Raw genomic sequence first — 56,995 nt, 5'->3', positions numbered from 1 at the left:
GGAGCCCTGCGAGGACCCAAAGCTCATGAAACGTTTCACCTTCAAACTCGTCGGTCGGTTGCTGGCTGAACTGATCGTCCTGCTGGCCATTTACTTTCTGGGCTGCCAACTGGCCGCCTGGCTGAGCTGGCCTATTCCCGGCGGTGTGGTGGGCCTCGGCCTGCTGTTGCTGACCTTCGCCACCGGCCTGGTGAAACCGGCAGCCCTGCAATTGGGCGCCGGTGTGCTGATGGCGGAGATGCTGCTGTTCTTTATTCCGGCGTTGATGAGCCTTCTGGACTACGGCGGCCTGGTCAAGCACGACGGCTGGCGGATCATGCTGGTGATCGGTTTCAGTACCTTGTCGGTGATGCTGGTGACCGCGTTTACCGTGGAATTTGTCTGCCGCTGGAAGCTGCGCCATGAGGCTTGAGCTGATGCCGATGTTCTGGCTCGCGTTGACCCTGGGCGCCTACGGTTTCAGCCGCTGGATCTACCGGCGCACCGGGCGCTACCTGCTGTCGCCGCTGATCCTGGTTCCTGCACTCTTGCTGGCGGTGGCCGTGCCGATGAAAACCGCCTACGCCGAATACTCCACCGACACCCACTGGCTGATGCTGGTATTGGGCCCGGTGACCGTGGCGTTTGCCATTCCCATCTGGCAGCAGCGCCAATTGCTGATGCGCCATTGGTCGGCCCTGTTGCTGGGGATGGTAGCGGGCAGCGTGGCGTCCATCGCCACCTCCTATGGCCTGGCCAAGGCCCTGGCGCTGGACAGCTCGGTGACGATGTCGCTGGTGCCGCGTTCCATCACCACGCCGTTCGCCATGCCGGTCTCCTCCGACCTGGGTGGCGTACCGGAACTGACGGCCGTGTTTGTGATGTTCACCGGGGTGTTCGGCGCCATGCTCGGCGGCGTACTGCTCAAGTGGCTGCCGTTGCGCACGCCGTTGGCGCGCGGTGCATTGTTTGGCGTGGGCGCCCATGGCGCGGGTGTCAGCCGGGCCCATGAAGTGGGCGGCGAGGAAGGCTCGGTGGCGGGGCTGGTGATGGTGCTCACCGGGCTGCTCAACCTGTTCGCTGCGCCTTTATTGGCGTCGCTTCTCTGACACGCACAGAACAAAATCGAACTATCCTCAGGACTGACCCGCTCGGTCATCAAGCTGGCTGCCAATGCAACTACGGTGGGCTCGAGGTCTGACTAGACTGCCTCTTCTGCCTGGATTGCCCTTTTACTCAAAAAAATAAAAAAATGCGCCAAGGAGGTCATTGCCGTGAGCCTAGCCACTGTTCAATCGACACACAGCGTAAAAGACCAGGTCAGCGCGGCCGAATGGCAGGCCCGCGTCGACCTCGCCGCGTGCTATCGCCTGGTGGCGATGCATGGGTGGGGCGACCTGATTTTCACCCACATCTCGGCCAAGGTGCCGGGCACCGAAGACTTCCTGATCAACCCCTACGGGCTGATGTTCCACGAGATCACCGCGTCGAGCCTGGTGAAGGTCGACCAGGCCGGCAACAAACTGATGGACAGCCCCTACGACGTCAACCCGGCGGGCTACACCATCCACAGCGCGGTACACGAAGTTCGCCACGACGTGGTTTGCGTGCTGCACACCCACACCGCTTCCGGCATCGCCGTTTCCGCACAGAAGCAGGGCGTGTTGCCCATCAGCCAGCAATCCTTGTTTGTGCTGTCCAGCCTGGCTTATCACGCCTACGAAGGCGTGGCGCTGAATCACGAGGAAAAGGCCCGCTTGCAGGCCGACCTTGGCGAAAACAATTTCCTGATGCTGCACAACCACGGCCTGCTGACCTGTGGTGGCAGCATCGCCGACACCTTCCTGATGATGTTCATCTTTCAGCGCACCTGCGATATCCAGGTGATGGCGCAGAACGGTGGCGCTGAATTGATCACGATTGCGCCGCAGATATTGGCCGGTGCCCGGGCGATGATCGCCGGGGTCACCAAAAGTGCCCAGGGCATGGGCGGCGCGCTGGCGTGGCCGGCGTTGCTGCGCAAACTCGATGCACTCGACCCCGGGTATAAAAGCTGATGCCACTCGCCGAGATCCCGCTGCGCATCTGGCGCAAGCGCGCCCAGAGCTTCGAGTTTCGCGGCCGTACCATTCGTTACTGGGTGGCGGGGCAGGGCGAGCCGTTGCTGCTGATCCATGGTTTTCCGACCGCCAGTTGGGATTGGCATTACCTCTGGCAGCCGCTGGCCCAGCGTTACCAGGTGATTGCCTGCGACATGCTGGGGTTCGGCGATTCGGCCAAGCCGCTGGATCACACTTATTGCCTGCTGGAACAGGCGGATTTGCAGCAGGCGTTGCTGGAGCATCTTTGGGTGCAGCAGCCGGTGCATGTGCTGGCCCATGATTACGGTGACAGCGTTGCGCAGGAGTTGCTGGCGCGGCATTACGAAGGTCGGTTTCAGATGGCCAGCGGGGTGTTTCTCAACGGTGGGTTGTTTCCGGAGACGCATCGTCCGGCGTTGGTGCAGAAGCTGTTGCTGAGCCCGTTGGGGTGGATGATCGGGCGGGCGTTTGGGCGTAATGCGTTGGCCAACAGTTTTGGGCAGATTTTCGGGCCGGCGACTCGGCCCAGTGAAAGTGCGCTGGATGATTTCTGGAGCTTGATTGAGAGCCAGGATGGGCCGCGGATTTTGCACAAGTTGATTGGCTATATTCCCCAGCGTCGCCAGCAGCGGGAGCGTTGGGTGGCGGCGATGCAGCGTGGCGAGGTGCCTTTGCGAGTGATTGATGGCGAAGTTGATCCGATTTCCGGGGGGCACATGGTTGAGCGCTATCGTGAGCTGGTGCCGCATGCGGATACGGTGTTGCTGGCCAATATCGGGCACTACCCGCAGATTGAGGCGCCCGTGCAGGTGTTGAAGCATTACTTGGCGTTTCGGGAGGGGCTTGGGGTTGGGGTTTCTCGGGTGGCTTATTCTTGAGGTTTTGATGGGGGGCATATCCGTTGGTGCGGTAACGGCTACTTAGGGTTCCGCTCTTACAGCGGGTCACTTTTGAAAAGCGCAAAAGTAACCAAAACGCTCTGCCCCGCCTGTCGGCGCCTCGCTGTGGCTCGGCGTACCCTCACTTCGGTATTGCTCCGCGGGCCGCCGCGACGGGGCGTCCCTGCCCCGTCGCGGCTAAACCGGCGTCCTGCCGGTTTACCCGCTCCTCAATCCCTGCGTTCGGCCTCGGGCTGAATGGGGCAGTCAGATCAAGATCAAGATCAACAGCACGGCGGCCTGAAAGCCGACCTGAGTGTGGTGAAGCAAAGGCAAAAGCTGCTTTTCTGTAGGAGCTGGCTTGCCGGCGAAGAACCTGAGAGCGCCGCGTTCATTCAGGACGCCAACGTCATCGTTAACGACCATCGCCGGCAAGCCAGCTCCTACAGTAGAACGTGCTCGCTGTAGATTTTGATGTTGCCTTTGCTTCACCACACTCAAGCCGGCCTGTAGGCCGCTGTGCTCTGGCTTTTGATCTTGATTTTGATCTTAGGCGCCCCGTTAAACCACGCTGGCCGAACGCAGGTAGTACGGAGCGGGTAAACCGGCAGGACGCCGGTTTAGCCGCGACGGGGCAGGGACGCCCCGTCGCGGCGGCCCGCTTCGTGCTACCGGAGCTGAGGGCACACCGAGCCTAAGCGAGGTGCCGAGTGGTGGGGCAAGAGCGTTTTGCTTACTTTTGCGCTGTTCAAAAGTGAGCCGCTGTAAGAGCGGAACCATAGCCGGCCATCACCCAAATAACGGATATGTACCCACACCCAGGCCACACCAATCATCCCCCAGCCTTATCGCGCACCATTCACCCCCAACCGTATTTATTGTGACCAAAAGCCCTGTGCCTGACACTCCATTCATCTATCCCTAACCGCCCCTGGAGTTCCCAATGAGTGAGCCTGTGCAGTTCCAAGACAAGGTCGTGATCGTCACCGGTGCCGGCGGTGGATTGGGTCGCGCCCACGCACTCCTGTTCGCCAGACACGGCGCCAAAGTGCTGGTGAATGATCTTGGCGGCTCAACCCAGGGCGAAGGCGCCAACGCTTCGGCGGCCGATCGCGTCGTGGCCGAAATCCGCGAGGCCGGCGGCATCGCCGAGGCCAACCACGACTCCGTCACCGACGGTGACAAAATCGTCCAGAACGCCCTCGACGCCTTCGGCCGCATCGACGTGGTGGTCAACAACGCCGGGATCCTGCGGGACAAGACCTTCCACAAAATGGAAGACAGCGACTGGGACCTGGTCTACCGCGTGCACGTCGAAGGCGCCTACAAAGTCACCCGCGCCGCCTGGCCGCATCTGCGCGAACAAGCCTACGGCCGGGTGATCTTCACCGCCTCCACCTCGGGCATCTACGGCAACTTCGGCCAGTCCAACTACGGCATGGCCAAGCTCGGCCTGTATGGCCTGACCCGCACCCTGGCGCTGGAAGGCCGCAAAAACAACATCCTGGTCAACGCCATCGCTCCTACCGGTGGCACACGCATGACCGAAGGCCTGATCCCGCCGCAAGTCTTCGAGCGCTTAAAGCCGGAATTGATCAGCCCGTTGGTGGTGTACCTGGGCAGCGAAGCGTGCCAGGAAACGTCGGGGCTGTTTGAGGTGGGCGGTGGCTGGATCGGCAAGACCCGCTGGGAGCGCAGCCTGGGCGTTGGCTTCGACCCTGAGGCGGGGTTTTCGCCGGATGACGTCGCCGCCCACTGGCAGCAGATCTGCGACTTCGAAGGCGCCGCTCACCCCAAGGACAACATCGAGGCCTTGAAGGAGATGATGGCCAATCTGCAGAAATACAGCCTCTGATCGTTGCATGAAAAAGTTTTAATCAACCCGGGGCGCCATGGCGCCCCGTTTTATTTCCGGCAAAAAAAAGCCGCTGCAAAGGCAGCGGCTGAAGTAAGACGTTTGATCAAGGAGCAATAAATCAACGTCAGTGAACACCGGTAACAGATTGAAAATAATGATCAATCCGTCAAAACTTGCTGTTCCTCCCAGTGAGGGAAGCGGGCGGTTCACCCTGAAAGCCAAGCAAGAATAGGCTTTTGTTACAGAATGAAAAATAGCGATTCGGGACAAGGACTGTTACCAAACCGGCAACAGTGATGCCGACGCCTCATACATCCCCCTGATAACCCTTCATCCATCTCGTCCATGCCCCCGCCAATACCCCGGCCAGAGCGCCCCTTCATCCTTTCGGGCGACAACACGAATACCTCCTTGGTGCGCTTATCGCTCCTGATTGCGGGCAGTAGGGTGGGGCCTTCTGTCACACCACCGGGGAAGACGCATGACAAGAACAACAATGCGCGCCATCTTCAGGCCACAGGCGCTGGCCGCTGCGGTTGCTTTGGGTTGCTGTGCCCAGGCGCAGGCTGTTTCGTTCAACATTGGCGAGATCGAAGGGCAATTCGATTCCTCGCTGTCGGTGGGTGCCAGCTGGGGCATGCGCGACGCCGATAAAAAGTTGGTGGGCATTCCCAACGGCGGCACGGGCCAGGCGTCCACCGGCGATGACGGCCGCCTGAACTTCAAGAAGGGCGAGACCTTCTCCAAGATCTTCAAGGGCATCCACGACCTGGAGCTCAAGTACGGCGACAGCGGCGTGTTCGTGCGCGGCAAGTACTGGTACGACTTCGAGCTGCAGGACGAAGACCGCGAATTCAAGCAGATCAGCAATAACCACCGCGACGAAGGTGCGCGTTCCTCCGGCTACGAATTGCTGGATGCGTTCGTCTACCACAACTATTCCATCGGTGATTTGCCGGGCAACGTGCGCGTCGGTAAACAGGTGGTCAGTTGGGGCGAAAGTACCTTCATCGGCAACTCCATCAACAGCATCAACCCGATTGACGTCTCAGCCTTTCGCCGGCCCGGTGCCGAGATCAAGGAAGGCCTGATTCCGGTCAACATGCTGTTTGCATCCCAAAGCCTCACCAACCAACTGAGCGTGGAAGGCTTCTACCAGTTGAACTGGGAAAACACCGTGGTGGATAACTGCGGGACCTTCTTCGGTAACGACGTGGTAGCCCACGGCTGTAATGGCAACTACACGGTTGGCAGCCCGGCGATTGCGCCGTTGCAGCCGGTGGCGGCGGCGTTTGGCCAGGGCTTCCAGGTGACGAACGAAGGCGTGGTGGTGCAGCGTGCAAAAGACCGCGAGGCACGCGATGGCGGCCAATTCGGGATGGCCTTGCGCTGGCTGGGCGATGACACGGAGTACGGCCTGTACTTCATGAACTACCACAGTCGCACGCCCACCGTCGGTACCATCACCGCCAATACCAACCTGGCCACCATTGGCCGCATCATCAATACCGCCAACAGTATCGCCCCCGGATCAGGCTCCGGACTGGCGCAAAGCACGATGCTTGGCCGTGGCCAGTATTACCTCGACTACCCGGAAAACATCCGCCTGTTCGGCGCCAGTTTCTCAACCACCTTGCCCACCGGCACCGCCTGGACCGGCGAAATCAGCTACCGCCCGAATGCGCCCGTACAGCTCAACACCACCGACCTGACGCTGGCCCTGGTCAACCCGATTGCCGGTAACGCCGCCTCACCCATCAGCAGTTCCTTCGGTGCCGACAACGCCGGCTACCGCCGCAAGGAAATCACCCAGATCCAGAGCACCATGACCCAGTTCTTCGACCAGGTGCTGGGCGCCGAGCGCCTGACCCTGGTGGGCGAAGCGGCCTTCGTGCACGTCGGCGGCCTGGAGGCGAAATCCAAGCTGCGTTACGGCCGCGATTCGGTCTACGGCCAATACGGTTTCGGCGGCGACACCGACGGTTTCGTCACGGCCAACTCCTGGGGTTATCGCGCCCGGGCCATCCTCGATTACAACAACGTATTCGCCGGGGTCAACCTCAAGCCCAACGTGTCGTGGTCCCAGGACGTCAGCGGCTACGGCCCCAACGGCCTGTTCAACGAAGGCGCCAAGGCCATCAGCGTTGGCGTGGACGCGGACTACCGCAACACCTACACCGCAAGCCTGAGCTACACCGACTTTTTTGGCGGTGACTACAACACCCTCACCGACCGCGACTTCATCGCCTTAAGCTTTGGCGTGAACTTCTGATTGGGTTTAAGGAAGGACAAGAGACTATGCGCAAGATGATTCTGCAATGCGGCGTGTTGGCCCTGAGCCTGCTGGCTGCCAACGTGATGGCGGCTGTTTCGCCGGAAGAAGCGGCCAAGCTCGGCACCACCCTCACCCCGGTGGGCGCCGAGAAGGCCGGCAACGCCGACGGTTCGATCCCGGCATGGACCGGCGGCATCCCGAAAAACGCCGGCGCGGTCGACAGCAAAGGCTTCCTCGCCGACCCGTTTGCCAGTGAAAAACCGCTGTTCGTGATCACCGCCGCCACGGTCGACAAGTACAAGGACAAGCTCTCCGAAGGCCAGGTGGCGATGTTCAAGCGCTACCCGCAAACCTACAAGATCCCGGTCTACCCCACTCACCGCACGGTCAACCTGCCGCCGGAGATCTACGAGTCGATCAAGCGCAGCGCGCTCAACGTGCATGCGATCAACGACGGCAACGGCCTGGAGAACTTCACCGGTAACCGCTACTACGCGTTCCCGATTCCCAAGAACGGCGTGGAAGTGTTGTGGAACCACATCACCCGCTACCACGGCGGCAACCTGCGCCGCATCATCACCCAGGCCACGCCACAGACCAACGGCAGCTACACGCCGATCCGCTTCGAAGAAGAAGTGGCCGTGCCGCAACTGATCCCGGACATGGACCCGGTCAAGGGCGCCAACGTGCTGACCTTCTTCAAACAATCGGTGACTGCTCCGGCGCGCCTGGCAGGCAACGTACTGCTGGTGCATGAGACGCTCGACCAAGTGAAGGAACCGCGCCTGGCCTGGGTCTACAACGCCGGCCAGCGCCGGGTGCGCCGTGCGCCGCAAGTGGCCTACGACGGGCCGGGCACTGCGGCCGACGGCCTGCGCACCTCGGATAACTTCGACATGTTCTCCGGCGCCCCCGACCGCTACGACTGGAAGCTGGTGGGCAAGAAAGAGATGTACATTCCCTATAACAGCTACAAGCTCGACTCGCCGACCCTCAAGTACGACGACATCATCAAGGCCGGCCACATCAACCAGGACCTGACCCGCTACGAGCTGCACCGGGTCTGGGAAGTGATCGGCACCGTCAAGCCGAGCGAGCGGCACATCTACGCCAAGCGCCACATGTACATCGACGAAGACAGCTGGCAAGTGGCGCTGGTGGACCACTACGACGGCCGTGGCCAACTGTGGCGTGTGGCCGAGGGGCATGCGCAGTTCTACTACGACCACCAGGTGCCGGCCTACACCGTTGAAACCCTGTACGACATCATCGCCGGGCGCTACATCGCCCTGGGCATGAAGAACGAAGAGAAGAGCAGCTTCGTGTTCGGCTTTGCGGCCAAGGCGGCCGACTACACGCCGGCAGCATTGCGCTCGGAGGGCGTGCGCTAAAACCTGATTGAAATGCGCTCAACCTGTAGGAGCTGGCTTGCCTGCGATAGCGGTGTATCAGTAACAGATACCTAACCTGACACACCGCTATCGCAGGCAAGCCAGCTCCTACAGTTTCAGGCCGGTAGCCTTTTGGGCTCCCGGCTTTTTTATGTCCGACAATCAGCCTGCTGAATACTCCTCAACAACCGCCAGCCACAGGACTAGGGTAGGGCGCACGCCGCCCAATAATAAAAACAGGGACGCAGTAATGACCGCCATGACCCGTTGTCTGGATCGTCCTGGATTCATGCCACGCTTGTCTCCCCATCATCTGTTGCGCCCACGCCTGGCCGTGCCGTTGCTCAACGCCTCGGCGCGGGTGAAGTTGCTCTGCGCCCCGGCCGGCAGCGGCAAGAGTGCGCTGCTCGCCGAGTGCGCCTTGCAGGCGCCGGCGGATTGCCAGGTGTACTGGTTGCCGCTGAACGGCGCGGCTTTGGATTTGTGCCAGCGCCTGGCCCAAAGCCTTGGCCTCGATTTTGTCGATGAACCTACGCTGCTGCTGGCCCTCAACCGCTGGCAAGCGCCTGCGTGGCTGTTTCTGGATGACTTCTGCCGTGTGCCGGCGCCTGAGCTGGATGGCTTGCTCGATCGTATTCTGGCCGCCAGCAGCCCGGCCTTGACCTGGTGGATCGGCGCCCGGCGGCGCCCGGCGTGTAACTGGCCGCGGCTGTTGCTGGACGATGAACTGTGGGAATGCAGCGCGGCGGAATTGGCGTTTGATCACGACGAAATCCACGTATTGGCCGGGACCGCTGTCGACAAGGTGCTGACGTTCAGCGCCGGCTGGTGCGCCGGTGTACGCATCGCACTGCTTGAAGGCGACGGGCACCCTGACAAAACCTTGCTCGACTACCTGCAACACGAACTGTTCAGCGGCCTGGCCCCGGAACTGGCCGAAGCCTGGCGCGTGCTTGCGCACCTGCCGCGCTTCAACCCGAGCCTGTGCGACCATCTGTTCGGCTTTGGCGACGGTGGCGCCTACCTGCGTGACTTGCAGACGCTGGGCGCCTTTATCGAACCCTGGGACGACGCCACCGACTGGCTGCAAATCTTCCCGCCGCTGGCGCAGCTTATGCGCGACGAACCCTGGCCGGCCAAACGCTCCTGGCACCGGCGCGCCTGCCAATGGTTCACCGCCGCCGAGGACTGGCAAGCGGCGTTTGAACAGGCTCTGCTGGCCGAAGAATACGAAGTGGCCGTGAGCCTGCTGCAGCATTTCAGTTTTGAAGACCTGTTCCGCCAGCAAAACGCCGTGCTGCTGTTGCGCCTGCATGAGCAGCATGGTGATGAGTTGATGCTGGGTTCCGCGCAACTGGTGGGGCTGGTGACGGCGGCGTTGCTGTTTGCCGGGCGCTTCGATCAGGCGGCGTTGTGTATCGACCAATTGGCGCGCTTTACCCCGCAACCGACCGCGCACTTGCAGCGGTATCTGCTGGCTCGCTGGCAAGCGCAATGGGGTTGGCTGCTGCACCTTGGCGGCGAGGCCGCACGGGCCCGCGAGCATTTTCTGGAAGCGCTGCAAGATTTGCCTGAAAGCGCCTGGACCTCGCGGTTGATGTGCCTGTCGGGCCTGACTCAACAGGCCCTGCTGCGTGGCGAACTGGACGTGGCCCAGGCGCTGAACCGCGAGGCGTTGTGCCTGGCGCGGTCCCACGGCTCCTTGCTGCTGGAGGCGTTGCTGGAGTTGGATCACGCGCAGTTGCTGGAGCAACGCGGCGCGCCGTATCGGGCCCAGAGCCTGCTGGAAAACGTGCAACGCATGCTGGTGCAACAGCGACTCAAGGCCGGGCCGTTGATGGGGCGGATTTCGTTGCGACGGGGGCATCTGGCCCTGCGCCAGGGGCACGATGCGGTGGCCGCCGAATGCTTCGAATCCGGCCTGGGCATGTGCCTGCACAGCCAGGACAAGCGCGTGCTCTACGGCTATCTCGGCCTGGCGCTCTTGGCCGCCAACAAAGGCGATTACGCACAGGCGTTTATCCAGTTGCGGGACGCCGAGCGCCTGATGCAGCAACGCCAGGTACCCGACACGGTGTATCGCGCTGTGCTGCTATTGCTCAGCGGGCATTTCTGGCTGCAACAGGGCCGCGCTGAACTGACCCTGGAAGCGGTAACCCGCGTGCTGCGTCACTACCGTGGACCAAAAGCCAAACAGGCACCGCCGGCCACCCTGGAGTTGATCCCGCGCCTTGAGTATTTGCAGGTGTTGGCCGAAGTGAAATTGCGTCGCGCCGAAGAGCCCGTCGCCCGCCTGAGCGCGTTACTGGAGACCGCGCGGCAGCGGGGCATGCTGTGCCTGGAAGCGGAGTTGCAGTTGGTGCTGGGGGAAGTGGCCTGGCAAGTCGGCGATCGACCATTGGCCGTGCGCTCGCTGGAAGCCGGGTTGGAACTGGCGGGGCGTTGCCAGGTGCAACAGGCGATTCGCGAATTGCGCCTCAGGCAGCCGGGGTTGTTGAGCGCGTTGGGGCTGGAGCCGCAGGAATGCCCAGCGGCGGCAGGGGAAAATCCTCTGAGCCAGCGTGAGCTGGAGGTGCTGCAGTTGATTGCTCAGGGCAATTCCAATCTGGAAATTGCCGGCCAGTTGTTTATCTCGCTGCACACGGTGAAGACCCACGCGCGGCGGATTCACAGCAAGCTGGGGGTGGAGCGGCGCACCCAGGCGGTGGCCAAGGCCAAGACCTTGGGCTTGATGGCTTGAACTCCAATCCGGAAAGCTACGCAGGCCAGTGTGGGAGCCGGGCTTGCCCGCGATAGCGGTGTGTCAGTGACAGATAGCTAACCTGATGCACCGCTATCGCAGGCAAGCCAGCTCCCACAGTTGAACGGCCTTGTGTCAGGGAAGCTGATAACCCATGCGCCAACTCACCGCCTGGGTCGCCGCCAACAAACGCTTCGCCGCCGGGCCGTCTTCATCGGCATGGAACAGCGACGTCGGCCCCACCACGGTCAACACCGCCGCCACCTGCCCGACTGCGTTGAACACCGGCGCCGACAGCGCGTCCACGCCGGGCATCAGCAAACCGTGCACAAAGTGCAGGCCGCGTTGGCGGATCTGCTCACAGGTGCTGGCGTACGCCTGGTCATCCGCCAGCGCATGGGCGATGCCCGCCTGAATCTCCCGCTCACGCAACTCCACGGTTTCCCGCGTCGGCAGAAACGCGCTGAACACCAGCCCGGTGGACGAACTGAGCAACGGCAACACCGACCCCAATTGCGTGACCACCGTCACCGCGCGCACCGCCGGTTCGATATGCACCACGGTCGCGCCCTGGTTGCCCCACACGGCCAGGAAGCAGGTTTCATTCAACTCGTCCCGCAGTTCCGCCAGCGGCAGGGCGGCGACTTTCAGCACGTCCATGCTGCCCAGCGCGGCGAGCCCCACGCGCAGGGCTTCGCGGCCCAGGCCATAGTGGTTGGTGGCGGTGTTCTGTTCGGCAAAACCTGAGGCAATCAGCGCCTGCAAGTAGCGGTGGACCTTGCTCGCCGGCATTTGCACGTGTTCGGCCAGGCGCGACAACGAGGTGGCCGGCGACAGTTCCGCCAGGGCCTTGAGGATGTCGGTGCCCACTTCAGCCGAGCGGACTTTCTGTTTACCGGTGTCGCGGGGAGCGGACGGCTTTTCCATGGAGGGCATGAATCCGAAGGACGAATGGGCGTCTTTATAGCTTGACGGTCAACAGGTATCAAATTACGTTATGCGTAACTGGATTACGATAAAAACAACTTCCGCTCAGAGGATGATCCATGACCCTCGAATCAACTATTTCAGAGCCGGTCTACCAGTCGGGCTTCGGCAATGAATTTGCCAGTGAAGCCTTGCCTGGCGCCTTGCCCGTCGGCCAGAACGCCCCACAAAAAGCGCCCTACGGGCTGTACACCGAACTCTTCTCCGGTACCGCCTTCACCATGGCCCGCAGCGAAGCCCGGCGCACCTGGCTGTATCGCATCCAGCCGTCGGCCAATCACCCGGCGTTCGTCAAGCTGGAACGGCAACTGGCCGGTGGCCCGCTGGGCGCCGTGACGCCCAATCGCCTGCGCTGGAACCCGTTGGATATTCCCGGCGAGCCGACAGATTTCATCGACGGGCTTGTCGGCATGGTCGCCAATTCGGGATCGGAAAAACCCTCAGGCATCAGCATCTATAACTACCGCGCCAACCGCTCCATGGACCGCGTGTTCTTCAACGCCGACGGCGAGTTGTTGATTGTTCCCGAGCAGGGCCGCCTGCGCATCGCCACCGAGTTGGGCGTGCTGGACGTGGAGCCGCTGGAAATTGTCGTGCTGCCACGCGGCCTGAAATTCCGCGTTGAACTGCTGGACGCTCAGGCCCGCGGCTACGTCGCCGAAAACCACGGCGCGCCACTGCGCCTGCCCGACCTCGGCCCGATCGGCAGCAATGGCCTGGCCAATCCACGGGATTTCCTCACGCCTGTCGCCCATTACGAAGACCTCAAGCAACCGACCACCCTGGTGCAGAAATTCCTCGGTGAACTGTGGGGCTGCGAGCTGGATCATTCACCGCTGAACGTGGTGGCGTGGCACGGCAACAACGTGCCGTACAAATACGACCTGCGCCGCTTCAACACCATCGGCACCGTGAGTTTCGATCACCCGGACCCGTCGATTTTCACCGTATTGACCTCGCCCACCAGCGTGCACGGCCTGGCCAACCTCGACTTCGTGATCTTCCCGCCTCGCTGGATGGTCGCCGAAAACACCTTCCGGCCGCCGTGGTTCCACCGCAACCTGATGAACGAATACATGGGCCTGATCCAGGGTGCCTACGATGCCAAGGCCGAAGGCTTCGTGCCCGGCGGCGCGTCCTTGCACAGCTGCATGAGCGCCCATGGCCCGGATGGCGAGACCTGCACCAAGGCCATCAACGCGACGCTTGAGCCCCACAAGATTGATAACACCATGGCGTTCATGTTCGAGACCAGCCAGGTGCTGCGTCCTACTCAGTTCGCGCTGGAATGCCCGCAACTGCAACCTTCCTACGACGCTTGCTGGGCCTCGCTGCCTGCAACCTTCAACCCGAATCGGAGATAACCCATGACTCAGCCTAATCTCACCCGCAGTTGGGTCGCTTGCGCCAACGGTCACCGGGATTTCCCGCTGCAAAACCTGCCGTTGGGTGTGTTCAGTCTCAACGGTTCGGCACCGCGCAGTGGCGTGGCGATTGGCGAGCAGGTTCTTGACCTGCAGGCCGCTGTGGAATGCTTTGAGGGCGACGCCCGCCGTGCCGTTGAAGCCACTGCTGGCGGTCAACTGAATGCGTTTTTCGAGCTCGGCCGTGGCCCACGCGTGGCCCTGCGTGAGCGCCTGCTGGAACTGCTGGCGGAAGGCAGCAGCCTGCAAGGCAAACTGCAAAGCGCGCTGCACTTGGCGGCCGATTGCGAGATGCACCTGCCAGCCAAAATCAACGACTACACCGATTTCTACGTGGGTATCGAGCACGCGCAAAACGTCGGCAAACTGTTCCGTCCGGACAACCCGCTGCTGCCCAACTACAAGTACGTGCCGATCGGTTATCACGGGCGCGCTTCGACGATCCGCCCGTCGGGTACCGACGTCCGCCGCCCTAAAGGCCAGACCCTGCCGGCCGGCCAGACCGAGCCGACCTTTGGCCCCTGCGCCCGTCTGGACTACGAGCTGGAACTGGGCATCTGGATCGGCCAGGGCAATGCCATGGGCGACTCGATTGCCATCGGCGACGCCGCTGACCACATCGCCGGCTTCTGCCTGCTCAACGACTGGTCGGCGCGCGATATCCAGGCCTGGGAATACCAGCCGCTGGGCCCGTTCCTGTCCAAGAGTTTTATCACCAGCATTTCGCCCTGGGTGGTGACGGCTGAAGCCCTGGAGCCGTTCCGCAAGGCCCAACCGGCGCGCCCTGAAGGCGACCCGCAACCGCTGCCCTACCTGCTGGACAAGCGCGACCAGGCCGCCGGTGGTTTTGATATCGAACTGGAAGTGCTGCTGACCACCGCCTCGATGCGCGAGCAGAACTTGCCGGCCCATCGCCTGACCCTGAGCAACACCCAGCACATGTACTGGACCGTGGCGCAAATGGTTGCGCACCACAGCGTCAACGGCTGCCAGCTGCAGGCCGGCGACCTGTTCGGTTCGGGCACTTTGTCGGGGCCGCAAGCGGGCCAGTTCGGCAGCCTGCTGGAAATCACCGAAGGCGGTAAAAAGCCGATCGAATTGGCGTCTGGAGAGGTACGTAAATTCCTTGAAGACGGCGACGAAATCATCCTGCGTGCCCGCGCCAGTCGCGACGGGTTTGCCTCCATCGGCTTCGGCGAGTGCCGGGGTACCGTGGTCGCGGCGCGCTGAGAGGGCAGGGCCATGGAACTCTATACCTACTACCGCTCCACTTCGTCGTACCGGGTGCGCATCGCGCTGGCCCTCAAGGGCCTGGATTTCACTGCGGTGCCGGTCAACCTGCTGGTGCCCAAGGGCGGCGCCAACCACCAGCCGGAGTACCTGGCGATCAACCCCCAAGGTCGCGTGCCGGCCTTGCGCACCAATGACGGCGATGTGTTGATTCAGTCGCCGGCGATCATCGAGTACCTGGAGGAACGTTATCCACAGGTGCCGTTGCTCGCCAAGGATCTGGCGACCCGCGCCCATGAGCGCGCGGTGGCGTCGATCATCGGGTGCGACATCCATCCGCTGCACAACTCCAGCACCCAGAACTTGCTCAAGCAGTGGGGGCACGATGAAGCGCAGGTGCTGGAGTGGATCGGGCACTGGATCAGCCAGGGTTTGGCGGCGGTGGAGCAGTTGATCGGTGATCAGGGTTATTGCTTTGGCCAGCAGCCGGGGATGGCGGATACGTTTTTGATTCCGCAGGTTTATGCGGCCGAGCGGTTCAAGGTGTCGCTGGCGGCGTATCCGCGCATTCAGCGGGTGGCGGCGTTGGCGGCGCAGCATCCGGCGTTCATGGCGGCTCATCCTGCCAACCAGCCCGATACCCCTGACATACCCTAAATCAATGTGGGAGCTGGCTTTTTGTGGGAGCCGGGCTTGCCCGCGATACAGGCACCTCGGTGTGTCAGTTACAGCGAAGTGATGCTATCGCAGGCAAGCCAGCTCCCACAAAAGCCCAGCTCCCACATGTGAGCTCCAGCGTGTCCAAACTATAAAAACAACACAGGTCTCTTGCGATGCACAATCAGATTGCCAGCTTTCGTGCGGCACTCGACGCCCGTCCGGTGTCGCGCTATCAGTGGTTGATACTCCTGTTGCTGGCTCTGTTGCTGGTCACCGACGGCTACGACGCCCAGGTCCTGGGCTACGTGGTCCCGGCGCTGGCCAAGGACTGGGGCCTGGAAAAAGCTGCGTTCGGCCCGGTGTTCAGCGCCAACCTGCTGGGGCTGACCCTCGGCTCCCTCGCCGTCACGCCGCTGGCGGACCGCTTCGGTGTAAGGCGCATCCTGCTGTGTTGCGTGCTGATCTACGCCAGCCTCACGGTGCTGATGGTGTTCGCCAATTCCCTGAATACCTTGATGGCCGCCCGCTTTATCTGCGGCATCGGCATGGGCGGCGCGATGCCCAGCGCCATGGCCTTGATGTCGGAATATTCACCGCCCCGCTTGCGCACGTTGATGGTGACGCTGGCGGCGTGTGGTTTTTCCTTCGGCGGCGCGGCGGGCGGTTTCGTGGCCGCCGGGTTTATCGACAGCTTTGGCTGGCAGGCGGTGTTCCTTGCCGGCGGCGTGACGCCGTTGCTGCTGTTCCCGTTTCTCGCCTGGATGTTGCCCGAGTCCCTGCCGCGCCTGCTGCGTGATGCACCGCCGTATGCGCGCCTGCAAAAAGTCACCGCGCGGATGTTGCCCGGCTGGCAACCGCCGGCGGCGAGCGAGGCAGAAAACCGCCAGGAGCAAGGCAGCAAACTGACGGTGGTGGAGCTGTTTCGCCACGGTTATGCGCGCCCGACCTTGCTGTTGTGGGCGACCTTTTTTGTCAGCCTGATCCTGCTGTATTTCATGATCAGCTGGCTGCCTTCGCTGTTGCTGGAAAGCGGCCTGGGCCTGAACGAAGCCAACCTGGTGACCTCGATGTTCCTGTTCGCCGGGACCCTGGGTGCCATCGGCATGGCCTGGTTTGCCGACCGCCTCAAAAGCAAGGTGCGCTTGTTGTCCGGCGTGCTTGCTGCAGCTGCGGTGTGCACCATTCTGCTGGGCCTGAACCACGACAATCCGCGCTATCTGGTGGCCTGCGTGTTTGCGGCGGGCTTTTGCATCATCGGCGGCCAACTGACCCTGAATGCGTTCGCCAGTAACTTCTACCCGGCTCATGTGCGAGCGACCGGTACTGGCTGGGCGTTGGGAGTAGGGCGGTTCGGTTCGATCCTGGGGCCGTTGTTCGGCAGCCTGCTGCTGGCAATGCACATTCCAGTGCAGCAGATTTTCTTCTTCTGCGCGATTCCGGCGGTGATTGCGGCGTTGTTGATTATCCAGGTGCGCTCGCCAAAGAGCCCGGTGTCACAAGGCGCTGATGCGTTAGCGGCGCCTGGCGCTGATCACGCGTAACCCCCACCCGGTGGACACGCTGCCATCACTCTGCCGAAGGTGGGTGATGGTGGCCAGGAAACGCTCTTTCAGGCGGGCCTTGGCGGGCGGTGTCAGCCGGTCGATATCGTAGGTGTCTTTTAATGACGTCCATAGTTCCTCTGGCTGAGGCTGCCAATGGACGTCGATATCTTCGAAGCTGAGGTCGCTGAAGTGGTCCTCCAGCAAGGTGTGCCAGCCGGCTTCATTGCGGGTGCGCGGGTCGCCCATCTGCAGGTTGGGCAGGCGGTCTTCCTCGGCGATCGGACGAAAGGCTTCCAGAAACGCCACGCCGACTGGGCCCAGTAGAAAGCTTCTGCCAATCAGCACTGCCAATGTGCCGCTGCTGCGCAGGACTCGCTGCACCTCTTGCAGCACCTGGTCGAGGTCATCCATCAGCATGATCGCCATGTGCGACAGCAGCACGTCGACACTGGCTGTAGCCACACTCAATGATTGGGCGCGTTCCTTGAGCAGGGTGACCTCAACTGGAAGACGCTCGCCGGCGGCGTCGAGTTCGGCCTGGCTCATGTCGACACCGATCAGTTGCAAGCCGGGTTGCTGGCGGTCGGCCAGCAGCTTGAGCAGATAACCATCGCCGCAGGCCAGGTCCAGGACGGTGAGTGGGCTGTGTGTTGCCGGCACGTGCGCCGTCAACGCGGCATAGGAAGAGCTGTATTTCACCGCCGCGAGTTCGGCGAACGCCGCGCTGGTGGTGCCGGGCTGGCGCTGGTGGAAATCCTCGAGGTAACGTTCGGCGGGGGAGCGCAGGGGCATGACAACCTCATCCATGGGGCGGTACAGGTTACGCCAAGCCGGTCAATGCACCACAGAGTTGGGCGGCAAATGCCCCAGTCGCTCGGTCAGGCGCAGGCGCTGGATCGGGTCTTCACTGAGCATCAATGCATGCTCAAGGTCAAAACGCTCGGCGTTCGGGCAATCCAGGCGCTGATACAAACTGGCCCGGGCCAGGTAATCGGCGGCGCTGGCATTGCCCAGCTCCAGCACGCGCTCGGCATCCACCAGGGCGGCCAGGTGGTCGTCATTGGACAGGTGCAACTGGCGCAGATTGCGCGACAGCCGTTGCAGGATCGAGCGTGGTTCGGCGGTGTGCAGGTGGTCGGCCTGCAATTTGAGATTGGGCCCGTACTGGCGAGTCAGCAGGTCGCGGCAATCGTTGGGGTACAGCCGGCGGCCGCCACAGGGGTCGAGCAGGTGATCGGCGCCCGGCACCCGCAAAAGGAAGTGTCCCGGAAAGTTGACGCCCACCAGGGGAATGTCCAGGCGCCGGGCCAATTCCAGGGCAATCAGCCCCAATGCCAGCGGCTGCCCGCGTTTGCGCTTCAATACCTTGTCCAGCAGGGCGGCGGCGGGGCGCAGCGGGGTGTGATCATCCTGGGCGAAACCCAGGTCGTTCATGCGCCGCAGCAATGGTTGCCCCAATTCATCCGGCGGCAGCATCGGCATGCTGAGGCTGACCAACTGTTGCAACACCTTGAAGTCCTGCAGGATGGCCAAGGGGTCCACTGCCGGGTCGTGCTCGGCCGCCATCCATAGCGCGGCTTCAAACAGCGCGGGCGGTGACCGTTCCAGGCAGGCAAAAAAGGCTTTGCGGGGCGTCATTGGGTTCTCCGGCGGATGTCTCGTTTTAGCCTTGCTGCGAACTTTCGTCCAGTGCCTTAAGACGGGTCCTACTTGTTTATGTCGCAAACCCTTTAAAACCGGTGGCCTTATTCCTGCGCGCTTCAGCAGTCTTCCGCTGGCAGTCCTATACTTGGCGCCTACAAGAAGTGATTCGGGAGCTCGACGATGTTTGCGCTCATGCACAGCACCCGCCTTGAATCGCTGCACCTGAGCGTCGACCCGGTCACCGGGTTGAAGGCGGTTATTGCCATCCACAACAGCCGCCTGGGTCCCGCCCTCGGAGGCTGCCGCTACCTCTCTTACCCCGACGAAGAAAGTGCCGTGGCGGATGCCGCGCGCCTGGCCCAGGGCATGAGCTACAAGGCCGCCCTGGCCGGTTTGCCGGTAGGCGGTGGTTGCGCGGTGATCATCCGCCCAGCCCATGTGGAAAGCCGCGCCGCATTGTTCGAGGCCTTCGGCCGCTGCATTGAGCAGCTCGATGGCCGCTACATTACCGCCATCGACAGCGGCACCTCGGTGGCCGATATGGATTGCATCGCCCAGCAGACCCGCTATGTCACCAGCACCACGGCGGCCGGTGATCCATCGCCCCACGCGGCCATGGGCGTATTCGCCGGCATCCGCACCACGGCCATGGCCCGCCTGGGCAGCGATAACCTGGAAGGTTTGCGCGTGGCGATCCAGGGCCTGGGCAACGTCGGTTATGCCCTGGCCGAGCAACTGCACGCCGCCGGGGCTGAGTTGCTGGTGAGCGACATCGACCACGGCAAGGTGCAACTGGCGATGGAACAACTGGGCGCGCACCCGATTGCCAACGAAGCCTTGCTCAGCACCCCGTGCGACATCCTTGCGCCCTGCGGCGTGGGCGCGGTGTTCAACCGCTACACGGTCGCGCAGTTGCGGTGCGCAGCGGTGGCCGGCTCTGCCAGTGCGCAACTGACCAACCTGCAAGTGGCCGATCAACTGGAAGGGCGTGGGATTCTTTACGCGCCGGACTACGTGATCAACTCCGGCGGCCTGATTTACGTCGCCCTCAAGCATGGCGGCGCAGAGCTGGAAACCATCACCGCACACTTGTCGAACATCGGCACACGCCTGACCGAAATCTTCGCCCATGCCCAGGCTGAAAAACGCTCACCCGCCCGGGTGGCGGATGAGCTGGCGGAGCGGTTGTTGTACCGCTGAAGATAATCGCCGCTTAACCGTCAGCGTGTAACTGTCATGCGCCTGCGTGGGAGATGGTTACATCCGCGCGGCCGCGCACTTTACTATTGTGGTTGAACGCTTGGTTTCTCAAATCCCGAGACAGAGGTTTGCATGTCCAAACAAACAGCAGGGCGCTCCAGCGGGCGCATGATCACCTTCAAACGCCCGGATGGCGCGGAAGTCAACGGCTACCTGGCCAGCCCGGCGGTACTCGAAGGCGCGCCGGCGATTGTGGTGATTCAGGAGTGGTGGGGCGTCAACGACCAGATCAAGGGCGTGGCCAACCGCTTGGCGGAATGCGGCTACCGGGTGTTGGTGCCGGACCTTTATCGCGGTGCGTCGACGGTGGAAGAGGAAGAAGCTCATCACCTGATGGATGGTCTGGATTTTGGCGATGCGGTTTCCCAGGACATCAAAGGTGCCGTGCAGTACTTGCAGGCGGACTCGAAAAAAGTCGGCGTGACTGGTTACTGCATGGGCGGGGCGCTGACGTTGTTGGCGCTGAATGCGATTCCGGAATTGGCTGCGGGCGTGGTGTGGTATGGCTTCCCGCCGCTGGAATATCTGGATGCGTCGAAGATCAAGGCGCCGCTGATTGGGCACTGGGGCACGCAGGATGCCTTCTTCAATATCGACACCGTGGTTGAGCTGGAGTCAAAACTGCACGCGGCGGGTGTGGACGCGACTTTCCATCGCTACCTGGCGCGCCATGCGTTTGCCAACGAGACGGCGATTGGTGATGGTCGGATTGCAGACACGCAATACGATGCCGCCTGGTCGCAACTGGCGTGGGACCGGACGTTGACGTTCTTTGGCAAGACGTTGTGGCAGGCGTAAAACACGCTTTATCGGCCTACACATAACCCTGTGGTGAGGGAGCTTGCTGTGGCGAGGGAGCTTGCTCCCGCTGGGCTGCGCAGCAGACCCAAAAGCTTGGGAGCGCTGCGCACTCCAGCGGGAGCAAGCTCCCTCGCCACAGCAAGCTCCCTCTGCCACAGCAAGCTCCCTCGGCCACTACAAGCCCTTTCGCCACTACAGGCAACGCATCACTCAGCCTCTGGCTGCCCAATCTCCGCCAATGCACTCGCATTGTTCTTGAACGCCGCCGCAAACGCCGCGCGGTTCTTGGCCATGAAAATACCGGCATCTTCTGCCTGCTTCTCGCTCAAGCCTTCGACGTTTTTCAACAGCACTTCCATCAGGGACTCTGCCAGTTCAAGCATCTGGTCGTGTGCGTCGGCAAGTTTGCGATCCACGAATGTAGTCTCCAGGTCACGGGTACTGCGATACAGGGTTTCAACAGCCATTTTTCGGCCTCGTCATCGGTGCAGTATTGAAGGGGGTAGCCCTTGGTTCGGGTGTCGCCATGCGCTCGTGCGAATACTGTATTTATATACAGCTAAAAGCATAAGCCAATCCATGGGCTTTGGGTAGTGGCTTTTTAATGTAGCTGGCAAATGCTGGTTTGCCCTATCGGAAACTTCTCACAGGTTGATGGGGTTGCAGGGGCGTCGTTCAGTGGCTTACCTTTTCCGGGCTTCGCTTATGCGGTACACGAGTTTGGCGGCTCGAAATGAAGGAGCAAACCTCTTGTTAATCCAAGGAATTGCACCACGGTAAAAATGACTGCCTGTTTTTCTGAATCGCCTCTAAAGCCGTCTACCGCGCTTTTCGCTGTGACCCCAAATACTGACACCGAAACGTTACTCGCCAACGCCAGCGAAACCTTGAACAGTGCCCGTGAAATGACCAGCAGTTTGGCTTTTGAGCTTGAGGGCCCACAGCGAAGTTTGCTTCTGGCGATCCATCAACTGCTGGAAATGAGTGGTTTATTGGTCGATCAAGCGTTGGATCAAGTCGCCCCGACTTGAGGTAAATCCTGTGATCGCTTCTACGTCGTGGAAGCGATCACGGCAATGAAGTGCCTCATATCACCCCGCCACCATCTCACTTCCTGTTCCCTGGCCTTTTTTCTGCATGCAGAGAAACCGTCACGTCCAACCCGCATTATCCGGTCGAGCCGACCTAAGGAAGCATCATCGTGAAAATCAACTGGGCTGAAAACCTGCGCAAGACCGTGCACCAACTGGCCGAGTCCTTGGGAAATCTGTTCGTCGAGACCTTCCACTACCTGGCGCTGTTCGCCATTGGTGCGGTGACTGCCTATGCGGCGGTGATGGAGTTTCTGGGGATGCTGGAAACGGGGCACATCAAGATCGATGACATCTTGCTGCTGTTCATCTACCTGGAACTGGGGGCGATGGTCGGGATTTACTTCAAGACCAACCACATGCCGGTGCGCTTCCTGATCTACGTGGCGATCACCGCGCTGACCCGCCTGCTGATCTCCAACGTCTCCCACCACAACCCGCCCGACCTCGGCATCATCTACCTGTGCGGCGGGATTCTGCTGTTGGCGTTCGCGATTCTGGTGGTGCGGTATGCCTCGTCGGCATTTCCGTCGGTAAAGGTCGAAGGCCCGCGCCGCAAGGGCGAAGCGAGCCTTGAAACAGAAAAAGGCGAGCTTTAAAGCCCGGCACTCAGCGGCGGCCGGCTGACCGGCGGCCGCTGCAGCACTTTGTGGCTGTCCCCATCGGTCATCACCGCCAATATCTCGATCGCGCTGTGCCCCTGCTCAATCGCAATCCCGAACTGCACACTCTGCACCAGCCGTTTCAGCCGCTGCGGGTCGTTGCGTTGTTCGGCGCTGATCATGCGTTTGGCCACTACGCCGTCTTCGTCGGACAGGGTCAGCATGATGCTGCCGTCCAGCCGCTGGATGCTTAAATTGACCCGGTATTTCGGGGCGAAGGTGTCGGTGATGATCTGAAAAGGGTTGTCCATGGTGCGTTACCGCCTGATAAGAACATGCAGTCATTGACGACCGGTGTCGGGATTAGTTCGCGTTTCCTGACCACCGGCCATTCTCTCGCTGAGGTTTTCACAAGGTCCGTTTTCCTCAAGTGCTGTACAGCAAGGGGCGTGCCGTACAAGCGTTCAGCAATGCCTGGAATTAACTGTGGGAGCTGGCTTGCCTGCGATTGCGGAGGATCAGCCGGCATTTATACCCACTGATCCACCGCCATCGCGGGCAAGCCCGGCTCCCACAGGGTGCGGTGTTCACTCAAGTCGTGGTGGGTGTGTCCAGTTTCAGGGCATCACGGAAAAAACGATCGCAGACAGCGCAATCAAGCCGATCAACACCACAAACACGTTGGACGCCTGGCCCGAATACTGGCGCAAAGATGGCACTCGGCGGATGGCGTACATCGGCATCAGGAACAACAGGCAGGCGATGATCGGCCCGCCCATGGTTTCGATCATGCCCAGGATGCTCGGGTTGAAGGTGGCCACGGCCCAGCAGGTGAGCACCATGAACAGCGCGGTGCAGCGCTCCAGCCATTTGGCCGACATCGAACGGTTACGCCCACGCAGTGATTTGACGATCAGGCCCTGGAAGCCTTCGCTGGCGCCAATGTAGTGGCCCAGGAAGGATTTGGTGATGGCCACCAGCGCGATCAACGGTGCGGCGTAGGCGATGACCGGGGTCTGGAAGTGGTTGGCCAGGTACGACAGGATCGAGATGTTCTGCGCTTTGGCCGCTGCCAGGTCAGCCGGCGACAGGGCCAGCACGCAGCTGAAGCAGAAGAACATCACCGTCAGCACCATCATGCTGTGGGCCATGGCGAGGATGCCGCTGCTTTTGCGCTCGGCCTGGGGGCCGTACACGCGTTTCTGGTCGACGGCGAAGGCGGAGATGATCGGCGAGTGGTTGAAGGAAAACACCATCACCGGGATCGCCAGCCACAAGGTCTTGAAGAACACCGGCAGAGGCATGCCTTCGCTGGCGGAGGCGAAGAACGCGCCGTTCCAGTTGGGGATCAGGCTCACCGCCAACAGCAGCAGGGCGGCGACGAACGGGTACACCAGCACGCTCATGGCCTTGACGATCACGCCCTGGCCGCAACGCACGATGGCCATCAGGCCGAGGATCAGCACCAGCGACAAAATTGCCCGGGGCGGCGGCGCCATGTGCAGTTGGTGTTCCATGAAGCTGGTCAGGGTGTTGGTCAGTGCCACGCTGTACACCAGCAAAATCGGGAAGATCGCGAAGAAGTACAGCAGGGTGATCAGCTTGCCGGCGCCGATGCCGAAGTGTTCTTCCACCACGTCGGTGATGTCGCCGGATTTGCCCGACAGCACAAAGCGCGTCAGCCCACGGTGGGCGAAGAAGGTCATCGGGAAGGCCAGCAGTGCCAGCACGATCAACGGCCAGAAGCCGCCGACGCCGGCGTTGATCGGCAGGAACAGGGTGCCGGCACCGATGGCAGTGCCGTAGAGGCCGAGCATCCAGGTGGTGTCGTGTTTGTTCCACCCGGTTGTTACGGTGGTCGTGGTCAGGTCTACAGCGGGATTTTCGGCAGCAGGTGTACGTACATCGGTCATCGTTATTGCCTCGTTATTATTTTTGCGCGGGCTCACGTTGGGGCGGCAGGAGTGCTCCGATCAGCACTCCACCCAGCTGACCGCCAGGCCGCCCCGTGAAGTTTCTTTGTATTTGTCGTGCATGTCGGCGCCGGTGTCGCGCATGGTGCGGATCACCCGGTCCAGGGAGATGAAGTGTTTGCCGTCGCCGCGCAGGGCCATTTGCGTGGCGTTGATCGCCTTGACCGCCGCGATGGCGTTGCGCTCGATGCACGGCACCTGGACCAACCCGCCTACCGGGTCGCAGGTCAGGCCGAGGTTGTGTTCCAGGCCGATTTCGGCGGCGTTTTCCAGTTGTTCCGGGGACGCGCCGAGTATGTCGGCAAGGCCGGCAGCGGCCATGGCACAGGCGGAACCGACTTCGCCCTGGCAGCCGACTTCGGCGCCGGAGATCGAGGCGTTTTTCTTGCAGAGGATGCCGACGGCGGCGGCAGCCAGGAAGAAATTCACTACGTCATCGTCGGACGCGTCCGGGTTGAACTTCATGTAGTAGTGCAACACTGCCGGGATGATCCCCGCTGCGCCATTGGTGGGCGCGGTGACCATGCGCCCGCCGGCCGCGTTTTCTTCGTTGACGGCGAGGGCGAACAGGTTGACCCATTCCATGGCCGACAAGGTTGAAGTGATGACGTTGGGTTTGCCGATCTCCAACAGGCTGCGGTGCAGTTTCGCTGCGCGCCGTGGCACATCCAGGCCGCCGGGCAGGATGCCTTCGTGGCGCAGGCCTTGTTCGACGCATTCACGCATCACCGACCAGATATGCAGCAGGCCGCTGCGGATCTCGGCATCGCTGCGCCAGGCCCGCTCGTTGGCCATCATCAGTTCGGAAACACGTAGGCCATGTTTGTTGCACAAGGCCAGCAGTTCGACGGCGCTGGAGAAGTCGTAGGGCAATTGCACTTCGCTGGTAGGCGCAATGCCGGATTCAGCTTCCGCCGCTTCGATGATGAAACCGCCGCCCACCGAGTAGTACGTCTGTTCGCTCAGCAGGCCGTTTTCGCCGTAGGCGTGCAGGGACATGGCGTTGGGGTGGTAAGGCAGGCTTTCGTCCAGCAGCAGGAGGTCGTGTTGCCAGTTGAAGGCAATTGAGTTGCGGCCGGCGAGCAGCAATTGGCCGGATTCGCGCAACTGCTGGATACGTAGGCCGATGCTGGTCGGGTCGATGCTGTCTGGCCATTCGCCCATCAGGCCCATGACGCAGGCGCGGTCGGTGGCGTGGCCGACGCCGGTGGCGGACAACGAGCCGTACAAACGCACTTCGACGCGACGGGTTTCGTCGAGTAGTTGTTGGTCAGTCAGCCCCTGGACGAAGGTCGCCGCCGCCCGCATGGGGCCGACGGTATGGGAGCTGGAAGGGCCAATGCCTACCTTGAATAGATCGAAAACACTGATAGCCATGCTAAACCCTTACAAGCAATGGAGTACGAATCGCTGCCATCTTTTGTAGGACAAGCGGAATTGGCGCGATACTGAGCCTCTGGATCGGCACTGACCAACGAATTATCCTAAGACACCCTTTAGCAGGACTAAACCCTATGGCTCGCCCGCTTCATGGCCAGACTTACGTCTGGTTGCACGTTTTTTCCTGCGCCGCGCGGCATTTGTCGTTCACCCGCTGCGCCGAAGAACTGCACATCACCCCGGGCGCGGTGAGCCAGCAAATTCGCCAATTGGAAGAGCGTTTAGGCTTCCGGCTGTTTCATCGGCGCGCACGCGGGGTTGAGCTGAGCGCAGAAGGCCAGCGGCTGGCGATCACCGTGGGCGAGGCCTATGGCAGCATCGATGCGGAGTTGCAGCGCCTGGATGCCGGGATGATCAGCGGTACGTTGCGCCTGCGCTCGATTCCGTCGTTTCTCGGCAAATGGCTGACCCCGCGCCTGCCGCGTTTGCAGCAGCGTTTCCCGGACATTCAACTGCGCATGGTCGCCGAAGACAGCAGCATCGCCCTGCACGAGGGCGACTTCGACCTGGCCATCGACCTGAACGACGGCAGCTACCCCGGCTTGTTATCCACAGCCCTGTTGGACGAGCAGATTTTCCCGGTGTGCGCACCGAGCCTGCTGCGCGGGCGACCGCCGCTGCATGGCCCGGCCGACCTGGTGCATTTCCCGCTGTTGCACGACATCACCGCCTGGCGTGGGAGTTATGAGTATGCGGAGTGGGAGTTCTACCTGAATGCCATCGGCTACGACGCTGCCGACGTACGGCGCGGGCATACCTTCAACCGTAACCACCTGACCATCGAAGCGGCCATTGCCGGCATGGGCGTGGCGATTGCCCGGCGCACCTTGCTCAATGATGAATTGGAGCGGGGCACCTTGATCGTGCCGTTCGGCCTGGCAGTGCCCAATCACAAACGTTACGTGCTGCTGTATGCGCCGGGCGCGCTGAGCCATCCGGGCGTGCGGGCGGTGCATGACTGGCTGGTGGAGGAAGCCGGGATTTTTCGCGGATTGCACCCGTTGGGAGAGGGGCAATTGTAAGGAAGTTGGCGGTAAGAAGATGTAACCAACTCCCCACCCTAACAGCGTTTTTGGTTGTAGTCAGGGTTAATTTGTAATGTGGGATTTATCTTTGCAAAGGGCTTGAAATGTTCCTCTGTCTGCTCAATTGTGTAATCAGGAGGTCATGGTTTTCACCCATCCGGTGAAGCAGGAATGGCCTTCCGCGAGCTAGCTGAAATAAGGGAAAACTATGCAAATCCAAGTCAATAGCGATAACCATATTGAAAGCAGCATCCGACTGGAGGAGTGGGTACGTACCACCATTGAGAGCACGCTCGAACGTTACGAAGAAGATCTGACCCGCGTCGAGGTTTACCTGCGGGACGAGAACGGTGACAAGCCCGGTCCACATGATCTGAGTTGCCGACTGGAAGCACGGCCAAAAGGCCATCAACCGATTTCGGTCCTCCATAAAGCCGATACGCTGGAACAGGCGATCGATGGTGCGGCCACCAAGCTGGAGCATGCCCTGGAGCATCTGTACGGCAAACTGCGCGGCAAACCACGCGCCGCGGGCCAAAGCCTGCCCAATACCAAGGCCGACGAGGCCGAGCTTGAAGAGGAATTTTTGGAAAACGAACAGGCTGCGCTTAACAGCTGATAGCTGATACTTTTTCAACCCCACTGAAAACGGGCCTGCAGATGCAGGCCCGTTTTTTTATGCGCAAAAGGTCAGCGCGGGCTGCGTCGGAAAAAGCTGCGGCTCAACACCGCCAGTGCGCACGCGCCCAAACCGGCATACACCATGGCCCAACCGGCACCGTTGCGCAGCGCGGCCTGGGCGATCATCGGGCCTTGCGCCAACACCTCCAGCTTGCCGGCAGCGATGTCCTGACTGAGGGCGGCCAACGGTGCCGTGTCGGGCAGTACGCCAGCCAGGTAATGAGTGATCCCGAGTATCAACACCAGCCCCATCAACGCGATGTTGAGTGCCAGGGTGATCAGCCGTGCGCTGAAGTCGATGCCCGAGGCCATCCCCGCCCGGTCCGACGACACCGAGCCGGTGGTGGTGTTGGTGGTGGGCGAGTTGGTCAGCGCCAAGCCGCTGCCGGCCATCCCACAGGCGATCAGGATCAATACCACGCTGGGCTGGCCGCTATGGTTGATCGCGGCCATGGCCAAAAACCCCACGCCCATCAGGCCCAGGCCCAACGGGATGACGCGTTCGGCGCCGTAACGCAGGGCCAGGCGTTCGGCCAGCGGCGGCACTATCAACGTGGGCAGTGTGTAGGCGAGCAGAGCGAGCCCGGTGAGCATCGTGTCGTAACCCAGGCCGGCCTGGAAATACAGCGGCAGGTAGATCATGAAGGGCCAGAAGCTGAAGTTCATGCCGATCGAGCCCATCAGCGCGCCGTTGAAGCGCGGGATGCGAAACACCGAGAAGTCGAACATCGGGTGCGGGCTGCGCCGCTCAATCACCACGAACAACAGCAAGCCCGCCACCGACAGTCCGGCCCAGCCGAGCATGGCCGGTGTGGCAAAGCCGCTCGCGGTGCCCTGGGTGATGAAGTAGACCAGGGCAAACACCGCCAGGGTCAGGGTGGCCATGCCGGCGATGTCGAGGCGATGGGCCGCCGGGTCGCGGGACTCCTGCACGCTGATGCGCAGCAAGGCCAGGGTGACCAAGGTGAGCGGCACATGCACCAGGAACACCCAGCGCCAATCCGCGACGGCCAGGATCAACGCACCCACCATCGGCCCAAAACCCAGGCCAACACCGGCGATCACGCCCCACACCGCAAAGGCCCGCGCCCGTGCCGCCTGCTCGCGGAACTGGTGCGACAGGATCGCGAACTGGCAGATCATCATGGCCCCGGCACCCACGCCCTGGACAAAACGCGCCGCGATCAGCGTGGAGGCATCATTGGCCAGCCCACAGGCCAGCGACGCCAGCCCGAATACCCACAGGCACAGCACCAGCACACGCCGCCGGCCGAAGCGATCGGCCAAGGTGCCCGCCGCCATCAGCACGCTGGTGCAGGCCAGGGTGTAGGCGTTCATGATCCATTGGGCGTCCTGGAAGCCGGTGCCCAGTTGCTGTTCAAGGGTGGGCAGGATGACCGGCACGCTGGAAATCTCCAGCCCGAACATCAGCGCCACCAGGCACACGGCGGTGAGCGCCAGGCCGTCCCTGGCGGTGCGTGACGGGGTTATGGCGGTTACAACGGCGTCGGGTGGCATGGCCTCTTCCTTTCGATGGGGGAAGGTGTCATTTTTGCGGGAATAGAATTCTTTATTGGCGATACTTCTTCCTGCGATAAGGGAATAAAGGGCGACAAACGACCATGGCTACCCCGCGCTTTGATGGTGTTGAACTGTTTTTGCAGATCGTCGAGAGCGGCAATCTGACCGAGGCCGCCGAACGGCTGAACCTCACGCGCTCGGCGGTGGGCAAGGGCCTGGCTCGCCTGGAGGCGCGGCTGGGTACGTCTTTATTGCAACGCTCTACCCGGCGCCAGCGATTGACCGAAGACGGGCAGGCCTATTACGAACATTGCCTGCGTGCGCTGGCGGAGTTGGAAGCCGCCGAATCCGTGCTGGAAAGCGGCCGCCAGCAGCCACGGGGACGGTTGCGGGCGAGCTTGCCATTGGCGTTCGGCCACCACTATGCGGCGCCGGCGTTGTGGGCGCTGATGGACCGTTTTCCGCAGTTGGAGATCGAGATTTCCTTCTCCGACCGTCTGATCGACCTGGCCCAGGAAGGCTTCGATCTGGCGGTACGCATCGGCGCGTTGCCCGACACCGACCGCCTGAGCGCACGTCGCCTCGGCGAACAGGCGATTGCCCTGGCGGCGTCACCCGCGTACCTGCAGCGCACACCCCGAATCGAATCCATCGAGGACCTCGCCGTGCATCGGGGCATTGCCTACCGCAGCAATGCCTCGCACCGAGAGCGGGTGGCCTCGCCGTTGATCCTCGATGACCTGCAGGCCGTGGCCGATGCCGCCATCGCCGGGGTCGGCCTGGCCTGGCTGCCCAGTTGGCTGATCGCCCACTACGTATTGCGCGGGCAACTGCAGGCAGTACTGCCGGGCCACCGCGAGCAACCGATGCCGATCCATGTCATTTGGCCCACGGCGACGCACATGCCGGCCAAGACCCGGTGTGCCATCGATGCGTTGGTGGCCGGCACACCGTCGTGCCTGGCGGGCAGTTGATCAGAACGCGATGGACGTCTGCACATACAGCGTGCGCGGCTCACCGACGTATTTGCCCTTGTTGTTATCGTCAAACGAGCGGGTGTAGTACTGCTTGTTGAAGATATTTTTCACACCCACTGCCACGTTCAAATCCGACAGCTGCGGGCCAAAGTCGTACGCCGCGCGGCTGCTGAACAACATGTAGCCAGGGATGCGTCCGGTGCTGCCGTCGGCACTTTGCGCTTCAGTGTTGGCGTTGTCGGCGAACTGGCTGCTCTGGTAGCTGCTGTCCACATTCAACTTCCAGCGTCCTTCGGTGTAACCCACCCCGAGGGTGCCTTTGTGCTTGGAAGAGAAGGGCACGCGGTTGCCTTTGTTCGGGCCGTCTTCGCGGATGGTGGCGTCGACGTAGGCGTAGGTCGCGTACACATCAAAACCGGCGAGCGCCGGGCTCAAGCCGTCGAGGGCATAGTTGATGCTGGACTCGATGCCTTGGTGACGGGTTTCGCCCCGGGCGATCACGGTGTCGTTGGTCTGGTTGCTGTCGTACTGGTTGTCGAAGTTGATCAGGAACGCGCCGATCTCGGCCCGCAAGGTGCCATTGTCATAGCGCGTGCCGAGTTCCCAGGTGCGGGCCTTTTCCGGCTTCACTTCGCCGCTGGTCACGCGGTTGGGCATCTGGCTGTACTGCACGCTGCCGAACGAACCTTCGGTGTTGGCGTAGAGGTTCCAGTCTTCGGTCAGGTGGTAGAGCACGTTCAACGCCGGCAGGGCGGTATTGTAGTCACCCTTGTATTTGACGTTGCTCAGGTTGTTGGTCTGCTGGGATTCGATCATCTCGTAGCGGATGCCCGGGGTGATGGTCCACTTGCCGATATCAATCCGGTCGTCGACGAAAAACGCATTGGCTTCGGTGCTGCCACGGGTGTCGCGGTCGTTGCGGCTGTCGGTGGTGGGCAATTGCTGGTTGGCGGCAATCGGCGTGCGGTAGCGCAGTTCGTGGCCGGCTTCGTTGATGTAGCGGTAGCCCACGCCCACTTCGTGGCTGGTGGGGCCGAGGTCGAAGCCTTGGGCAAAGCGGGTTTCGAGGCCGCGCACCCAATACTCGCGGGGCGACAGGGAAAGGAAGTTGCCCTGGTCCAGGTAGCCGCTGCGCAGGGTGGTGGTGAAGAAGCTGTTGACCGTGAATTCCCGGCGATCTTCCTGGTAGCGATAGCCCGCGTTGAACATGGTGCGGCGGCCCCAGAACTGATCGTAGGGGCGGGTGGACTGATACGGGTCCGCCTTGTAGGCCGCGGTGCTCAAGCCTCCGGGCATATCGGCCTTGCCTTCGTAGTACTGCGCCATGGCGTTGAAGCTGTTGGCGTCGTCCAGCTGGTATTTGCCCTTGAGGATCAGGTCGTCGATGCGGGTGTCGCTGTTTTCGCGCCAGTCGCCGCCACGGGTGCCGGAATACAGGATCGCGCCGCCCAGGCCGTTGTCTGCCGTGCCGCCGGCCAGCAGGTTGCCGGTGGTCTTGAAGCCGTCGTGGCTGGAAGACGGGCTGGTTTCGGTCTGCAAGCCACCTTTCACCGTCGGCGCATCGGGAATCGCGCGGGTCACGAAGTTGACGATGCCGCCAACGTTCTGCGGGCCATAACGCACGGCGCCGCCGCCGCGCACCACGTCCACCGCGTCCATGTTGCCCATGCTGATGGGCGCGAACGACAACTGCGGTTGGCCATACGGGGCGAACGGCACCGGGATGCCGTCCATCAACACCGTGGAGCGCGAGGCCAGGCGTGGGTTGAGCCCGCGAATGCCGAAGTTCAGCGCCATGTCGTGGCTGCCGGTGCCGTTGTTTTCCGGAGCGTTGACCCCGGGAATGCGGTTGAGCACGTCGCGGGCCTGTGTCGCGCCCTGGCGTTCGAATTCTTCGCGGCGGATCACGTCCCGGGCGCCGGGGTGTTCGAAGACGTTGGTTTGCGCCGCATCCCCCAGCCAGTCGCCCACGACGTTGGAGGTGCCCAGCTCAAGGGTGGCCGGGGCATTGGCCGGTTGCAGGCTGAAGGCATTGTCGCCCTCGGCGCGGGCTTGCAGGCCGGTGCCTTTGAGCAAGGTGTTCAAGCCTTCCTCGGTGGTGTAGTTGCCCGACAGGCCGTGGCTTTGCTGGCCTGCGGTCACGTCCGAGCCAAACGAAATCAGTACGCCGGCTTCCCGGCCAAATTGATTCAGCGCGGCTTCCAGCGACGTGGGGGCGATTCGGTAGGGCTTTGCATCAGCTGCCAGCACGTAAGGCACGGCGCTGAAACTGAGGCTGGCCCCCAGCAACAAGTGGCGCAGGGTGCGGGCGAGTGGCGTCAGGCGAGTCGGTTGCTGGGGCATGAAGTGCGGTCCTGAGAAGGAAGGATCAAGGGGGGCTTTCCTTCTCTGTCACGCGAGGGGTGGAAAACGGCTCACGGGTTCTGAAAATAATTCAGGCACGGGCTTCGACGGTCACCCAGTAGCGGGTAAACCGCCGGACTTTGACCGGCAGGCTGACTTGCAGCAGGTCCAGGATTCGTTCGCTGTCGTCCAGCGGGTAGCTGCCGGAGATCAGCAGGTTGGCGACTTGCGGGTCGCAGTTGAGCTGGCCACGGCGATAACGGCTCAGTTCGGCGAGGAAATCTTCCAGGCGCATGTGGGCCGCCACCAGCATCCCGTCAGCCCACGCACCGCTGCCGGCATCCGTGGGGCGCGCGGTGTCCCAGCCTTTGCGGGTGAAATTGACCTGATGGGCTTTGTCGATGGACAGCGGCAAACCGCTATAGGTGTTGGGCATCACGTCGACGTGCCCGTCAAACACCGCCAACTGCGTGTGATCGTTGAACTGCCGCACGTTCAGCCGCGCCGCCTGGGCGCTGAGCAGGCCCTGGGTGGTGATGACCCGCAGCGGGGTGTTGCCGGGTTTGGCGGTCAGCAGGATTTCGCCTTCGAGCAGGCGGATCAAGCGTTGCTGGCCATCAAAGTGCACATCCACGGCGCTGCCGGTGTTGAGCTGCAACTGGCTGCCATCCGCCAGCTGGAACTTGCGCCGCTGGCCGATGGGGCTGCGGTAGTCGGCGCTCAACGGCGGCAGGATATGTTGCTGGCGCAGGCCCCAGGCCGCTGCCGAGCCGGCGCCGAGGATCAGCAACAGCTTCAGGGCCTGGCGGCGGCTGCTGGATTTCGGTGCATTCAACGCGGCGTGGGCAAGCGGCGAGGGCATCCCGCGCAACCGCTGGTTCACCCGCTGGATTTGCTCCCACGCCCGCTGATGTTCGCTGTGGGCGTCCAGCCACTGTTGCCAGGCCGCCTGTTTGCGCGGGTTGAGCGGGCCCTGCTGCATTTCCATCAGCCAGTGCACTGCTTGTTCGGCGACGTGGGTAGAGAAGTTCATAAGGCGAAGTAGCAGCGCATGGCCGCTTTATTCAGGTGGCGCTTGACCGTGGCGATGGAGATCCCCAGTTCCGCGCCGATTTGCGCGTAGGTCAGGCCGTCGAGCTGGGACAGCAGGAACGCGCGTTTAACCATGGGTGCCAAGCCATCCAGCAGTTGGTCCAGCTCCATCAGGGTTTGCAGGATGATTGCCCGCTCTTCTTCCGACGGCGCCACGTGCTCGGGCATTTGCGCCAGGGCGTCGAGGTAGGCGCGCTCCAGGTCCTGGCGGCGGTAATGGTTGAATAGCACGCGCTTGGCGATGGTGGTGAGGAAGGCGCGGGGTTCGATCAGCGTCGGGGTTTCCCGTGCGGTAAGCACGCGGATGAAGGTGTCCTGAGCCAGGTCGGCGGCGCTTTCCGGGCAGCCGAGCTTGCGTCTCAACCAGCCGGTGAGCCAGTGGTGATGGTCGTGGTACAGGACTTCGACGGTGTTGGACGGCTGCAACGCGAACACTCCGGCAGCATGCGCATGCTTTAGAGAACAAGAATTGTTCGCATTGTAGGGCGAGTAGGACGGTTCGGCAATTGCCAGGGATGCGTTCTCTTTTGCTTATGAGAATATTTATCATTAATATTGCGCACTGACGAACCTGGCGCCCTGTGCATGAAACGCAAAACCTCACTTCCCGTGTCCTACCGTTTGGCCGTGACTTCGCGCGTGCTGGCGGCGGTGGTCGGCGGTTACCTGCTGGCGTCCCTGGCCAGTGTGTGCATGACATTGTGGCTGCCCACCCGCCGCGCCGATGCAGTGATCAGCGGCATGCTCAGTTCGTTTGTCTTCTATCTGTTGGCGGTCATCTGGTGTTTTGCCTGCCGTACCGCCTGGCGCGCCTGGTTTGGCGTGTTGCTGCCCAGCGCTATCCTGGCCACGTTCGCCGGGTTGACGTATTGGATGGCGCGCCCATGAAAGAGGGCTTTCGCCAGGCCATGGCCTGGCTGCATACCTGGGCCGGGCTGATTTTTGGCTGGCTGCTGTTTGCGATTTTTCTGACGGGCACCTTGTCGTATTTCAAGGACGAAATTACCCACTGGATGGAGCCGGAAGTGCAGGCCCATTCCCTGGATGACGCCCGCAGTCTGGCCCTCGCGCAAACGTGGCTGCAACAGCAGGCTCCTAACGCTGCCCGCTGGTTTATCAATTTGCCCGATCAGCGCGAGCCCGGCCTGACGGTGTCGTGGCAAGACAAGGTCGACCCCGGCAAGCGCGGTAACTTCATCCAGAAAGTCCTCGACCCGGTCAGCGGCCAGCCCGTGCAGGCCCGGGAAAGCATGGGCGGCGAATTCTTCTACCGCTTCCACTTCCAGTTGCAAATGCCGTATCCGTGGGGCCGCTGGTTGTCGACTATCGCCGCGATGGTGATGTTCGTGGCGTTGATCACCGGGATCATCACCCACAAGAAAATCTTCAAGGACTTCTTCACCTTCCGCCCGCGCAAGGGCCAGCGCTCCTGGCTCGACGGGCATAACGCGGTCGGTGTGCTGGTGCTGCCATTCCACTTGATGATCACCTACAGCAGCCTGGTGATTTTCATGAGCATGGTGATGCCGGCGAGCATCCTCGCTTCCTACGGCAACGACACCCGGGCGTTCTTCAATGATGTGTTTCCGGCCACCGACAACGCGCCGGCCCTTGGCCAGCCGGGGCAGTTGTTGCCGTTGGGCCCGATGTACGAGCAAGCGCGCGAGCAGTGGGCCGGTGGGCATGTCGGGCGGCTGGTGGTGAATAACCCAAGCGATGTGAATGCCTCGGTCAATGTGTTCCGCGCCGGGTCGGATCGCGTGGTGCATGACTTTGGCAGCACCGTCTCATTCAACGGCACCACCGGCGAGCTGTTGCGGGTCAGCGGCGAGCAATCCTTGCCGGCAGCCATTGGTGGCAGCTTCTACGGCTTGCACATGGGTCACTTCGCCGGTCCGGTGTTGCGCTGGTTGTATTTCATCTGCGGCCTGGCGGGCACGGCGATGATCGGCACCGGGCTGGTGATGTGGCTGGGCAAGCGTCAGCTCAAACACACCAAAACCGGGGTGATGCCGCTTGAACTGCGGCTGGTGGAAGTGCTGAACGTCGCCAGCATGTCCGGCTTGATGATCGCCATCGCTCTATTTTTCTGGGCCAACCGTTTACTGCCTGTGAGCTTTGCCGGGCGGTCGGACTGGGAAGTGAACGCTTTCTTTATCGCCTGGGGCGTGAGCGTGCTGCATGCCGTCGCGCGCCCTGGCCGCCGCGGTTGGGTTGAACAATTGGGCGTGGGCGCGCTGCTGTTTATCGGCGTGCCGATACTCAACGCGCTGACCACGAACCAGCACTTGGGTGTGTCCCTGGCCAACGGCGATTGGGCCATGGCCGGCTTCGACCTGACCTGCCTGGGCAGCGGCGTGTTCCTCGCCTGGGCGGCCTGGAAAATGCAGCACCGCCGCGTCACCCAACCCAAGGCCGAGCGTGCCCGGCCATTGACCCTCAAGGGCGAGGTGAACTGAATGCTCCTGGCGTTGCTGCTGTGTTACGCAGGGTTTACCGCGTTGTGCCTGTCCATGGACCGTCACCATGGCGAACTGCTGCACAGTAAACCTTCGCCCCGTCGGCGCCTGGGTTTGCGCGTGGGCGGCTGGCTGCTGCTGATCGTTTCGATCTGGCCGGCGGTGCTCGCCACTGCCTGGAGCCAGGGCCTGGTGGAGTGGTGCGCGGTACTGATGCTCAGCGGGTTGCTGCTGGTGTTGCTGTTGCCGTATCGGCCAAGGCTGGCCTTGATCCTGGCGGGCGTCGGCCTGCTGGCCAGCCCGGTTGCCGCCTTCGCCACCCTTTGAGCCATCCTTGATGATCACCACGCCCCCCGAATCCAACGAACAGCACGCCGACGCGGCAGGCGGACGGGCGCATTTTCTGCAAGTGTTCCTGTCCCAGCGTTCGCAGATGGAAGCGTTGGTCAGCCGACGCGTAGGGTGCCGTGCGACGGCGGCGGACCTGGTGCAGGATTTGTTCCTGCGCTTCTGGCGCCGGCCCTTGGTGCAGGTCGAGGAACTCAGCACCTACCTGCTGCGCTGTGCCGGCAATATCGCCATCGACCACCTGCGCAGCGAAGGCGCCCGGGTGCGCAGCAATGAAGGCTGGCTGCCGGAACAGCAGGACAACCAGGGCTCCGAGCCCCAGGCCGCGCTGGAGGCGGGCAATGACTTGCGCCATGTCGAAGCGGCGTTGCGCAGCCTGCCGGAGCGCACCCGGCAGATTTTCCTGCTCAACCGCATCCATGGCCGCAAGTACGCACAAATCGCCAAGGCCATGGGGCTGTCCCAAAGTGCCGTGGAAAAACATATGATGCGTGCCCTCGAAGCCTGCAAGGCCAGCCTTCGTGAACCATCGCCAAGGAAAGCACCGTGAATTCCACTGCCAGCGTCACCCCGACGCCCGACCAGGAACAGGCCGCACTGGCCTGGCTGAGTCTGTTGCACGACCAGCCCAGCAGTGGCGACCAGGCCACCTTCAGCCGTTGGCTGCGGGCCGACCCGGCACATGTCGAGGCCTACGCCCAAGCCCAGGTACTGTGGGAATTGAGTGAAGTGCCGGCGAGAAAGCTGGCCGATGAGGACGCCCTGGCATTGCAGGGCTACTTGAACGCGATGAACACCCCGAAGCGCTCCAGCGTGCGGCGCTGGTCCGGTGCGCTGGCCATGGCCGCCTGCTTGCTAGTGATGATTTCGATGGGAGCCGGTTGGCAGCCGTCGCGTTGGGTTGATGACTTCGGCGCCGATTACATCACCGCACCGGGCGAAGTGAAGACCGTCACCCTGGCTGATCAAAGCCAGGTCACCCTGGACGCCGACAGCGCCATCGCGGTGGATTTCAAACATGGCGAGCGTCATATCCAGCTGCGCCGTGGCGCCGGCTTTTTCAGCGTGACCCACACCGGCGAGTCCTTCGTGGTCGAGGCCGGCAGCGGTGAAGCGCGGGTGCTGGGCACGCAATTTGAAGTGCGCCTGCAACCGGCGGGCGCCCAAGTGACGGTGTTGTCCGGGCGGGTCGGTGTCACGCCGTCCAAACATGGCCAACAACAGATTCTGACGGCGGGCCAGCAAGTGGCCTACGCCGACGGTGTCGCCGATGAGCTGCACGCGGTCGACAGCGAGTCGCGCCTGGCCTGGCGTGATGGCTGGCTCAACTACTACAAGGCGCCCCTGGCCGACGTGGTGAAAGACCTCGGTCGTTACTACCCCGGGCGCATTCTGCTGCTCAATGACGACCTCGCTGCCCGGCGCGTCAGCGGCAGTTTTCCGAGCAAGGATCCCCAGGCGGTGCTCAATGCCCTGCAGGCGGTTTTGGGGTTTGAACAACACTCGCTGCTCGGTCGGATGATCGTATTGCGCTAGATACAGAGCGCTACGCTGCAATGGCGTAGCGCTGTCATTACTTGCACCATTTTCCCTTCAAATCCCCATGCCTTGGCACATCCGTGTTTGCGGACCTTTCATTTAACCTTCATCGCAATCATCAAAACCTGTAACCAAATCGTTACGTGATGCACGGATGATCCTCGGATTCCTGAGCAGGTGGTCAGGAAGATTGGCGGCGCTGTTCACCCAGCCCAACCCGCCAATACCTCCCCGATAACAACAGATAGATGCATGTAAGGGATCTACTCGTGACCTACAACAAACTCTATGCCCTGCTTTTAGCATCGGGCCTGGGCGGCTTTGCGCCGCTGGTTCTGGCAGATGATTCCCAAGACGTCGGTTCGGTGCACGTCGCCGGCGAACGTACCCTGGGTACCGGCCACATGATTCAGGAAGAAAGTGCCAAGGCCCGGTCCACCGTGACCAAGGAAGCCATGGACGAAATGTCCCCGACGGCCAACGCCATCGACAAACTCAAATACACGCCGGGCATCAACGTTTCGAACGATGACGCCAGCGGCATGAGCGGCACCAGCTTCACCATGCGCGGCATGAACTCCGACCAGGTCGGGGTTTCCATGGACGGCGTGCCGATCAACGACTCCGGCAGCTACGGCGTGTACGCCAACCAGTTGGGCGACCCGGAAAACGTCGGCGAAGTGTTTGTCACCCAGGGCTCCTCCGAAGCGGACGGCCCGCACATCGGTTCCAGCGGCGGCAACATCGGCATGGTCACCATCCGGCCGACCAAAGAGCCAGGGCTGTTCGTCAAGCAGTCCATCGGTTCGAACAACCTGCGCAAGTCGTTCGCGCGGATCAACACCGGCGAACTCGGCGGTTTCAAGACCTGGGTCTCGGCCTCTCACACCGAAGGCGACAAGTGGCGCGGCAAGGGCACCCTGCGCGGCGACAAGGTGGAGTGGAGCACGCTGTTCGAAGACGACAACGGCAATACCAGCAACTTCACCATGAAGTACAACACCCAGGAAAACTACAACTACAACACCTTGAGCAAGGCCCAGTTCCAGCAGCAGGGCCGACGCCTGGATTATTCGGAAACGCCGGTCTACAAGAACGGCTTGCTGTCGTCTTCCTACAAGCTCAACCGCAACCCATTCGAAAGTGTCATGACCACCTTCACCCAGCGCTGGCGCCTGCGGGATGACCTGGCCCTGACGGTTGCGCCTTACTACTACTGGGGCAACGGCGGCAGCTTCAGCGGCCAGACCGCCACCAACCTGGGGCCGAGGTCCGACAAGGGCGGCAACTACGACCTGAGCAACCTCAAGTCGGCCAACTACTACCGCCCTTCATGGACCGAGACCTGGCGCCCTGGCGTCACCGTCAAAATGAAATGGGACATCAACGAAGAGCACAGCCTGGACTACGGCTACTGGTACGAGCGCGCTCGCCAGCGCCAGACCCAGCCGTATATCGGCATCAACAGCGAGGGTGCACCGGACGACGTCTGGGGCGATTACAACAGCGGCGGCCAGGTGGTCGACAAGAACGGCAAGACCGTCCAGGGTCGCCATCAATACACCGTGACCCCGGCCCAGAAACTCTGGGTGCAGGACAGCTGGCAAGCCACGCCAGACCTGAGTTTTGTCGGCGGCCTGGCGTACCAGTACGTCGAGCGTGACGGCGACAACCTCGGCAGCCTGTACGACACGCCGGAAAAGCGTAATGCCCGCTACCATCAGTTCCTGCCGAACTTCAGTGCCAAGTACCAGGTCGACGAGAGCAACCAGGCGTTCTACAACGTCACCCGCAACATGCGCACACCGCAGAACTACGTGCTGTACAACAAGGGTGATTCCCTCAACCTGAACCCCGAGCTGAGCTGGAACCAGGAACTGGGCTGGCGCTACACCGAAGAGAAGATGGCCCTGAGCGCCACCCTGTTCTACATCACCTTCAAGGACCGTCAGCTGTCGACCACCGACTTGAACGGTGACTACGTGATGGCCAACGTCGGTGACGTGACCAACAAAGGCCTGGAGCTGGAGTTCAGCGGCCTGCTGCCGTACAACTTCAACTACTACGCGTCGTACACGTACACCAAGTCCGAGCAGCAAGACGACTTTGTCAGCAAGAACGTGCTGTTGCCGACCAAGGGCAACCAACTGGCCAACGTGCCGGACAACATGTTCAACCTGGTGTTCGGGTATGACGACAAGCGCTACTACGGCAACATTGCCGGCAAGTACGTGGGTGCCTTCTACGGCGACTTGACCAACAACGAGAAAATCTCCGGGCGTACCGTGTTCGACCTCAACGCTGGTATTTACCTGCCGGTGGACAAAAAGGTCTTCAAGTCGGCCGCGCTGCGTTTCTCGATGCTCAACGTGTTTGATAAGGAATACTTGAGTTCGGCGCGCACCGTGTCGTTCAACTCGGCGCCGGTGAATGGCCTGGCGGGCAGTTCGGCGTATTACAACGTGGGTGAGGAGCGTACGGCGATGGTTTCCCTGGAGGCCAACTTCTAGGGCTCCGTACGCCTATCAATAGCTGACAAATGACGTGTGGCGAGGGAGCTTGCTCCCGCTGGGGCGCGAAGCGGCCCTAAACCTGACAATCGGGTTCAACCTGGAGGAATTCAGGCACCTGTTTTGGGGCTGCTGCGCAGCCCAGCGGGAGCAAGCTCCCTCGCCACAGGTTCTGGTGTAAGACCGTACAAGCTGCGTTACTTAAGGGCCGCCATGATCGCTTCGGGGTTGTAATCGCGAATCAGCGTGCCATTCACGTCCACAAACGGAATCCCGCCACCACCCAACGCCTCGTACGCCTTGCGCGCCTGGGCGTCTTTCTCGATATCAAATTCCTGGTAGGGAATCCCTTTGGAATCCAGGAAGCGCCGGGTCTGCTTGCAGTAGCCGCACCACTCGGTGGAATACAGCACCACGCGCGCAGCGACGCGTGTTTGCTCCGACACCACCTGCGAGGGGTTGAACAACCGCTCGATCTTGCCCCAGTTCTGGAAAACCACCACCACCAGCAACACCAGCAGGACTTTCTTCAGAACCCCGCCCAGCATCAGTTGCGACGCTTGAGCTGGTCGGTCAACTGGGTCGGTAGGCCCTTGATGATCAAGGTGCCGGCGGCTTCGTCGTACTCGATCTTGTCGCCCAGCAGGTGCGCTTCAAAGCTGATGGACAGGCCTTCGGCGCGCCCGGTGAAGCGGCGGAACTGGTTCAGGGTGCGTTTATCCGCCGGAATTTCCGGCGACAGGCCGTAGTCCTTGTTGCGGATGTGGTCGTAGAAGGCTTTTGGCCGCTCTTCGTCGATCAGCCCCGACAGCTCTTCCAGGCCCATCGGTTCGCCGAGCTTGGCCTGGCTGCTGGCGTAGTCCACCAGGGTTTTGGTTTTTTCGCGGGCGGATTCGTCCGGCAGGTCTTCGCTTTCCACAAAGTCACTGAAAGCCTTGAGCAGGGTGCGGGTCTCGCCCGGGCCGTCGACGCCTTCCTGGCAGCCGATAAAGTCGCGGAAGTACTCCGAGACCTTCTTGCCGTTCTTGCCCTTGATAAACGAGATGTACTGCTTGGACTGCTTGTTGTTCTGCCACTCGGAGACGTTGATCCGCGCGGCCAGGTGCAATTGGCCCAGGTCCAGGTGGCGGGACGGGGTCACGTCCAACTGGTCGGTCACGGCCACGCCTTCACTGTGGTGCAGCAGGGCGATGGCCAGGTAATCGGTCATGCCTTGTTGATAGTGGGCAAACAGCACGTGGCCGCCGGTGGAGAGGTTGGACTCCTCCATCAGCTTTTGCAGGTGCTCCACGGCAATGCGGCTGAAGGCGGTGAAATCCTTGCCGCCATCGAAATATTCCTTCAACCAGCCGCTGAACGGGTGCGCGCCGGACTCGGCATGGAAAAAGCCCCAGGCCTTGCCTTGTTTGGCGTTATAGCTCTCGTTGAGGTCGGCAAGCATGTTCTCGATGGCGGCCGACTCGGCAAGCTCGGAGTCGCGGGCGTGGAGAACTGCAGGTGTGCCGTCGGGTTTTTTGTCGATCAGGTGGACGATGCAATGACGGATCGGCATGGGCTTCTCGGCTGGTTGAAGGGGAGTGGTGGGGCTCCCGGAAAAAGTCGCCAGTGTACCGCACCCGCTGGGGATGGCGCTGTTCGAAGGGCGTTTTGGGTGCTCTCCGACAGGCCATATGCCTTTTTTTCACGGTTTAGAGCGATAAAGCTGACCAAATGGGTATGTTGAGGCGGATATTTCCCCGTCTCTGTGCTAGTTTTGCCCCGTCTTACGCGCAGTCTGGGCGTTAAGCGTGCATTCAGCATTTGTCAGGTCGAACCAAACCCGGTTTCAGGTATCTATAACCCCGATCTTCGTGGTTATAGCCCTTGGGTGCCAGGCCTTGATGGCAGGGCTCGATGGCTGACACTGCACTCTGCAATCCAAATGAATTTGATAGGGAAGGAACACCACAATGGCTATTACTAAAGACCAACTGATCGCTGATCTGGCTGAAGCTGTAGACGCACCGAAAACTACCGTGCGTGCTCTGCTGGACCAACTGAGCCAGATCGTTGCTGATCAGCTGGAAAACGGCGGCGAAATCACTCTGCCAGGCGTTGGCAAACTGAAAGTGACCGAGCGTCCTGCCCGTACTGGCCGTAACCCTTCGACTGGCGCTGCCATCGAAATCGCTGCCAAGAAAGTTATCAAGCTGGTTGTGGCCAAAGGCCTGACCGACGCTGTTAACAAGTAAGACGCAGCAAAAAAAACCGCGCTCCGGAGTGATCCGGGCGCGGTTTTTTGTTGCCTGCGATTTATGCGGTGCTTTCTGTGGCGAGGGAGCTTGCTCCCGTTGGGTTGCACAGCTGCCCCAAGATTCTGGGAGCGCTGCGCACTCCAACGGGAGCAAGCTCCCTCGCCACAGGGTTAGTCGCGCGCCCAGCGCTGGCGCCACACCTGTTGCTCGCTCGGGGTCTGGAAGGTCCAGGCGACGAAGCGGCTCTGCTTCTGGCCCTGGGACATCTCCACCACTTGGCTTTCCAGTACACCGGCCTTTTTCAGCGCAGTCTGGATCGCCGGCAGGTTCGACGCCTTGGACACCAGCGTGCTGAACCACAGCACTTTATGCTGGAAATGCGCGCTTTCAGCGATCAGCTGCGTCACAAACCGCGCTTCACCGCCTTCACACCACAATTCCGCCGACTGGCCACCGAAGTTCAATACCGGCAGTTTGCGTTTCGGATCCGCCTTGCCCAATGCACGCCATTTGCGCTCGCTGCCCTTGGTCGCTTCATCCATCGAGGCGTGGAAGGGCGGGTTGCACATGGTCAGGTCAAAACGCTCGCCCGGCTCCAGCAGGCCCAGCAGGATCTGCTTGGGATTGGTTTGCTGGCGCAGCTGGATGGCCTTGTTCAGCCCGTTGGACTGCACGATCGCCTTGGCGGCGGCCACGGCGGTGGGGTCGACTTCCGAGCCGAGGAAATTCCAGCGGTACTCGCTGTAGCCGATCAACGGGTAGACGCAGTTGGCGCCCATGCCGATGTCCAGCACCTTCACCGGTGCACCGCGGGGGATCACGCCTTCGTTGACGCTGGCCAGCAGGTCGGCGAGGAAGTGCACGTAGTCGGCGCGGCCTGGCACCGGTGGGCAGAGGTAATCAGCGGGGATGTCCCAGTGATTGATGCCGTAGAACGCCTTGAGCAACGCCCGGTTGAACACTCGTACCGCGTCGGGGCTGGCGAAGTCGATGCTTTCCTTGCCGTACGGGTTGATGATCACGAATTGCGCCAGTTCCGGCGTGGTCTTGATCAGCGCCTGGAAGTCGTAACGGCCCTGGTGGCGGTTACGCGGGTGCAAGGTGGCTTCTTTCCGGGGCACGACAGGCTTGGCCGGCGTGGTGGATTTGGGCTTCTTGCGCGGTGCTTTGGGTGTGCTGGGGGCGGTCATGGGCTGCGTCGATTCTGGGGTTGTTTCAAAAGTGGCGGGTATTGTCACACATTCCTTGGTCGAACTCGGTCAAATGTGGGAGCTGGCTTGCCTGCGATGCAGGCGATTCGGTGCATCTGCCAGGCCGAGGTGATGCCATCGCAGGCAAGCCAGCTCCCACATTGATCGGGTTTCCAAAGAGAAATAGCAGTGTTCTGCGGGCAAAAAAAAGAGACCCGAAGGTCTCTTTTTTCACACGGGCTGCCCCTTAAAGGCTGGAAATCCGTGCGTGTTGCTCGGCCAGCTTGCCCAAGGCCTGTTCAGCCTCGGCCAGCTTGGCGCGCTCTTTCTCGATGACTTCGGCCGGCGCCTTGTCGACGAACGCCGCGTTGGACAGCTTGCCGCCCACCCGCTGCACTTCGCCTTGCAGACGCAGGATTTCCTTGTCCAGACGCGCAAGCTCGGCACCTTTGTCGATCAGGCCGGCCATTGGCACCAGCACTTCCATCTCGCCCACCAGAGCGGTAGCAGACAGCGGTGCTTCGGCGCCAGCCGCCAATACGGTGATCGACTCCAGCTTCGCCAGCTTCTTCAGCAACGCGTCATTCTCGGTGAGACGACGCTGATCTTCGGCGCTGGCGTTCTTCACGAACACCGCCAGTGGCTTGCCCGGCCCGATGTTCATTTCGGCGCGGATGTTGCGCGTGCCGAGCATCAGGGTCTTGAGCCATTCGATATCGCTTTCGGCGGCCTCATCAATGCGCGCTTCGTTGGCCACCGGCCAAGGCTGCAGCATGATGGTCTTGCCGTCTTTGCCGGCCAGCGGCGCGAGGCGCTGCCAGATTTCTTCGGTGATGAACGGCATGAACGGGTGCGCCAGGCGCAGGGCCACTTCCAGCACGCGGACCAGGGTGTGACGGGTGCCGCGCTGACGTTCGATCGGCGCGTTCTCGTCCCACAGCACCGGCTTGGAGAGTTCCAGGTACCAGTCGCAATACTGGTTCCAGATGAACTCGTACAAGGCCTGCGCCGCGAGGTCGAAGCGGAACTGGTCGAGTTGGCGGGTCACTTCGGCTTCGGTGCGCTGCAACTGGGAGATGATCCAGCGGTCCGCCAGGGACAGCTCGATGGCCTCGCCGTTCTGGCCGCAGTCTTCGCCTTTATCGAGCACGTAGCGCGCGGCGTTCCAGATCTTGTTGCAGAAGTTGCGATAGCCTTCGACGCGGCCCATGTCGAACTTGATGTCGCGACCGGTGGATGCCAGCGAGCAGAAAGTGAAGCGCAGGGCATCGGTGCCATAGCTGGCGATGCCGTCGGCGAATTCATCGCGGGTCTGCTTCTCGATCTTCTTCGCGAGTTTCGGCTGCATCAGGCCCGAGGTGCGTTTCTGCACCAGGGTTTCCAGGTCGATGCCGTCGATGATGTCCAGCGGGTCCAGGACGTTGCCTTTGGACTTGGACATCTTCTGGCCCTGGCCATCACGTACCAGGCCGTGCACGTACACGGTCTTGAACGGTACCTGCGGGGTGCCGTCTTCGTTTTTCACCAAATGCATGGTGAGCATGATCATCCGGGCGACCCAGAAGAAAATGATGTCGAAGCCGGTCACCAGCACGTCAGTCGGGTGGAATTTCTCGAGGAACTCGGTTTTTTCCGGCCAGCCCAAGGTGGAGAACGTCCACAGGCCCGAGCTGAACCAGGTGTCCAGTACGTCGTTGTCCTGTTGCAGCGCCACGTCCGGGCCGAGGTTGTGCTTGGCACGCACTTCAGCTTCATCGCGGCCAACGTAGACCTTGCCCGACTCGTCGTACCAGGCCGGAATCCGGTGGCCCCACCACAGCTGACGGCTGATGCACCAGTCCTGGATGTCGCGCATCCACGAGAAATACATGTTTTCGTACTGTTTCGGCACGAAGGCGATACGGCCGTCTTCCACCGCAGCAATCGCCGGCTCAGCCAGAGGTTTGGTAGACACGTACCACTGGTCGGTCAGCCAAGGCTCGATGATGGTGCCGGAACGGTCGCCTTTCGGCACTTTCAGGCCGTGGTCGTCGACACTGACCAGCAGGCCGGCAGCGTCGAAGGCGGCAACGATCTGCTTGCGCGCTTCAAAACGGTCGAGGCCGGCGTATTCGGCCGGGATCTTGCCGTCGATGCTTTCGTTCAGCGTGCCGTCGAGGTTGAACACCTGGCAGGCCGGCAGCACGGCGGCGTTCTTGTCGAAAATGTTCAGCAGCGGCAGGTTGTGGCGCTTGCCGACTTCATAGTCGTTGAAATCGTGGGCCGGGGTGATCTTCACGCAGCCGGTGCCGAATTCAGGGTCGCAGTAGTCGTCCGCGATGATCGGGATGCGACGGCCAACCAGCGGCAGCTCGACGAACTTGCCGATCAGCGCCTGGTAACGCTCGTCGTTCGGGTTAACCGCGACGGCGGCGTCGCCGAGCATGGTTTCCGGACGAGTGGTGGCGACGATCAGGTAGTCATTGCCTTCGGCGGTCTTGGCGCCGTCAGCCAGCGGATACTTGAGGTTCCACAGGAAACCTTTCTCGTCGTGGTTTTCCACTTCAAGGTCGGAAATCGCCGTGTGCAGTTTGGTGTCCCAGTTGACCAGGCGCTTGCCGCGGTAGATCAGGCCGTCTTCATGCAGGCGTACGAAGGCTTCTTTCACGGCTTCCGACAGGCCGTCGTCCATGGTGAAGCGCTCGCGGCTCCAGTCGACGGACGAACCCAGGCGACGGATCTGACGGCTGATGTTGCCGCCGGACTGATCCTTCCATTCCCAGATTTTCTCGAGGAATTTCTCGCGGCCCAGGTCGTGACGGTTCTGGCCGGTGGCTTCCAGTTGGCGTTCCACCAGCATCTGGGTGGCGATACCGGCGTGGTCGGTGCCCGGCTGCCACAGGGTGTTGCGACCCTGCATGCGGCGGAAGCGGATCAGGGCGTCCATGATCGCGTTGTTGAAGCCATGGCCCATGTGCAGGCTGCCAGTGACGTTCGGTGGCGGAATCATGATGGTGTAGGAATCGCCCGCGCCTTGCGGAGCGAAATAATTCTCGGACTCCCAGGTCTGGTACCAGGAAGTTTCAATAGCGTGCGGCTGGTAGGTCTTATCCATGCGCGGCGGGACCCTAGTTGGCATTAATTCAGGAAAGCCGACAAGTATAACGGGGGATAGGGCAAATGTGGGAGCTGGCTTGCCTGCGATTGCGGTGTAGCAGTCACTGATGAGGTTGACTGAAAAACCACTATCGCAGGCAAGCCAGCTCCCACAGGGATTTGGGTTCGAACTCAGTTCTGATACTGGCTCAACAACCGCTCCATGCGCGCATCCAGCCGGCGCTTGATCTCGGTTTCGATATGCGGGGCAAAATCGTCGATCACGTCTTGCATGATCAGTTGCGCGGCGGCGCGCAGTTCGTTGTCCAGGTGCAGCAGCAGGGCGTCGGGGGCTTTTTCGGCGGCAGGTACGGCAACGGCCGGAGCCTGCGCGGCTGGCGCAACGGGCGTTTCGACCGGTTCCGGGGCAACAGGCTTGCCACCGACCATATCGAACAGCAAGGGAATCTGTACGTCACCGTTGACCGCATCGGTCAGCAGCGGCGGTTGCAGTTCATCATCACCGAGCAGCTTGCGGATCGACTCAAGGTCGTCCAGCAGGTGATCAGAGTCTTTTAGCGGGTTTGGAGTGTCCATCATGTGCTCAAAGTCGTTGTAGCCGGTGATCTTGCAGAGAATAGCCCTGTTCGCGGTAGAAGCGGAAACTCTCCCGCGCGGCCTGACGAATAGCCGGGTCTTCCACCACCACTTCCGCCACACGGGCGAAGCCTTTGGCGAAGGCCGGTACTTTCAGGTCGAGGTTGACCAGCAGGTCGGTGTGATCGCCACAGCTGTCGCCCAAACCCAACACCACCAGGCCTTGCGGCTCTGATTCGGCGGGGCCGTGTGGCACGAAGCTTTCGCCCTTGAAGCGCCACAGGCGGGCGTCGAGGTCGTCACGCTGGGCGGCGTCGCTGCAATGCAGGTAGATGCGATGGCCCATGCGCCAGGCTTTTTCGGTGAGCTTGCAGGCAAAGTCCAGGCGCGCGGAAGGATCGGCGCTGGGCAATATATAGAAGTCGACTTGGGTCATTGGGGGGCCTGCATGTGTAAATACTGTCTGATCGACCCTCACGAAAACCCCGTAGCAGCTGTCGAGCTTCAGCGAGGCTGCGTTGCGGTGTATCAGGTACACCGCTGACGCAGCCTCGCCGGGGCTCGACAGCTGCTACGGGTCGGGACGGCGTTGGAATCGCCGCCCCGGGATCGTCATTTTCAGGCTTTGGCGCGGTCCAGCAGGTACTGGGTCAGCAACGGAACCGGACGGCCAGTGGCGCCCTTGTCCTTGCCGCCGCTGGTCCAGGCGGTGCCGGCGATGTCCAGGTGGGCCCAGTTGAAGTTCTTGGCAAAACGCGACAGGAAGCAGGCTGCGGTGATGGTGCCGGCTTTCGGGCCGCCAATGTTGGCAATGTCGGCGAACGGGCTGTCCAGCTGTTCCTGGTACTCGTCGAACAACGGCAGTTGCCAGGCGCGGTCATCAGCCGCCTTGCCGGCGCTGAGCAGTTGGCCGATCAGTTCGTCGTTGTTGCCCAAAAGGCCCGAAGTGTGGGCGCCCAGGGCAACCACGCAGGCACCGGTCAGGGTAGCGATATCGATCACGGCTTGCGGCTTGAAGCGCTCGGCGTAGGTCAGTGCGTCGCACAGCACCAGGCGGCCTTCGGCGTCGGTGTTGAGGATTTCGACGGTCTGGCCGCTGAGGGTGGTGACGATGTCGCCCGGACGGGTCGCGCCGCCGCTCGGCATGTTCTCGGCACACGCCAGGATGCACACCAGGTTGATCGGCAGCTTGAGTTCCAGCACGGCACGCAGGGTGCCGAACACGCTGGCGGCGCCGCCCATGTCGTACTTCATCTCGTCCATGCCCAGGCCCGGCTTGAGGCTGATGCCGCCGGTGTCGAAGGTGATGCCTTTGCCGACCAGGGCAAATGGCTTCTCGGACTTCTTGCCGCCGTTGTATTGCATCACGATCAGGCGTGGCGGCTGGTCGCTGCCCTGGCCCACGGCATAGAACGAGCCCATGCCCAGTTCCTTGATCTTTTTCTCATCCAGGACTTCGACTTTCAGGCCCTTGAATTCCTTGCCCAGCGCCTTGGCTTGCTCGCCCAGGTAGGTGGGGTGGCAGATGTTCGGTGGCAGGTTGCCCAGGTCACGGGTGAACGCCATGCCGCCGGCAATGGCCTGGGCGTGGGTCACGGCGCGTTCGACTTCCGCCTGGGCGGCCTTGATGGTCAGCAGGGTGACTTTCTTCAGGGCGCGGGGTTCGGCTTTGGTGCTCTTGAACTGGTCGAAGACGTATTCGCCGTCCAGCAGGCTCTCGGCCAGCAGGCGGGTCTTGCCGTAGCTGTCGCGGCCCTTGACCACGATTTCGTCCAGCGCCAGGGCTGCGTCGGTACCGCCCAGGCCCTTGAGGGTGTTGAGGATGCCGCTGATGATCTTGCGGAACGGACGGTCGCCCAGTTCGGCGTCCTTGCCCACGCCCACCAGCAATACGCGGTCGGCTTTGAGGTTCGGCAGGCTTTGCAGCAGCAGGCTCTGGCCCACTTTGCCGGCCAGGTCACCGCGCTTGAGGACCGCGCTGATGGCGCCGCCGCTCAGTTCGTCCAGTTGCTTGGCGGCAACGCCCAGTTTGCGGCCTTCGCCGACAGCGACCACGAGGGTGGCGGTTTTCAACGTTTCGGGGCTAACGCTTTTTACAACCAGTTCCATTTTCGGGTCCCTTATAAAGGTCAGTGAGCCAGGAGTCTGTACTCCGGCTTGTAAGCTTGGCAGCCTGTAGGCCGCCCGCGACAAAGGCCGCAGTTTGAACCTCGCCGGCCGAGCCTGACAACCCTTGCGGGCAGCTTTGTGCACGCGTATGAGCAAGCTCCGTGACAGGTGCGGTCAATCACAGGATAATGCGCCATCTTTTTAGCCGGCCTGCAGCAATGGGTCGACTCGCTATGCTTGCTTGTTTGGCCGCCTTAGCCTGACAACCCTGGAGTGTCTGGTTTGATCGTCTTCCGTTATCTGTCCCGCGAAGTCCTGTTGACCCTGAGTGCCGTGAGTGCGGTATTGCTGGTCATCATCATGAGTGGTCGTTTCGTCAAATACCTCGCCCAGGCTGCCTCGGGCGCCCTGGATCCGGGCTCGCTGTTCCTGATCATGGGCTTTCGCCTGCCAGGCTTTTTGCAGCTGATCCTGCCATTGGGCCTGTTTCTCGGGATTCTGCTGGCTTATGGCCGCTTGTACCTCGAAAGCGAAATGACCGTGCTGTCGGCCACCGGCATGAGCCAGCAACGCCTGCTGGCCATGACCATGGTCCCGGCCACCGGCATCGCGCTGGTCGTGGCCTGGCTGAGCCTGAGCCTGGCGCCCCAGGGAGCCTTGCAGTTCCAGCTGGTGCTCAACAAACAGGACGCCATGACCGAATTCGACACCCTGGAGCCGGGCCGCTTCCAGGCGCTCAACGACGGCACTCGGGTGACTTATACCGAACAACTGTCGGATGACCGTGCCAACCTGGGCGGTGTGTTCATCTCCCAGAAAAACCTCGGCCAGAACCAGAAAGACCGTGGCATTTCGATCCTGGTGGCCGACAAGGGGCGCCAGGAAGTGCGCCCGGACGGCAGCCGCTACCTGATTCTGGAGGACGGCTATCGCTATGACGGCAGCCCCGGCCAGGCCGATTACCGTGCGATCAAGTACGACACATACGGCGTGATGCTGGCCCGGCCGGATGTCAGCGACGAGGTCACCGACCGTGACGCCATCCCGACGCCAGACCTGCTCGGCAGCAAGGAACTGCGCTCGATTGCCGAGCTGCAATGGCGGATTTCCCTGCCGCTGCTGGTGTTTATCGTGACCTTGATGGCTGTGCCGCTGTCCCGGGTCAACCCGCGCCAGGGCCGTTTCCTCAAGCTGTTGCCGGCGATCCTGCTTTATATGGCCTACCTGACCATCCTGATTTCCGCCCGCGGCTCCCTGGAGAAGGGCAAGCTGTCGCCGACCCTCGGGTTGTGGTGGGTCCACGGGATTTTCCTGGCGATTGGCCTGGGCCTGCTTTATTGGGAACCGTTGCGCTTGAAGATGCAGAGTCGTCGCAGCATGAAGGAGCTGGCTCGTGGTTAAGCTCGACCGCTACATTGGTAGCAGCGTCCTGGTCGCAATCCTTGCGGTACTGGGCATTATTCTGGGTTTGGCCTCGTTGTTCGCCTTCATTGATGAAGTGGGCAATGTCAGCGACACCTACACCGTGACCAACGTCCTGAGCTATGTGGCGCTGACCGCGCCCCGTCGCCTCTACGACATGATGCCGATGGCTGCGCTGATCGGCTGCCTGATAGGCCTGGGCAGCCTGGCCAGCAACAGCGAACTGACCATCATGCGTGCGGCGGGTGTTTCCATCGGCCGAATCGTATGGGCGGTCATGAAGCCCATGCTGTTGCTGATGGTAGTCAGCGTGCTGATCGGCGAATACGTGGCGCCTCCGGCCGAATCCACGGCCCAGGCCAATCGTGCCCTGGCCCAGGGCTCGGGTGATGCACAGAGCTCCAAGCATGGCTTGTGGCACCGCCAGGGTGAGGAATTCATCCACATCAACGCCGTGCAACCGGGCGGCCTGTTGATCGGTGTCACGCGTTATCACTTCGATAAAGAACGTCACCTGATGTCGTCCAGCTTCGCCAAACGTGCGCAGTACGCCGACGAAAAGTGGCAACTGAGCGAAGTAAGCACCACCTACTTCCGCGACATCGGCAAAGGCGCGGCGTCGAGCACCGAAGTGATCAATGTGCCGACGGAACAGTGGGATATTTCCCTCAAGCCAGAATTGCTGAACACCGTGGTGATGATCCCGGAAAGCCTGCCTATCTCCGGTTTGTGGGGTTACATCCACTACCTCAAGGACCAGGGCTTGAACAATGGCCGCTACTGGCTGGCGTTTTGGGTCAAGGTGTTGCAGCCGGTGGTGACCGCCGCGCTGGTGCTGATGGCGATCTCGTTCATCTTCGGCCCGCTGCGCTCGGTAACCCTGGGCCAGCGCGTGTTTACTGGCGTATTGGTGGGCTTCACCTTCCGTATTGCCCAGGACCTGCTGGGGCCATCCAGCCTGGTATTCGGCTTCTCGCCGCTGTTTGCGGTGCTGGTGCCGACCGCTATCTGCGCCGTGGCCGGCTTCTGGCTGTTGCGTCGGGCCGGTTGAGCCCGCGCTTATGAACAAAAAATGCCCCGCTCGAACGATCGGGGCATTTTTGTTCTTGGTCACCATGGATGACGTCTGGTCTGCGCATCAGGTACAATTCCCGGCTATTTTTCAGCGGGCAGTCTGCCTGCAGCCTTTTTGAGTGTTGATCCGTGAGTGATTTGAGTCATATCCGCAATTTCTCCATCATCGCCCACATTGACCATGGCAAGTCGACGCTGGCCGATCGATTCATCCAGATGTGCGGCGGCCTTGCCGAGCGTGAAATGGAAGCCCAGGTGCTGGACTCCATGGACCTCGAGCGCGAGCGCGGGATCACCATCAAGGCCCACAGCGTTACTCTGTATTACACCGCCAAAGACGGTATCAAGTACCAGCTCAACTTCATTGACACCCCGGGCCACGTCGACTTCACCTATGAAGTCAGCCGTTCGCTTGCGGCCTGTGAAGGTGCGTTGCTGGTAGTGGACGCGGGCCAGGGCGTAGAAGCCCAGTCCGTCGCCAACTGCTACACCGCCATCGAGCAAGGCCTGGAAGTGATGCCGGTGCTGAACAAGATCGACCTGCCGCAGGCCGATCCGGACCGCGTCAAGGAAGAGATCGAGAAGATCATCGGCATTGACGCCACCGACGCCGTCGAGTGCAGCGCCAAGACCGGCCTGGGCGTCGACGAAGTGCTCGAGCGCCTGGTCAAGACCATTCCAGCCCCCACCGGCAACTACGAAGATCCGCTGCAAGCGTTGATCATCGACTCCTGGTTCGACAACTACCTGGGCGTTGTGTCCCTGGTACGCGTGCGCCACGGCCGTGTGAAGAAGGGCGACAAGATCCTGGTCAAATCCACCGGCAAGATCCACCTGGTGGACAGCGTCGGTGTGTTCAACCCCAAGCACACCGCAACCGTTGATCTGAAAGCCGGTGAAGTGGGCTTCATCATCGCCGGTATCAAGGACATCCACGGTGCACCGGTGGGTGACACCCTGACCTTGAGCTCCACTCCTGACGTCGACGTGCTGCCGGGCTTCAAACGCATCCAGCCGCAGGTTTACGCCGGCCTGTTCCCGGTCAGCTCCGACGACTTCGAGGATTTCCGCGAAGCCCTGCAGAAGCTGACCCTCAACGACTCGTCGTTGCAGTACACCCCGGAAAGCTCCGACGCCCTGGGCTTCGGCTTCCGCTGTGGTTTCCTGGGCATGCTGCACATGGAAATCATCCAGGAGCGCCTCGAGCGCGAATACGACCTGGACCTGATCACCACCGCGCCGACGGTTATTTTTGAGCTGGCGCTGAAAACCGGTGAAACGATTTACGTCGACAACCCGTCCAAGCTTCCGGATCTGTCTTCCATCGAAGACATGCGCGAACCGATCGTGCGGGCCAATATTCTTGTGCCGCAAGAGCACCTGGGCAACGTCATTACCCTGTGTATTGAAAAGCGTGGCGTACAGCACGACATGCTGTTCCTCGGTACCCAGGTGCAAGTGACCTACGATTTGCCGATGAACGAAGTGGTCCTGGACTTTTTCGACCGTCTCAAATCCACCAGCCGCGGCTATGCTTCGCTGGATTACCATTTTGACCGTTACCAATCAGCTAATCTGGTGAAGCTGGATGTGCTGATCAACGGCGACAAGGTCGATGCCCTGGCGCTGATCGTGCACAAGGACAACGCGCACTACAAAGGTCGCCAGTTGACCGAAAAGATGAAAGAACTGATTCCGCGCCAGATGTTCGACGTCGCGATCCAGGCCGCCATTGGCGGGCAGATCATTGCACGGACCTCCGTCAAGGCACTCAGAAAGAACGTACTGGCCAAATGCTATGGCGGCGACGTCAGCCGTAAGCGCAAGCTGCTCGAGAAGCAAAAGGCCGGTAAAAAACGCATGAAGCAAGTGGGCAACGTGGAAATTCCACAAGAAGCCTTCCTTGCGGTGCTCAGGTTGGATAGTTAGGTCCTATGTCACTAAATTTCCCGCTGTTGCTGGTCATCGCCGTTGCCGTTTGCGGTCTATTGGCGTTGCTCGATCTGGTGTTCTTCGCCCCGCGTCGCCGGGCAGCCATCGCGTCCTATCAGGGCAGCGTCAGCCAGCCCGATGTGGCGGTGGTCGAGAAACTGAACAAAGAGCCGATGCTGGTTGAATACGGCAAGTCGTTCTTCCCGGTGTTGTTCATCGTGCTGGTGCTGCGTTCGTTTCTGGTGGAACCGTTTCAGATCCCTTCGGGCTCGATGAAACCTACCCTGGACGTGGGCGACTTCATCCTGGTGAACAAGTTTTCCTACGGGATTCGCTTGCCGGTGATCGACAAGAAGGTGATCGAGGTCGGTGACCCGCAGCGCGGCGATGTGATGGTGTTTCGCTACCCAAGCGACCCGAACGTCAACTACATCAAGCGTGTAGTGGGCCTGCCGGGCGACGTGATTCGCTACACCAGCGACAAGCGCCTGTTCGTCAATGGCGAGTCGGTGGCAGAAAAACTGATCGGTTCCGAGCCGAACACCCTGGGCAGCGCCGAGCTGTACCAGGAGAAGCTCGGGGCGGTAGAGCACGAAATCCGCAAGGAAATGAGCCGCTACCGTTCGCCGCCTGACAACCAGTGGACAGTGCCTGCCGGGCACTACTTCATGATGGGCGACAACCGCGACAACTCCAATGACAGCCGTTACTGGGATGACCCCAATATTCCCAAGGACCTGCTGGGCATGGTCCCCGACCAGAATATCGTCGGCAAGGCCTTTGCGGTCTGGATGAGTTGGCCGGAACCCAAGCTCAGCCACCTGCCGAACTTCTCGCGGGTCGGGCTGATCAAGTAATCCATGCGGCGCTGTGAACACAGCGCCGAATGCTTTTCTGGGGCTTGGACAAAGTCCGGCTCCATGCAGCAACCACCAGGATTTGAATTTGAACACAGCGTTAATCGTCGCAGGCCACCGGTGCCTCGAACTGAATGTGGGTAAACCGTGAGCGTTTCTCTAAGCCGTCTCGAGCGTCAGCTCGGCTACACCTTCAAGGATCAGGAATTGATGATCCTTGCCCTTACACACCGTAGTTTTGCCGGGCGTAACAACGAGCGCCTGGAATTCCTCGGTGATGCCATCCTCAATTTCGTTGCCGGTGAAGCCCTGTTCAATCGCTTCCCGCTGGCCCGCGAAGGCCAGTTGTCGCGCTTGCGTGCGCGCCTGGTGAAAGGCGAGACCTTGGCCGTGCTGGCCCGTGGTTTCGACCTGGGTGATTACCTGCGCCTGGGCTCCGGCGAGCTGAAGAGCGGCGGTTTCCGTCGCGAGTCGATCCTGGCCGACGCCCTTGAAGCGCTGATTGGCGCGATCTACCTCGATGCGGGCATGGAAGCGGCCAAAGAGCGCGTCGTCGCCTGGCTGTCGACCGAGATCGAAAGCCTGACGCTGGTAGACACCAACAAAGATCCCAAGACCCGCCTGCAGGAATTCCTGCAGTCCCGTGGTTGCGACCTGCCGCGTTACGAAGTGGTGGATATCCAGGGTGAGCCGCATTGCCGAGTCTTCTTCGTCGAATGTGAAATCACCTTACTGAATGAAAAAAGCCGAGGTCAGGGTGTGAGCCGCCGTATTGCCGAACAGGTAGCGGCCGCTGCAGCACTGATTGCCCTGGGCGTGGAGAATGGCCATGACTGATTCAACCGCAACGCGCTGTGGCTATGTTGCCATCGTCGGCCGTCCCAACGTGGGCAAGTCCACGTTGCTGAACCACATCCTGGGACAGAAGCTGGCGATCACCTCGCGCAAGCCTCAGACCACCCGCCACAACATGCTGGGCATCAAGACCGAAGGCGCCGTTCAGGCTGTCTACGTCGACACCCCGGGCATGCACAAAGGCGGCGAAAAGGCCCTTAACCGCTACATGAACAAAACCGCTTCGGCGGCGTTGAAAGACGTCGACGTGGTGATCTTCGTGGTCGACCGCACCAAGTGGACCGACGAAGACCAGATGGTTCTGGAGCGTGTGCAGTACGTCACCGGCCCATTGATCGTCGCGTTGAACAAGACCGACCGTATCGAAGACAAAGCCGAGCTGATGCCGCACCTGAGCTGGCTGCAGGAACAACTGCCGAACGCCCAGATCATGCCGATCTCGGCCCAGCACGGGCACAACCTCGAAGCCCTGGAGCGCGTGATCGCCGGTTACCTGCCGGAGAACGAACACTTCTTCCCGGAAGACCAGATCACCGACCGCAGCAGCCGTTTCCTCGCCGCCGAACTGGTACGCGAGAAAATCATGCGCCAGATGGGCGCCGAGCTGCCGTACCAGATCACCGTCGAAATCGAAGAGTTCAAGCAGCAGGGCAAGACCCTGCATATCCATGCGCTGATCCTCGTCGAACGTGACGGCCAGAAGAAAATCATCATTGGTGACAAGGGCGAGCGCATCAAGCGCATCGGCACCGAAGCGCGCAAGGACATGGAATTGCTGTTTGATTCCAAGATCATGCTTAACCTGTGGGTGAAGGTTAAGGGTGGTTGGTCCGATGATGAGCGTGCGTTGCGTTCGTTGGGTTACGGCGACCTGTAAGCCCCGGCCGGATTTGTGGATGAGGGGCTTGTTGTGGCAAGGGGGCTTGCTGTGGCGAGGGAGCTTGCTGTGGCGAGGGAGCTTGCTCCCGCTGGGGCGCGAAGCGCCCCCAATCCAGTCGCCCGGGCCCCTCAGCTAAAACGCGGTGCCCGGTTTTAGGGCTGCTTCGCAGCCCAGCGGGAGCAAGCTCCCTCGCCACAAATGCGCTTTGTCACATTGGCTTCTCTTTAGAGACTCTTACTCCCATGTCTCAAACCCCACCCACCGGCCAACCCGCCTACGTCTTGCACAGCCGCGCCTACCGCGAGACCAGCGCCCTGGTGGACTTCCTCACGCCCCAAGGCCGGCTGCGCGCAGTATTGCGCAGCGCACGCGGCAAGGCCGGCACCCTGGCCCGCCCCTTTGTGGCCCTGGAAGTGG

52 protein-coding genes (1 of these 52 running past the window's edge) are annotated in these 56,995 nt (G+C 61.5%); 33 read left to right on the top strand and 19 right to left on the bottom strand.

Annotated elements, in window-relative coordinates:
* The first annotated feature begins 25 nt into the window (after positions 1–25).
* The 4 genes from V3W39_RS15795 (at position 26) to V3W39_RS15780 (ending at position 2,938) form a co-directional block, all read left to right on the top strand.
* On the top strand, positions 26–412 hold the full coding sequence (locus tag V3W39_RS15795) for a CidA/LrgA family protein (protein ID WP_177077184.1): 387 nt from the start codon (positions 26–28) through the stop codon (positions 410–412).
* Positions 402–1,088, top strand: coding sequence for an LrgB family protein (locus V3W39_RS15790; RefSeq protein WP_177077186.1), 687 nt, complete (start codon positions 402–404; stop codon positions 1,086–1,088). Before V3W39_RS15795 ends, V3W39_RS15790 begins: the two co-directional genes overlap by 11 nt.
* Positions 1,089–1,253: 165 nt before the next feature.
* The gene (locus V3W39_RS15785) at positions 1,254–2,036 is read left to right on the top strand and encodes a class II aldolase/adducin family protein (protein WP_330212938.1); all 783 of its coding nucleotides are present in this window, start codon (positions 1,254–1,256) and stop codon (positions 2,034–2,036) included.
* Complete coding sequence (locus V3W39_RS15780; protein ID WP_177077190.1) at positions 2,036–2,938, top strand: alpha/beta fold hydrolase; 903 nt, start codon at positions 2,036–2,038, stop codon at positions 2,936–2,938. Before V3W39_RS15785 ends, V3W39_RS15780 begins: the two co-directional genes overlap by 1 nt.
* Before the next feature lie 267 nt (positions 2,939–3,205).
* Here the strand turns inward: V3W39_RS15780 and V3W39_RS15775 are convergent, their stop codons facing one another.
* Positions 3,206–3,373: a hypothetical protein gene (locus tag V3W39_RS15775; RefSeq protein WP_330212937.1), complete on the bottom strand. Its 168-nt coding sequence runs from the start codon at positions 3,371–3,373 to the stop codon at positions 3,206–3,208.
* Between the two features lie 508 nt (positions 3,374–3,881).
* On the opposite strand from V3W39_RS15775, the gene V3W39_RS15770 reads away from it, so the two are divergent.
* The 4 genes from V3W39_RS15770 to V3W39_RS15755 all read left to right on the top strand — a co-directional run bounded on the left by V3W39_RS15770 (position 3,882) and on the right by V3W39_RS15755 (position 11,202).
* Positions 3,882–4,793, top strand: coding sequence for an SDR family oxidoreductase (locus V3W39_RS15770; RefSeq protein ID WP_177047264.1), 912 nt, complete (start codon positions 3,882–3,884; stop codon positions 4,791–4,793).
* 484 nt (positions 4,794–5,277) lie between these two features.
* The gene (locus tag V3W39_RS15765) at positions 5,278–7,068 is read left to right on the top strand and encodes a DUF1302 domain-containing protein (protein ID WP_177047262.1); all 1,791 of its coding nucleotides are present in this window, start codon (positions 5,278–5,280) and stop codon (positions 7,066–7,068) included.
* A gap of 26 nt (positions 7,069–7,094) precedes the next feature.
* Positions 7,095–8,462, top strand: coding sequence for a DUF1329 domain-containing protein (locus V3W39_RS15760; protein WP_017476034.1), 1,368 nt, complete (start codon positions 7,095–7,097; stop codon positions 8,460–8,462).
* 250 nt (positions 8,463–8,712) lie between these two features.
* Entirely contained in the window at positions 8,713–11,202 is a 2,490-nt protein-coding gene (locus V3W39_RS15755; RefSeq protein ID WP_330212936.1) for a LuxR C-terminal-related transcriptional regulator, read from the top strand.
* Between the two features lie 135 nt (positions 11,203–11,337).
* Here the strand turns inward: V3W39_RS15755 and V3W39_RS15750 are convergent, their stop codons facing one another.
* Positions 11,338–12,129, bottom strand: coding sequence for an IclR family transcriptional regulator (locus V3W39_RS15750; RefSeq protein ID WP_177075339.1), 792 nt, complete (start codon positions 12,127–12,129; stop codon positions 11,338–11,340).
* A 119-nt stretch (positions 12,130–12,248) separates the two neighbouring features.
* On the opposite strand from V3W39_RS15750, the gene hmgA reads away from it, so the two are divergent.
* The 4 genes from hmgA to V3W39_RS15730 all read left to right on the top strand — a co-directional run bounded on the left by hmgA (position 12,249) and on the right by V3W39_RS15730 (position 17,044).
* Positions 12,249–13,553 carry a homogentisate 1,2-dioxygenase gene (gene hmgA / locus V3W39_RS15745; protein WP_177114877.1) on the top strand — a complete coding sequence of 435 codons (1,305 nt, stop codon included), beginning with the start codon at positions 12,249–12,251 and terminating at the stop codon, positions 13,551–13,553.
* A gap of 3 nt (positions 13,554–13,556) precedes the next feature.
* On the top strand, positions 13,557–14,843 hold the full coding sequence (fahA, locus tag V3W39_RS15740) for a fumarylacetoacetase (protein WP_330212935.1): 1,287 nt from the start codon (positions 13,557–13,559) through the stop codon (positions 14,841–14,843).
* 12 nt (positions 14,844–14,855) lie between these two features.
* Positions 14,856–15,500, top strand: a complete 645-nt coding sequence (gene maiA, locus V3W39_RS15735) for a maleylacetoacetate isomerase (RefSeq protein WP_330212934.1) — start codon at positions 14,856–14,858, stop codon at positions 15,498–15,500.
* 176 nt (positions 15,501–15,676) lie between these two features.
* On the top strand, positions 15,677–17,044 hold the full coding sequence (locus tag V3W39_RS15730) for an MFS transporter (RefSeq protein ID WP_259196196.1): 1,368 nt from the start codon (positions 15,677–15,679) through the stop codon (positions 17,042–17,044).
* Here the strand turns inward: V3W39_RS15730 and V3W39_RS15725 are convergent.
* Positions 17,015–17,839, bottom strand: a complete 825-nt coding sequence (locus V3W39_RS15725; protein WP_330212933.1) for a class I SAM-dependent methyltransferase — start codon at positions 17,837–17,839, stop codon at positions 17,015–17,017. The two genes, V3W39_RS15730 and V3W39_RS15725, sit on opposite strands and share 30 nt — an antisense overlap.
* A gap of 42 nt (positions 17,840–17,881) precedes the next feature.
* On the bottom strand, positions 17,882–18,685 hold the full coding sequence (locus V3W39_RS15720; RefSeq protein ID WP_177047246.1) for a SirB1 family protein: 804 nt from the start codon (positions 18,683–18,685) through the stop codon (positions 17,882–17,884).
* Between the two features lie 186 nt (positions 18,686–18,871).
* On the opposite strand from V3W39_RS15720, the gene V3W39_RS15715 reads away from it, so the two are divergent.
* Positions 18,872–19,891 carry a Leu/Phe/Val dehydrogenase gene (locus V3W39_RS15715; protein WP_177047244.1) on the top strand — a complete coding sequence of 340 codons (1,020 nt, stop codon included), beginning with the start codon at positions 18,872–18,874 and terminating at the stop codon, positions 19,889–19,891.
* Between the two features lie 132 nt (positions 19,892–20,023).
* Positions 20,024–20,749 carry a dienelactone hydrolase family protein gene (locus tag V3W39_RS15710; protein ID WP_330212932.1) on the top strand — a complete coding sequence of 242 codons (726 nt, stop codon included), beginning with the start codon at positions 20,024–20,026 and terminating at the stop codon, positions 20,747–20,749.
* A 209-nt stretch (positions 20,750–20,958) separates the two neighbouring features.
* On the opposite strand, the gene V3W39_RS15705 is transcribed toward V3W39_RS15710, so the two are convergent.
* Complete coding sequence (locus V3W39_RS15705; RefSeq protein ID WP_010176960.1) at positions 20,959–21,219, bottom strand: YebG family protein; 261 nt, start codon at positions 21,217–21,219, stop codon at positions 20,959–20,961.
* A 315-nt stretch (positions 21,220–21,534) separates the two neighbouring features.
* Here V3W39_RS15705 and V3W39_RS15700 point away from each other — a divergent pair, with 315 nt between their 5' ends.
* Positions 21,535–21,783: a DUF6124 family protein gene (locus tag V3W39_RS15700; RefSeq protein WP_330212931.1), complete on the top strand. Its 249-nt coding sequence runs from the start codon at positions 21,535–21,537 to the stop codon at positions 21,781–21,783.
* 170 nt (positions 21,784–21,953) lie between these two features.
* Complete coding sequence (locus V3W39_RS15695) at positions 21,954–22,442, top strand: phosphate-starvation-inducible protein PsiE (RefSeq protein WP_177047234.1); 489 nt, start codon at positions 21,954–21,956, stop codon at positions 22,440–22,442.
* Here V3W39_RS15695 and V3W39_RS15690 read toward each other — a convergent pair.
* The 3 genes from V3W39_RS15690 to V3W39_RS15680 all read right to left on the bottom strand — a co-directional run bounded on the left by V3W39_RS15690 (position 22,439) and on the right by V3W39_RS15680 (position 25,795).
* Positions 22,439–22,756: a DUF3509 domain-containing protein gene (locus V3W39_RS15690; protein ID WP_010176956.1), complete on the bottom strand. Its 318-nt coding sequence runs from the start codon at positions 22,754–22,756 to the stop codon at positions 22,439–22,441. The genes V3W39_RS15695 and V3W39_RS15690 overlap by 4 nt on opposite strands.
* A gap of 306 nt (positions 22,757–23,062) precedes the next feature.
* Positions 23,063–24,358, bottom strand: a complete 1,296-nt coding sequence (locus tag V3W39_RS15685; protein WP_177047232.1) for a serine/threonine transporter — start codon at positions 24,356–24,358, stop codon at positions 23,063–23,065.
* Between the two features lie 60 nt (positions 24,359–24,418).
* Positions 24,419–25,795, bottom strand: coding sequence for an L-serine ammonia-lyase (locus V3W39_RS15680; RefSeq protein ID WP_330212930.1), 1,377 nt, complete (start codon positions 25,793–25,795; stop codon positions 24,419–24,421).
* A gap of 137 nt (positions 25,796–25,932) precedes the next feature.
* On the opposite strand from V3W39_RS15680, the gene V3W39_RS15675 reads away from it, so the two are divergent.
* Positions 25,933–26,880 carry a LysR substrate-binding domain-containing protein gene (locus tag V3W39_RS15675; RefSeq protein ID WP_010176953.1) on the top strand — a complete coding sequence of 316 codons (948 nt, stop codon included), beginning with the start codon at positions 25,933–25,935 and terminating at the stop codon, positions 26,878–26,880.
* Between the two features lie 211 nt (positions 26,881–27,091).
* Positions 27,092–27,502, top strand: a complete 411-nt coding sequence (locus V3W39_RS15670) for an HPF/RaiA family ribosome-associated protein (RefSeq protein WP_330212929.1) — start codon at positions 27,092–27,094, stop codon at positions 27,500–27,502.
* A 71-nt stretch (positions 27,503–27,573) separates the two neighbouring features.
* Here V3W39_RS15670 and V3W39_RS15665 read toward each other — a convergent pair whose 3' ends face one another.
* Positions 27,574–29,082 (bottom strand): MFS transporter, encoded by a 1,509-nt coding sequence (locus V3W39_RS15665; protein ID WP_330212928.1) that lies wholly within the window; start codon positions 29,080–29,082, stop codon positions 27,574–27,576.
* Between the two features lie 104 nt (positions 29,083–29,186).
* Here V3W39_RS15665 and V3W39_RS15660 point away from each other — a divergent pair, with 104 nt between their 5' ends.
* Entirely contained in the window at positions 29,187–30,059 is an 873-nt protein-coding gene (locus V3W39_RS15660; protein ID WP_177047225.1) for a LysR family transcriptional regulator, read from the top strand.
* Here V3W39_RS15660 and fecA read toward each other — a convergent pair whose 3' ends face one another.
* The 3 genes from fecA to V3W39_RS15645 form a co-directional block, all read right to left on the bottom strand.
* The gene (gene fecA / locus V3W39_RS15655; protein ID WP_330212927.1) at positions 30,060–32,405 is read right to left on the bottom strand and encodes a TonB-dependent Fe(3+) dicitrate receptor FecA; all 2,346 of its coding nucleotides are present in this window, start codon (positions 32,403–32,405) and stop codon (positions 30,060–30,062) included. It lies immediately after the preceding gene.
* Between the two features lie 91 nt (positions 32,406–32,496).
* A complete protein-coding gene (locus V3W39_RS15650) occupies positions 32,497–33,438 on the bottom strand; it encodes a FecR domain-containing protein (RefSeq protein WP_330212926.1) in 942 nt (313 codons plus the stop codon).
* On the bottom strand, positions 33,435–33,923 hold the full coding sequence (locus V3W39_RS15645; RefSeq protein WP_177047219.1) for a sigma-70 family RNA polymerase sigma factor: 489 nt from the start codon (positions 33,921–33,923) through the stop codon (positions 33,435–33,437). Before V3W39_RS15645 ends, V3W39_RS15650 begins: the two co-directional genes overlap by 4 nt.
* Positions 33,924–34,082: 159 nt before the next feature.
* Between V3W39_RS15645 and V3W39_RS15640 the strand changes: the two genes are divergently transcribed.
* From V3W39_RS15640 to V3W39_RS15615, 6 genes are all read left to right on the top strand, one after another.
* Positions 34,083–34,385: a DUF3649 domain-containing protein gene (locus V3W39_RS15640; RefSeq protein ID WP_177047218.1), complete on the top strand. Its 303-nt coding sequence runs from the start codon at positions 34,083–34,085 to the stop codon at positions 34,383–34,385.
* Positions 34,382–35,956, top strand: coding sequence for a PepSY-associated TM helix domain-containing protein (locus V3W39_RS15635; RefSeq protein ID WP_330212925.1), 1,575 nt, complete (start codon positions 34,382–34,384; stop codon positions 35,954–35,956). The genes V3W39_RS15640 and V3W39_RS15635 overlap by 4 nt, the downstream gene beginning before the upstream one ends.
* Positions 35,957–36,283: a DUF3325 domain-containing protein gene (locus V3W39_RS15630; protein WP_330212924.1), complete on the top strand. Its 327-nt coding sequence runs from the start codon at positions 35,957–35,959 to the stop codon at positions 36,281–36,283.
* A gap of 10 nt (positions 36,284–36,293) precedes the next feature.
* Positions 36,294–36,854 (top strand): RNA polymerase sigma factor, encoded by a 561-nt coding sequence (locus tag V3W39_RS15625; RefSeq protein ID WP_177075376.1) that lies wholly within the window; start codon positions 36,294–36,296, stop codon positions 36,852–36,854.
* Positions 36,851–37,840, top strand: coding sequence for a FecR family protein (locus tag V3W39_RS15620; RefSeq protein WP_330212923.1), 990 nt, complete (start codon positions 36,851–36,853; stop codon positions 37,838–37,840). Before V3W39_RS15625 ends, V3W39_RS15620 begins: the two co-directional genes overlap by 4 nt.
* Before the next feature lie 272 nt (positions 37,841–38,112).
* The gene (locus V3W39_RS15615; RefSeq protein ID WP_330212922.1) at positions 38,113–40,353 is read left to right on the top strand and encodes a TonB-dependent receptor; all 2,241 of its coding nucleotides are present in this window, start codon (positions 38,113–38,115) and stop codon (positions 40,351–40,353) included.
* A gap of 197 nt (positions 40,354–40,550) precedes the next feature.
* Here V3W39_RS15615 and V3W39_RS15610 read toward each other — a convergent pair whose 3' ends face one another.
* On the bottom strand, positions 40,551–40,901 hold the full coding sequence (locus V3W39_RS15610; protein WP_330212921.1) for a glutaredoxin family protein: 351 nt from the start codon (positions 40,899–40,901) through the stop codon (positions 40,551–40,553).
* Complete coding sequence (yejK, locus tag V3W39_RS15605; protein WP_010176940.1) at positions 40,901–41,905, bottom strand: nucleoid-associated protein YejK; 1,005 nt, start codon at positions 41,903–41,905, stop codon at positions 40,901–40,903. Before yejK ends, V3W39_RS15610 begins: the two co-directional genes overlap by 1 nt.
* A 397-nt stretch (positions 41,906–42,302) precedes the next feature.
* Between yejK and V3W39_RS15600 the strand changes: the two genes are divergently transcribed.
* On the top strand, positions 42,303–42,584 hold the full coding sequence (locus V3W39_RS15600; protein ID WP_003212743.1) for an HU family DNA-binding protein: 282 nt from the start codon (positions 42,303–42,305) through the stop codon (positions 42,582–42,584).
* Positions 42,585–42,757: 173 nt separating this feature from the next.
* Here the strand turns inward: V3W39_RS15600 and rlmF are convergent, their stop codons facing one another.
* The 5 genes from rlmF to V3W39_RS15575 all read right to left on the bottom strand — a co-directional run bounded on the left by rlmF (position 42,758) and on the right by V3W39_RS15575 (position 49,558).
* Positions 42,758–43,777: a 23S rRNA (adenine(1618)-N(6))-methyltransferase RlmF gene (gene rlmF, locus V3W39_RS15595; RefSeq protein WP_177047203.1), complete on the bottom strand. Its 1,020-nt coding sequence runs from the start codon at positions 43,775–43,777 to the stop codon at positions 42,758–42,760.
* 247 nt (positions 43,778–44,024) lie between these two features.
* Entirely contained in the window at positions 44,025–46,871 is a 2,847-nt protein-coding gene (locus V3W39_RS15590; protein WP_177047202.1) for a valine--tRNA ligase, read from the bottom strand.
* Positions 46,872–47,044: 173 nt separating this feature from the next.
* The gene (locus tag V3W39_RS15585) at positions 47,045–47,449 is read right to left on the bottom strand and encodes a DNA polymerase III subunit chi (RefSeq protein ID WP_177047275.1); all 405 of its coding nucleotides are present in this window, start codon (positions 47,447–47,449) and stop codon (positions 47,045–47,047) included.
* Positions 47,450–47,456: 7 nt separating this feature from the next.
* A complete protein-coding gene (locus tag V3W39_RS15580) occupies positions 47,457–47,885 on the bottom strand; it encodes a DNA polymerase III subunit chi (protein WP_177047192.1) in 429 nt (142 codons plus the stop codon).
* Positions 47,886–48,067: 182 nt separating this feature from the next.
* A complete protein-coding gene (locus V3W39_RS15575; protein ID WP_177047190.1) occupies positions 48,068–49,558 on the bottom strand; it encodes a leucyl aminopeptidase in 1,491 nt (496 codons plus the stop codon).
* A 282-nt stretch (positions 49,559–49,840) separates the two neighbouring features.
* Here V3W39_RS15575 and lptF point away from each other — a divergent pair, with 282 nt between their 5' ends.
* The 7 genes from lptF to recO all read left to right on the top strand — a co-directional run.
* Complete coding sequence (gene lptF / locus V3W39_RS15570) at positions 49,841–50,959, top strand: LPS export ABC transporter permease LptF (protein WP_177047188.1); 1,119 nt, start codon at positions 49,841–49,843, stop codon at positions 50,957–50,959.
* Positions 50,952–52,031, top strand: coding sequence for an LPS export ABC transporter permease LptG (gene lptG / locus V3W39_RS15565; RefSeq protein ID WP_330212920.1), 1,080 nt, complete (start codon positions 50,952–50,954; stop codon positions 52,029–52,031). The genes lptF and lptG overlap by 8 nt, the downstream gene beginning before the upstream one ends.
* A gap of 152 nt (positions 52,032–52,183) precedes the next feature.
* Positions 52,184–53,983 carry a translation elongation factor 4 gene (gene lepA / locus V3W39_RS15560; RefSeq protein WP_169378422.1) on the top strand — a complete coding sequence of 600 codons (1,800 nt, stop codon included), beginning with the start codon at positions 52,184–52,186 and terminating at the stop codon, positions 53,981–53,983.
* A gap of 5 nt (positions 53,984–53,988) precedes the next feature.
* Complete coding sequence (gene lepB, locus V3W39_RS15555; protein ID WP_177047184.1) at positions 53,989–54,843, top strand: signal peptidase I; 855 nt, start codon at positions 53,989–53,991, stop codon at positions 54,841–54,843.
* A 147-nt stretch (positions 54,844–54,990) separates the two neighbouring features.
* A complete protein-coding gene (gene rnc, locus V3W39_RS15550; RefSeq protein ID WP_003210434.1) occupies positions 54,991–55,680 on the top strand; it encodes a ribonuclease III in 690 nt (229 codons plus the stop codon).
* Complete coding sequence (gene era / locus V3W39_RS15545; RefSeq protein WP_003210432.1) at positions 55,673–56,575, top strand: GTPase Era; 903 nt, start codon at positions 55,673–55,675, stop codon at positions 56,573–56,575. Before rnc ends, era begins: the two co-directional genes overlap by 8 nt.
* Positions 56,576–56,820: 245 nt before the next feature.
* A protein-coding gene (recO, locus tag V3W39_RS15540; protein ID WP_093201548.1) for a DNA repair protein RecO crosses the window boundary here: on the top strand, positions 56,821–56,995 show its 5' end (the start). The gene runs 515 nt beyond the window's last position; 175 of the gene's 690 nt are visible here — the first part of the coding sequence; it begins with the start codon at positions 56,821–56,823; its stop codon lies beyond the right edge, outside the window.

It is taken from the genome of Pseudomonas sp. Z18(2022) (genome assembly GCF_036346535.1).
Classification (GTDB): domain Bacteria; phylum Pseudomonadota; class Gammaproteobacteria; order Pseudomonadales; family Pseudomonadaceae; genus Aquipseudomonas; species Aquipseudomonas yamanorum_A.
This window is presented reverse-complemented; position numbering and strand designations above follow the sequence as displayed.

Excerpts from the sequence above, each read along its gene's own strand:
- V3W39_RS15585 (WP_177047275.1), bottom strand. The coding sequence starts at position 47,449 with ATGGACACTCCAAACCCGCTAAAAGACTCTGATCACCTGCTGGACGAC.
- V3W39_RS15650 (WP_330212926.1), bottom strand. The coding sequence starts at position 33,438 with ATGAACTTCTCTACCCACGTCGCCGAACAAGCAGTGCACTGGCTGATG.
- V3W39_RS15705 (WP_010176960.1), bottom strand. The coding sequence starts at position 21,219 with ATGGCTGTTGAAACCCTGTATCGCAGTACCCGTGACCTGGAGACTACA.
- V3W39_RS15630 (WP_330212924.1), top strand. The coding sequence starts at position 35,957 with ATGCTCCTGGCGTTGCTGCTGTGTTACGCAGGGTTTACCGCGTTGTGC.
- fecA (WP_330212927.1), bottom strand. The coding sequence starts at position 32,405 with ATGCCCCAGCAACCGACTCGCCTGACGCCACTCGCCCGCACCCTGCGC.
- V3W39_RS15575 (WP_177047190.1), bottom strand. The coding sequence starts at position 49,558 with ATGGAACTGGTTGTAAAAAGCGTTAGCCCCGAAACGTTGAAAACCGCC.
- V3W39_RS15750 (WP_177075339.1), bottom strand. The coding sequence starts at position 12,129 with ATGGAAAAGCCGTCCGCTCCCCGCGACACCGGTAAACAGAAAGTCCGC.
- V3W39_RS15795 (WP_177077184.1), top strand. The coding sequence starts at position 26 with ATGAAACGTTTCACCTTCAAACTCGTCGGTCGGTTGCTGGCTGAACTG.
- V3W39_RS15640 (WP_177047218.1), top strand. The coding sequence starts at position 34,083 with ATGAAACGCAAAACCTCACTTCCCGTGTCCTACCGTTTGGCCGTGACT.
- V3W39_RS15625 (WP_177075376.1), top strand. The coding sequence starts at position 36,294 with ATGATCACCACGCCCCCCGAATCCAACGAACAGCACGCCGACGCGGCA.
- V3W39_RS15780 (WP_177077190.1), top strand. The coding sequence starts at position 2,036 with ATGCCACTCGCCGAGATCCCGCTGCGCATCTGGCGCAAGCGCGCCCAG.
- V3W39_RS15720 (WP_177047246.1), bottom strand. The coding sequence starts at position 18,685 with ATGACGCCCCGCAAAGCCTTTTTTGCCTGCCTGGAACGGTCACCGCCC.
- fahA (WP_330212935.1), top strand. The coding sequence starts at position 13,557 with ATGACTCAGCCTAATCTCACCCGCAGTTGGGTCGCTTGCGCCAACGGT.
- V3W39_RS15600 (WP_003212743.1), top strand. The coding sequence starts at position 42,303 with ATGGCTATTACTAAAGACCAACTGATCGCTGATCTGGCTGAAGCTGTA.
- V3W39_RS15660 (WP_177047225.1), top strand. The coding sequence starts at position 29,187 with ATGGCTACCCCGCGCTTTGATGGTGTTGAACTGTTTTTGCAGATCGTC.
- yejK (WP_010176940.1), bottom strand. The coding sequence starts at position 41,905 with ATGCCGATCCGTCATTGCATCGTCCACCTGATCGACAAAAAACCCGAC.
- maiA (WP_330212934.1), top strand. The coding sequence starts at position 14,856 with ATGGAACTCTATACCTACTACCGCTCCACTTCGTCGTACCGGGTGCGC.
- V3W39_RS15755 (WP_330212936.1), top strand. The coding sequence starts at position 8,713 with ATGACCGCCATGACCCGTTGTCTGGATCGTCCTGGATTCATGCCACGC.
- V3W39_RS15590 (WP_177047202.1), bottom strand. The coding sequence starts at position 46,871 with ATGGATAAGACCTACCAGCCGCACGCTATTGAAACTTCCTGGTACCAG.
- V3W39_RS15710 (WP_330212932.1), top strand. The coding sequence starts at position 20,024 with ATGTCCAAACAAACAGCAGGGCGCTCCAGCGGGCGCATGATCACCTTC.
- V3W39_RS15690 (WP_010176956.1), bottom strand. The coding sequence starts at position 22,756 with ATGGACAACCCTTTTCAGATCATCACCGACACCTTCGCCCCGAAATAC.
- V3W39_RS15715 (WP_177047244.1), top strand. The coding sequence starts at position 18,872 with ATGTTTGCGCTCATGCACAGCACCCGCCTTGAATCGCTGCACCTGAGC.
- V3W39_RS15765 (WP_177047262.1), top strand. The coding sequence starts at position 5,278 with ATGACAAGAACAACAATGCGCGCCATCTTCAGGCCACAGGCGCTGGCC.
- V3W39_RS15770 (WP_177047264.1), top strand. The coding sequence starts at position 3,882 with ATGAGTGAGCCTGTGCAGTTCCAAGACAAGGTCGTGATCGTCACCGGT.
- V3W39_RS15790 (WP_177077186.1), top strand. The coding sequence starts at position 402 with ATGAGGCTTGAGCTGATGCCGATGTTCTGGCTCGCGTTGACCCTGGGC.
- V3W39_RS15610 (WP_330212921.1), bottom strand. The coding sequence starts at position 40,901 with ATGCTGGGCGGGGTTCTGAAGAAAGTCCTGCTGGTGTTGCTGGTGGTG.
- V3W39_RS15665 (WP_330212928.1), bottom strand. The coding sequence starts at position 29,082 with ATGCCACCCGACGCCGTTGTAACCGCCATAACCCCGTCACGCACCGCC.
- rlmF (WP_177047203.1), bottom strand. The coding sequence starts at position 43,777 with ATGACCGCCCCCAGCACACCCAAAGCACCGCGCAAGAAGCCCAAATCC.
- lepB (WP_177047184.1), top strand. The coding sequence starts at position 53,989 with ATGTCACTAAATTTCCCGCTGTTGCTGGTCATCGCCGTTGCCGTTTGC.
- V3W39_RS15730 (WP_259196196.1), top strand. The coding sequence starts at position 15,677 with ATGCACAATCAGATTGCCAGCTTTCGTGCGGCACTCGACGCCCGTCCG.
- V3W39_RS15635 (WP_330212925.1), top strand. The coding sequence starts at position 34,382 with ATGAAAGAGGGCTTTCGCCAGGCCATGGCCTGGCTGCATACCTGGGCC.
- V3W39_RS15725 (WP_330212933.1), bottom strand. The coding sequence starts at position 17,839 with ATGCCCCTGCGCTCCCCCGCCGAACGTTACCTCGAGGATTTCCACCAG.
- era (WP_003210432.1), top strand. The coding sequence starts at position 55,673 with ATGACTGATTCAACCGCAACGCGCTGTGGCTATGTTGCCATCGTCGGC.
- V3W39_RS15700 (WP_330212931.1), top strand. The coding sequence starts at position 21,535 with ATGACTGCCTGTTTTTCTGAATCGCCTCTAAAGCCGTCTACCGCGCTT.
- hmgA (WP_177114877.1), top strand. The coding sequence starts at position 12,249 with ATGACCCTCGAATCAACTATTTCAGAGCCGGTCTACCAGTCGGGCTTC.
- V3W39_RS15580 (WP_177047192.1), bottom strand. The coding sequence starts at position 47,885 with ATGACCCAAGTCGACTTCTATATATTGCCCAGCGCCGATCCTTCCGCG.
- V3W39_RS15760 (WP_017476034.1), top strand. The coding sequence starts at position 7,095 with ATGCGCAAGATGATTCTGCAATGCGGCGTGTTGGCCCTGAGCCTGCTG.
- V3W39_RS15685 (WP_177047232.1), bottom strand. The coding sequence starts at position 24,358 with ATGACCGATGTACGTACACCTGCTGCCGAAAATCCCGCTGTAGACCTG.
- V3W39_RS15680 (WP_330212930.1), bottom strand. The coding sequence starts at position 25,795 with ATGGCTATCAGTGTTTTCGATCTATTCAAGGTAGGCATTGGCCCTTCC.
- V3W39_RS15675 (WP_010176953.1), top strand. The coding sequence starts at position 25,933 with ATGGCTCGCCCGCTTCATGGCCAGACTTACGTCTGGTTGCACGTTTTT.
- V3W39_RS15670 (WP_330212929.1), top strand. The coding sequence starts at position 27,092 with ATGCAAATCCAAGTCAATAGCGATAACCATATTGAAAGCAGCATCCGA.